Genomic DNA, 57306 nt, shown 5'->3' with positions numbered 1-57306 from the left:
TGAACGTCGGGTAGCTCGGCATCCACCCCAGGCGGGACGCGAGCGCGATGTTGTCGGCCGCGGTGCGACCGGCGAAGCGCCCGCTGCCCAGCGGCGAGGACATCACGTCCGAGGTGAACGGGTCGTAGCGCCACTGGTCGGTGGCCAGGTACCAGAAGATCGTGCCCTGCATGTGCCGGGGCGGGCGCTGCCAGTCCAGCCCGAACGCCAGCGTCGACCACCCGGTGATCGGGCGGCACTTCTCCTGGCCGACGTAGTGCGCCCACCCGCCGCCGTTGACGCCCTGGCAGCCGGTGAGCATGGTCAGCGTCAGGAACGAGCGGTAGATCTGGTCGGAGTGGAACCAGTGGTTGGTGCCCGCGCCCATGAGGATCATGGACCGGCCCTTCGAGCGCTCGGCGTTGTCGGCGAACTCCCGGCCGATCCGCTCGGCCGCGGCGGCCGGCACCCCGGTGATCCCCTCCTGCCAGGCGGGCGTGTAGGGCTGGGTGGCGTCGTCGTAGCCGCTGGGCCACTCGCCGGGCAGGTCGCCGCGGCGCACGCCGTACTGGGCGAGCAGCAGGTCGAACACCGTGGTCACCCGCCGACCCGCGATGATCCGCGTCGGCACGCCCCGGTGCAGCACGCCCGGCTCGCTGGTGTCGAACCGCGGCAGCGCGACGGTGACCGGGTCGTCGTCGCCCAGCGACAGCAGCGGGTCGACGTCGCCGAGGTCGAGGTTCCACTTGCCCTGGCCGGAGTCGGTGAACCGGTGGCCGAGCGACCCGGGCGGCACCACCGGCTTGCCGTGGGCGTCGAGGAGGACGGTCTTGGACTCCGCGCCCTCGCCGGTCTCGCCGAGGTCCGCGGCGGTGAGGAACTTCCCCGGCACGTGACCGTCCTCGGTCTCGGTCAGGGTGACCAGGAACGGCAGGTCGGTGTAGCGCTTGACGTAGTCGGTGAAGTACGGGGTGGTCTTCTCGACGAAGAACTCCCGCAGGATCACGTGGCCCATCGCCATGGCGAGCGCGGCGTCGGTGCCGGGGCGCGCGGGCAGCCACTCGTCGGCGAACTTGGTGTTGTCGGCGTAGTCCGGGGACACCACGACGACCTTCTGGCCCCGGTAGCGCGCCTCCGTCATGTAGTGCGCGTCGGGCGTGCGGGTGACCGGGACGTTCGAACCCCACATGATCAGGTAACCGGCGTCGAACCAGTCCGCCGACTCCGGCACGTCGGTCTGGTCGCCGAACACCTGCGGGCTCGCCACCGGCAGGTCGGCGTACCAGTCGTAGAAGCTCAGCATCGAGCCGCCGACCAGCGAGACGAACCGGGCGCCCGCCGCGTGGCTGACCATGGACATCGCCGGGATCGGCGAGAAGCCCGCGACCCGGTCCGGGCCGTAGCGCTTGATCGTGTGCACGTGCGCGGCGGCCACCATCTCGGCGGCCTCCCACCACTCGGCGCGCACGAAGCCGCCCATGCCGCGGGCGGCCTTGTACTTGCGGGACTTCTCCGGGTCCTCGACGATGTCGGCCCAGGCGAGCACCGGGTCCCTCAGCCGTTCCTTCGCCTCGCGGTAGTACTCCAGCAGCACGCCGCGCACGTACGGGTAGCGCACCCGGGCGGGGGAGTAGGTGTACCAGGAGAAGGACGCGCCGCGGGGGCAGCCGCGCGGCTCGTACTCCGGCTTGTCGGGCCCGATCGACGGGTAGTCGGTCTGCTGCGACTCCCAGGTGATCACGCCGTCCTTGACGTAGACCTTCCACGAGCAGGAGCCGGTGCAGTTCACCCCGTGGGTGGACCGCACCACCTTGTCGTAGGCCCACCGGTCCCGGTAGAACACGTCGGCGCCGCGTCCGCCGATCTGGTGCAGCGTGCGGCCGTCCGCGGAGGTCTCGCCGCGCTGGAAGTGCCTGGCCAGGCGCAGCAGCGAGTCGCCGATCTCGGAATCGGGCTTCGCACCGTCCGGACGAACGCTTCCGGCGGATGAATTCGACACGGCGATCACCTCCGAGGTAATAGTGAATCGCTAAATCGGCAGCCATCGTCAATGACCCTGCTGGGTCACCCTAGGGCGACGAAGGGGCGCCTACAAGAAAGGATTGAAATTCGCACGCTATCGTGTCGAGGGCGGTGAGCGGGACGTAACGTCGTGTTTACGGCAGCCCTGTTGCCCGTTTTCACGTGCTGGTCGGCCTACCTCGGTTCACCTGCGACGTTGTGCTCCCGTGCGCCCTGGGTGCGCCGTGCGTGGCGGGAGCCGTCCGGCGCGTTCGCACCCATCTTTAACATCCAAGTCACATCACGCTGGGTCGGGCGTGCGAAGTTACCGACCGGTCGGGACGGGTATGGGGTATTCCGGGCGGTCGAATTCGTCCGCCGCCAGCGCCCAGTCGTAATCCCGGGGAGACGTCCACATCGCGGGAGTGCCGATGGCGCCGTCACGATTGTTGCGAACCGCGAGCACCGGATGGGCGTCGGCGAGGTTCAGCGGAACCAGGAGCATCCCGTCCTCGTCGAGCTGGTCGAGCCAGGCGGGTGGCACCCGGTCGCCGGGGAAGGTGACGATCACCCGGTCGAACGGCGCCTGGCTCGGCACGCCGCGCTCGACGTCGCCGCACGCCACCGTGACGTCGGCCCGGCCCAGCCTGCGCATCGCCTGCTGGACGTCGTGCACCACGTCCAGCCGAGGGTCCAGGGAGAACACGCGGGTGCCGGTGATGGTCGCGATGAGCGCGGCGGTGTAGCCGTTGCCCGAGCCGATCTCCAGCACCCGGTGCCCCGGTCGCAGGTCGAGCGCCTCCAGCATCCGGGCGACCAGGCTCGGCCGTGCGGACGAGCACCGGGCCGTCGGTCCCGCCCCGGGTCGCCGAACGGGCAGCGGGACGTCCCGGTAGATCATGTCCAGCACCGCTTCGGACGGCGGCGCGTCCTGCACCACGTCGACGCGCGCCCCGGGCGAGGGGTAGAAGTGCGTCACGCACCGATCCCGTCTGACCGAGCGGAAGGCGCGTTCGACGGCGTCGGTCCGGATCGCCCCTTGCTCGCGCAACGCCTTCGCGTAGCCGGCCAAGCGGTCCGCCATCTCCATGGAAGTCTCCTTTGGCTCCACGGCACGGTTGTGGCCCGGCGTGCGCACGCGGTCTGGCCACGGCGGCGTCGGGCTGCGGATGAACTTCCTCCACCACAAGGGATGGCGCGTCGTCCGTTCGTGTGATCAAGAGTCGGCAGCGGTGCCGCCCGACGTCGATCATCCGGCCATCCGGGCCGATGGGGTGAAATCTTCCCGTCGGCCGGCCTGCGCGGTGCCGCCCACGGACAATCCCGGCATGCGACGGCGCCTGATGGGGAGTTGCGGCTGCTCGAGCCTGAAGTGCGTGCTTCGCCGGTCCCCGTTTCGGACTCCTGGATCCCGAGTTCACCGAGATGAAAGGAGGCGGCGGCACCAGGTGGTCCGGTCAGGAGTCCTTGGCGAGGACTTCGATCAGGGAAGCTGCCTGATCAAGCCGGTTGATCTCGGCCTCGCTCAGGTTCGGGTCGCCGCGCCGCGTCGACGTGGCCTCGGCCAACATCGCCAGCGGACCGGAGTGGGTGAGGAAGGCCGTGAGGAACGCGCGGGCCAGTCCGGCCAGGTCGCCCGCGTCGCCGACCGCCGTCTGCGCCAGGATGACCGCCGAGAGCGCGACGTCCAGTTCCGGTGGGCCCTCGGTGGTGTTGCGCCAGTCGATGACGACCGGGCCGCGTGCTGTGAGCACGACGTTGTCCGGGTGAAGGTCGCCGTGCAGCACGCGGGAGCGGGGGTCCGTTGACGTCCGCGGTGGCAGTGCGTGCAGGCGTGTCTGCAGACCGGCGAGTTGGCGAGCGCCGGCATGCGGGTCGAGCTGTCCGGTGGTCAGGGCTTGGAGCATGGTCGGTCCGTGGAGCCGTTCCAGCACCATGTCGGCGTGGTCGACCGAGTGGACGTGCGGAACGGGGTATCCGAGCGCCCCCAGATATCCCATGACCGCGGCCTCGGCTGTCGCGTCAACGCCGTCGCGATAGCGGCGCAGGACGCGGTGGACGTCGAGTGCGTAGACGTCCGCGTCACGGCCTGAGGCCATGGGGACCGGGCTGGTCATGTGGGGAACCACCCTCCGAGCTTGATCCAGTCGGCTCCACCGGCCGGTCGGGACAAGTCTGGCCTCGCGGCGGCGGGCTCAGTCCACCGGCTCCCAGACGACACCCAGTCTGGTCGCGGCCAGCACGGCGTTCACGGCCTCGTCGAACGAGAGTCCGGCGGGAGCTTGGAGGTGTTCGGCCAACCGGTCCGGCTCCGTGATCCGAACATCGCTGGCCGAGGTGGTCTCGTCCCACACGCGACTCGCGGCCAACCGGGCGCCCGCGATGGCGGTTGCCATTGCGAGGACGTACGACACACCGTTGCGCACCGGTGTGGCCGTGAGTCGGATTCCGCCGTCCTCCTCGTCCGGAAAGCCCGAGTCGATCACGTCGACGTCGGCCACCGCAGGGCCGGGCTCCCACATCACGAAGGTGGCGAACACCGACGTGGCATCGCCCGTACCGAGCTTCCGTCGCTGCTGCGCGTCGGGCAGTTCCGGAACCCGGGCCGGATACCCCTTCCGCAACTCGGCCTGCCCGACCACTGACAGCGCGATCCGGTGATCCTCCACCCGCAGCACGTCCGACATGACCCGCTCCGCCTCCGCCCGGAGGTCCCGAAGCGAAACAGGGCGTTCGAGCCGCACTTCCCACCCAGTGGTCACTTTGGCGCTTCTCCCTCGATCGGAACACCCAGGTGCCTTGCCCGGGAGTACCACCCAGCCGTCAGGGCCGGCAGGTGATATGACCTGGGTCACACTGGTGCGTTGGTTACCTTGAGGTGGCTGGTTACCAACGGTGAATGATGAGGTCCATCAGCCAGTCGTCTCGAGGAGATGTGCACAATGGACTCCAGCACCACGCTCGCCGTTGCCGGCAAGTACGCCGACGCGGTGGCCGCGAAGGACTTCGGCGCGGTTGCCGCGCTGTTCACCGAGGACGTCGTGTGGCACCAGCCGGGTGATCACCGACTGGCCGGCGCGCACGTCGGCGGTGACGCGGTCGCCCGGATGCTCGGCGCCCAGCTGGCCGCCACCAACGGCACGCTGGAGATCACGCCGACTGGTCCCACGATGGTCAACGGCGCGCTGTTCACCATCCCGGTCCACTTCAGCGCCCGGCGTGACGGCGCCGAGATGGCGATGGCCGGCGTCGACGTCTTCCGGGTCGAGAACGACCGGATCGCGGAGGTGTGGCTGTTCTCCGCCGACCAGGAGGCCGAGAACGCCTTCTGGGACGCAAACTGACACACGCCCGACCACAGCGACGGGCGACGACCAACTACCTCGACGTAGGCGAGGAACGGAGAGAGTCCATGGCCCAGCTCCCGGCGTTCGACGTGCTCACCGCGACCTGCCCGTCCCGCACGTCACTGGCCCGCATCGCCAACAAGTGGACGGCCATGGTGGTGATCGCCCTCAGCGGCGGCCGGTTGCGCTTCGGCGACCTGCGCACGGCGGTCGACGGGATCAGCGGCAAAGTGCTCACCGACACCCTGCGGGACCTGGAGCGCGACGGACTCGTCACCCGACACGTCCACGCCGAGATGCCACCCAGGGTCGAGTACGAACTCACCACCCTCGGACGCACCCTGCACGCACCCCTCCAGGCGCTGGGCCGCTGGGCCGAGGAGCACATCGAAGAAGTGCTCGCCGCCCGCGAGACCTACGACACCCGCCGCTGATCTCGGAAGTCCGGTGTCGGGAGGCGACGAACTCCGGCGAGCGGGAATTCGGGGTGTCGGCGCTGGGGTTCAGGCGGTTCGCGGGGGAAGGGCGGCGAGCACGGTGCGCTGGATGGCCACGGCGGCGGCGCCGCGGGCCCAGAGCGTCGGGTCGTCGTTGATGAAGCGCAGGTCGATCGGGGACGCCTCGGCGTGGCGGGCTTGGGTGATGCCCGCCCGCACGCGTGCCTCGGCGACCTGGGCGAGCCGGATGCCCTCACCGGTGAGGATGATCCGCTCGGGCTGGGCGATGTTGGCGACGGCCGCGATCAGCGTGCCGAACGCGTGGGCGGCCCGGCCGACGATCTGGTCGGCGACCTGGTCACCGGCCTCGGCCAGGTCGAGCACCTCGTCGTAAGTCACGGGCCGGCCCAGGGTCAGGGCGGCCTGCGACTGGATGGCGTCGGTGGTGAGGAGCGCTTTCACGCAGCCGCGGTGCCCCTCGGGGCAGGACGGGCCGAGCGGGTCGATGGGGAAGTGGCCGAGCAGGCCGAGGCCGGAGTCCGGACCGCTGACGAGGTGGTCGTGGACGACCAGGCCGCCGCCGACGCCCGCGCCGATGGTGAGCACGGCGAAGCTCTGTACGTCGCGCCCGTCGCCGAACCAGTGCTCGGCCTCCATCAGGGCGTCGAGGTCGTTGGACACCACCGCCGGCCTGCCGGTGGCCCTCGCGACCGCCGCGCCCAGGTCGACCTCGCCCCAGTGCAGGAACACCGCCCGCTGCACGCGCGAGAAGTCCCGGACCACGGCGCCGATGCCGATGCCGATCGCGGCGACCGGACGTGCCCGGTCGTCCAGCTCGTCGACCAGTTCGGCGATCCTGGCCACGACCGCTTCCGGGCTCTGGTCGGTGATCTCGGCGGTGGCGCTGCCGAGGATGTCGGCGCGCAGGTTCGTCAGCACGCCGTAGGCGCGGAACCCGGCGAGCTTGATGCCGATGAACCGCTGCACGTCCGGGTCGACGTCCAACGGCTGCAGCGGCCGACCGCCACCGCGCAGGCTCGGTGTCTCCACCTCGCGCAGCAGGCCCGCGTCCATCAACGGCTTGGTCAGCCGGGTGAGGCTCGCCGTCGACAGGCCCAGGCGGTCCGCCAGCTCCGAGCGGGCCAGCGGGCCGTGGAGCAGCACCTCCAGCGTCACGCGGCGGGCGGAGGGCAGCAGGGGTGCCCAGGGTGAGGCGGCGTCGAGCACCGTGCGCTCCTCGTCGAGGTCGGGGGTAACCGGAACGCAATAGTACCGCGACGAAACTACCTGACAAGACCCCTTGCGTGACGAAAACGTGACTAGCTGCGGGTTGACGCGTTACAGTGCCGTCACCCTTAATGTTGCGACAAAGAAAACCTCGGTAGGCGACGCCGCCGTCGCGACTCTGGAGGATCGACATGCGCAAGCACCCCCTACGGCTGGCCACCGCGGTGGCCGCCGCCTTGGCGCTGGTGATGACCGGGTGTTCGAGCGGAGGTGACTCCGGTGACCCGAACACGCTCAAGGTGTGGTGGTGGGAGACCGATGACAGCGCGCTGTCGGCCGCCTGGAAGCAGGCCGTCTCGATCTTCGAGGCCGAGCACCCCGGCGTCACGGTCAAGCAGGAGCTCAAGACCTACGAGCAGATGCAGCAGTCCGGCCAGCTGATCCTGGACTCCGACGACACCCCGGACGTGCTGGAGTACCTCAAGGGCAACGCCACCGCCGGCGTCGTGGCGAAGGCCGGCCTGCTCACCGACCTGACCGACGTCGCCAAGACCCGCGGCTGGAAGCTCGACAACACCGCCCAGGACGTCGGCCTGTACGACGACAACGGGCTCATGGGGTCGGGCAAGCGGTACGGCATCACGAACTACGGCGAGTACGTCGGCGTCTGGTACAACCAGGACCTGTTCGCCCGGCACGACGTGCGGGTGCCGACCACGTTGGCCGAGTTCGAGAACGCGCTGAAGGCGTTCGCGGACAAGGGCGTCACGCCGCTCGCGCTCGGCTCCGCCGACTACCCCGGCCCGCACCTGCTGTACTCGCTGGCGCTGGCCCACATGACCGAGCGGTCCGTGGCCGCCTACCAGCGGTTCGAGGGCGAGGCGGACTGGTCGGCGTGGGAGAAGGCCGCCACCACCATGCGCCAGTGGGTGGAGCAGAAGTACATCAGCACCGACTCCACCGGCATCCCGGCGCAGGACGCGGGCAACGCGTTCATCGCGGGCCAGTACCCGATGTTCGTCTCCGGCACGTGGTGGTCCGGGCAGATCGCCGAGCAGCCCACGTTCAAGACGGGCCAGTTCCTCTTCCCCGGCAACGAGCTGCACCCCGGCTCCGGCGGCAACCTGTGGGTCGTGCCGGCGAAGGCCAAGAACAAGGACCTCGCCTATGACTTCCTGGAGATCACCCAGCGGCCCGAGGTGCAGAACTTCCTGGCGGACAAGGGCGGCGTGCCGGTCGCGGCCGAGCCCGGTTCGGCGAGTTCCGCGATGGGCCTGCTGGTCGGCGACCGGTTCACCGAGCTGCTGTCCGGCGAGAACGGCGGCCTGGCCTGGTACCCCGACTGGCCGGTGGCCGGGCTGAACGACGTGCTGCTGGCCAACACCACGAACCTCGTCGGCGGTGACGCGAGCCCGCGGCAGGTGGTCGAGGCGATCAAGGCCGCCTACGACGCCGGCAAGCCGTCCGCGTAACCGCCCGGGAAAGGATCGCCATGTCCTCGCTCACCGCCGTGCGGCGCAGGAGCACGTCCGAACGCCGCAGCGGCTACTGGTGGTACATCCTGCCCGGCGCGGTCGGGTTCCTCGCCGTCGTCGCCGTGCCGTTCGGGATGAACCTCTGGTACAGCCTCACGTCGTTCAGGGGTGTCGGCGACCCGGTGTTCATCGGGTTCGAGAACTACCAGCGGCTGCTGGGCGACCCGCTGTTCTGGGCCTCGTTCCGGCACAGCGTGGCGTTCATCGTGGCCATGGCGATCCTCCCGACCGCCATCGGGGTGGTGGTCGCGGCCGTGCTGTTCAACTTCATCTCGCCGAAGTTCGGGTCGAAGGTCGCGAGCTTCCTGCGCGCCACCTACTACCTGCCGCAGATCCTGCCGATCGCGGTCGCGGGCGTGCTGTGGAAGTGGATGTACCAACCGCAGTACGGGATCATCAACACCACCCTGCGCGACCTCGGGCTCGACGGCCTGGCGCAGAACTGGCTCGGCGACTCCGACCTCGCCATCTACGCGGTGATGAACGTCCTGGTCTGGCTCCAGATCGGCTACACCGTCGTGGTGTTCATGGCCGGGCTGTCCCGGGTGGACCCGGCGCTGTACGAGGCCGCCGAGCTGGACGGCGCGACCTGGCTGCAGCAGTTCCGCACCATCACGCTCAACCAGCTGCGGCCGGAGATCGCGGTCGTGCTGATCACCACGTCGGTGGCCGCGCTGAAGGTGTTCGCGCCGATCTTCGTGCTCACCCGCGGCGGCCCCGGCACCAGCACGATCGTGCCCGCCTACTTCTCGTTCTCCAACTTCTTCACCACCACGAAAGTGGGCTACGGCGCCGCGGTGGCGTCCGTGCTGGCCCTGATGATCTCGGTCGTCGCGGTGGTGCTGCTGCGCTACCAGACCCGCAACTCCGAAGGGTTCGAAGATGGCCGTGGATAGCCTGGAGCAGACGGCCGTGAGCCCGGCAACGCCTCCCGCGCCCGTCGTGCGCAAGGTCAAGCGCCGCAAGCGCGGCGTCAGCGGCTGGGTGGTGCTCGCCCTGGTCGCCGCTGTCGGCCTGCTGATGCTGTTCCCGTTCTGGATCGCGATCATCAACGCGTTCAAGCCCGCGCCCGACTACATCGCCAACGGCCCCGTCTCGCTGCCCACCGAGCTCGACTTCTCCGCCCTGGTCGACTTCTGGGGCGGCGTGGACTTCAACCGCAAGCTGCTCAACAGCGTCGTGATCAGCGGCAGCGTGGCCCTGATCGCGGTGGCGCTGAGCCTGCTGTCGGCGTTCGCGATCGGCATCGGCCGGATCCGCGGCCGGGTGTGGATCCTCGCGCTGTTCATGCTGGCGTTCACCATCCCGCAGGAAGCGCTGGTGTACCCGCTGTTCGTGCTCACCCGCGACCTCGGGCTCTACGACACGATGACCGGCGTCGTCATCATCCTGGCCGTGCTCCAGAGCGCGTTCGGCACCTACATGCTGTCCTCGGTGCTGGGCACCTTCCCGCCCGAGGTGCTGGAAGCCGCACGGCTCGACGGCGCCTCCCGCTTCCAGGTGCTCCGGCTCGTCGTCCTGCCGCTGACCCGGCCGACGATGGCGGTGCTGATGACGTTCTTCTTCATCTGGACCTGGAACGACTTCTTCCTGCCCCTGGTGCTGCTGCCCTCGGCGGACAACCAGACCGTGTCGGTCGCGCTGGGCGCGTTGAGCGGCCAGTACACCAGCGACCCCACCGCCCTGGCCGCCGCGTCGCTGGCAGGCATCCTGCCCGCACTCGTGTTCTTCCTGCTCTTCCAGCGCACGCTCATGCGCGGTGTGAACCTCGGCGCGGTCAAATAACTCCCCACGAAGGACATCCATGACTCTCGAGCAGACGGTGACCACCTCCGTGGGCACCGCCCCGTGGTGGACCACGGCCGTGGTCTACCAGGTCTACCCGCGCAGCTTCGCCGACTCCAACGGCGACGGCGTCGGCGACCTCCCCGGCCTGATCACCCGGCTGGACCACCTGGAACGGCTCGGCATCGACGTGATCTGGCTGTCACCCGTCTACGCCTCACCGCACGCCGACAACGGCTACGACATCTCCGACTACCAGGCGATCGACCCCGCGTTCGGCACCCTGGACGACTTCGACCGGCTGCTCGCCGAGGTGCACGCCCGCGGCATGAAGCTGGTGATGGACCTGGTGGTCAACCACACCTCCGACGAGCACCCGTGGTTCGTGGAGTCCCGGTCGTCGCGCGACAACCCGAAGCGGGACTGGTACTGGTGGCGCCCGCCGCGCGAGGGGTTCGAGGCCGGGCAGCCGGGCGCGGAGCCGACCAACTGGGAGTCGTTCTTCTCCGGCCCCACGTGGACGTTGGACGAGACGACCGGCGAGTACTACCTGCACCTGTTCGCACCCAAGCAGCCGGACCTGAACTGGGAGAACCCCGAGGTGCGGCACGCCGTCTACGAGATGATGCGGTGGTGGCTGGACCGGGGCGTGGACGGCTTCCGGATGGATGTCATCAACCTGATCTCGAAGGACCCGGACCTGCCCGACGGCGCGACCACCGGCACGAGCGGCCTCGGTGACGGGTTCCCACACTACGGCACCGGGCCGCGCATCCACGAGTTCCTCCAGGAGATGCACCGCGAGGTGTTCGACGGCCGGTCGGGCGACCTGCTGACCGTGGGCGAGATGCCGGGCGTCACCTGGGAGGACGCCCGGCTGTTCACCGACCCGGCACGACGCGAGCTGGACATGGTGTTCCAGTTCGAACACGTCTCTCTCGACCACGGCCCCGGCGGCAAGTTCGACCCACGCCCGCTGGACCTGCGCGACCTCAAAGCCTCGCTGAGCCGGTGGCAGACCGCGTTGGGCGAGGTCGGCTGGAACAGCCTGTACTGGAACAACCACGACCAGCCCCGCGTGGTATCCCGGTTCGGCGACGACGGGAAGTACTGGCGCGAGTCGGCCACGGCGTTGGCCACCGTGCTCCACCTGCACCGCGGCACCCCGTACGTCTACCAGGGTGAAGAGCTGGGCATGACCAACGCGCCGTTCGCCGGCGTGCACGAGCTGCGCGACGTCGAATCCCTCAACCACTACGCCGAGTCCGTCGCCGCCGGCGGTGAGCCGGAGTCGGTGTTGCGCGGCCTGCGCGCGATGGGCCGCGACAACGCCCGCACGCCCGTCCAGTGGGACGCGAGCCCCAACGCCGGATTCACCACCGGCCGACCGTGGATCGCGGTGAACCCCAACCACACCTGGCTCAGCGCCGAGGCGCAGTACGACGACCCGGACTCCGTCTTCAACCACTACCGGCGGCTCATCGAGCTGCGCCACTCGCTCCCGGTGATCGCCCGCGGCGACTTCCGGATGCTCTTGGCCGACGAACCCTACCTCTACGCCTACGAACGCACCCTGGACGACGACCGACTGCTCGTCGTGGCCAACCTCAGCGGCACACCGCAAACCGCCACCGTGGACGGCGGTTGGTCGACTGCCGACCTGCTGCTGTCCAACGTCGACGAGCCATCGGTCGTGAGCGGCCGGATCCCCATGGAGCCGTGGTCCGCCCACGTCTTCATGAAGTAGGGCCGCGGTAGCACGACGCAGAACCCTTCCCAATGACGAGAAGAGGATTTCGCCATGCGCACAGCAAGAATGAGCCGACCGGTGGCACTCGCCGCCGGTCTGGCCCTGGCCCTGGTCGGCGCCGTCGCGCCGGCCTGGGTGGGCGCGGGGACGCCGCCGGCCCAGGCCGCGACCTCCGACAGCGAGCAGCTCAAGACGTGGTGGCACGACAACCACGAGTTCAACACCAGCAGCCCGGTGGCGAGCGACAAGGTCAGGCGCTCGTCGTTCTACGACGTCCAGGTCGCCACCGCCGCGGCGCCGACGACCCGGTACGACTCGTTCCCGTACATGAGCATCGCCCGCAGCGGGAAGGGCAAGATCGGCTACACCAAGGAGGACGGCGCCGAGTTCTCGTCGTCGGCGAACCTGACGATGAGCTGGTCGACCTTCCAGTACGCCACCGACGTGTGGGTCGACGTCTCCCTGCGCACCGGCCAGAGCGTCTCCTCGGCCGACCAGGTCAAGCTCAAGCCCAGCAGCCTGAACTTCACCAAGCAGCTCGTCGACGGCGACACCGTCCGCATCAAGGTGCCCTACAACGCCGCGGGCTACCGCTTCTCCGTCGAGTTCGACCCGCAGCTGTACACCGCGTACAACGACATGTCGGGCCCGGCCAACGACGCGGGCAAGCTCACCACCTCGTCGGGCAACGGCAACCGCGCCATCCACACCGAGCCCCGCAACTCCATGATGATCTTCGCCGAACCGGCGCCCACCGGTGCGGAGCGCGACCGGCTGGTCCCCACCTCGGCCTCGGGGAGCACCTACTACCCGCCGCAGGGACAGGTCACCAACCTGAACACGATCAGCGAGGAGATCGTGCACTTCCGGCCCGGCACCTACTACATGACCTCGAAGTACCACGCGTTGCTGCCCAAGCAGGTCAAGTGGGTCTACCTGGCGCCCGGCGCCTACGTGAAGGGCGCCATCCGCTTCCCCGACGACAGCCAGGGCCTCTACAAGGTCACCGGCTACGGCGTGCTCTCCGGTGAGCAGTACGTCTACGAAGCGGACACCGCCAACAACTACGACCACCTCTCCGGCTCGTCCAACTGCCACTCCACCTGCGTGAAGATGCTGCAGTTCGCCTCGGCCCAGGGCCGGCAGCAGCACCTGGACCTGCAGGGCGTGACCATCAACGAACCGCCGTACCACTCGTTCGTCGTCTACGGCGACGAGCAGACCTTCAGCATGCGGGTCGAGAACTACAAGCAGGTCGGCTCCTGGTACTGGCAGACCGACGGCATCGAGCTCTACCGCGGCAGCACCATGAAGAACACGTTCTTCAACGCCAACGACGACGTGCTGAAGATGTACCACAGCGACGTCAGCATCGACAACACGGTGATCTGGAAGAACGAGAACGGCCCCGTCATCCAGTGGGGCTGGACTCCCCGCAACATCGACAACGTCCGGGTCGCCAACACCCACGTGATCCACAACCGGATGTACTGGAAGGACGTCAAGTACAACACCTGCGTCCTCAACTCCTCCTCGCACTGGGAGGACATGGGCTCGACCACCAAGGCCGACCCCAACGCGTGGGTGAAGAACATGACCTTCGAGAACATCACCGTCGAGGGCATGACCAACTGCGCGATCCGCGTCTTCGCCCTGTCCAGCACCGAGAACATCCACGTCAAGAACCTCAGGATCGACGCCTGGAGCCAGCTGGACGCTTCCTCGCAGGTCAGCCTCCTCAAGCGGCACAGCAACAGCGGCGGCCAGAAGGTGACCCTGGGCAACGAGACCCGGGACAGCCGCGGCCTGAAGCTGGAGAACTACACCGTCGGCGGCACCGCCATCGCCAAGTCCGGCTCCAACTGGGCCGCCGACAAGCTCGGCCGGATCGGCTTCGACGCCGAGACCTGGGACAACTGGAACGCCTGGGGCCCCGGCGGCACCAACCCGGACCCCGACCCGGTCACCGGCGGCCGGATCGTCAACGGGGCGACCGCCAAGTGCGTCGACCGGGCAGCCGGTGGCACGGCGAACGGCACCGCGATCCAGCAGTGGGGTTGCGCCGACGTGATGTCCATGGCCTGGGCGCTCGACGGGCAGCAGCTGAAGTCCGGCGGCAAGTGCCTGGACGTCGAAGGAGGCGCCACCGCCAACGGCACCAAGGCGCACCTGTGGGACTGCGGCACGTGGGACAGCCAGAAGTGGGCCTTCCAGGCCAACGGCACCCTGAAGAACCTCAAGTCCAACCGCTGCCTGGACATCGAAGGCCAGAGCACCGCCGACGGCGCCCGCCTGCACCTGTGGGACTGCGGCACCTGGAACAGTCAGAAGTGGACGCTCACCGGGTGACCGGATCACCTTGGCATGATCCAAGTCGCACGTTCGCAGCCGTGCAGTCCACAATGGACAGTCCTGTTGAGCTGAACGGGTAAACCGAGAACTTCCTTTGTTGACAACAAAAATCACGAACCCCTAAGCTGAGAACGCCGCCGCCACGGTGTACCAAGCCCCGGTGGGACACCCTTCCTCCCGGGCGCTTCCTTCCGGTCTTGACGGAGGCACACCCATGAAGAAATCGACCAAGGCGGCCTGGTCCGCCGGCGGAGTCGCCGGTCTCGCGCTGTCCGCGGCGTTCGTCGTGTCCTCGCTGCCCGCGAGCGCGAACGTCGTCGCGGTCACGTCCCCCGTGAGCGCGGGGCCGGCGGCACACGGCCAGCAGTACCCGGACGGCCCCTCCTCGGTGGACGGCTCGCCCCTGGAGCGGTGCCGGCGTGGCACGGACTACGCCGTGCCGAGCCGCAACCCGGTCCTGGACGAGCCGCTGACCACCGGCTTCAAGAGCAACGTCGGCCTGTCGGTCAAGGTGCAGCTGGAGGGCGGCACGTACTACGGCAGCCGCAAGCTCATCTTCACCAACACCAGCAACGCGCCCGTGCACACCGACTGCCTGGTGCTGAAGTTCCGCGCACCCTCGGGCTCGGTCGACCACCACTACCGGGCGTCGATCCAGTACGGGCACCCGCAGCAGGACTACGTCGAGGTGCCCCGTGGCAACGGCGAGTCGCACTACATCATCCGGTTCGGGTTCCACGACGTGCCGTTGGCCGACCGCACCATCCCGGTCGGGCAGACGTGGACCTACGAGCTGGCGGGCTCCAACCAGGGCTCGATGAGCCTGGAGGCCACGCGTGACTCCGTCGAGGTCCTGGCGGACCTGAACGTCGGCGGCAACAACTGGATCTCCCAGTACGGCACCAAGCGCCTGGGCAACTGACGCCCAGGTGGGTGGCGGTCCCGCAACGACGCGGGGCCGCTGCCCGGCCATCCCGGGAGGATCCACGTGAGAACAGTCGTCTGCCTCGCCCTGACCGTCGCGGTCGCCGCGGGATGCGCGTCCGGCGAACCCGACCACTCGCACCACCAGCACCACTCGATGACGGCGGAGGACGCCGCGCGGCTGCGCGGGGTCGCCACCACCTACCTCGGCCTGCTCTCGGGCGGCGACCCGACCACGGCGTGGGACATGTGGACCACCGACGCACAGCGGCGCGACCCGCGGGAGGCGTTCGTCGGCCGGCTCGCGCACTGCGAACCCGGTGTCCCGTACGAGGTGCTCGGCGTCGTCGCCGACGGGCCGGACCTCGCCCGGGTCGCCTGGCGGCACGGCGGGCGCACCGGCGAGCACCTGCTCCGACTGCACGACGGGCAGTGGCGCGTCGACCCCGCCGACACCACCACGTGCGGTGCACCGTGACGGCCCGCGCGGTCACGCTGCTGCGCGGCTCGCTCGGCCTGGTGTTCGTCTGGTTCGGCGCCCTCAAGGTCGCCGACCTGACACCGGTCGCCGACCTGGTCGCCCGCACCGTGCCCTGGCTGGACCGCCACCTGCTGCTGGCCTCGCTCGGGACGGCGGAGGTCGTGCTCGGCGCGGCGCTGTGGCTCGGCCGCGGGCTGCGGTGGGTCGCGGCGGTGGCCTTGGGACACCTGCTGGGGACGTTCCTCGTGCTGGTGGTCCAGCCGCAGGCGGCGTTCCAGGCGGGCAACCCGCTGCTGCTCACCACCGAGGGCGAGTTCGTCGTCAAGAACCTCGTCCTGATCACCGCGTGCCTGGTGCTCATGGCCGCCGACCAGCCGCGACGGGCTCGGCACCGACCGACTGACGCTCTCGACCCGACCAGCGAACCGGCGCTCGACCAACGCCGACAACCGGGGCGCGTGACGGGCTGACGCCGGCCACCTCACCCGACGACCGGGTGAGCGTCGGCCCGTGCACCGCTCGCCGTGGTCACCCCGAAGACGCCTCCGCGTGGCCCGACCGCGTGGGGGTGAGCGGGACCGCTCGGTGGCGGCCGGCTGGTCCCGCTCGTGCGGAAGCGGTGGCGTCGTCGACCTCCGACGACGCCACCGCCCCGGCCACGACCGCCGTCCCCGGGGACATCCCGGACGAACGCTCGCCGACCGGCACCCTGCCGCCGGCACCACTTCAGACACGGAGGACACCGCATGCACACCGCAGCACCCCCAGCCCGCCGCCGGACCGCCCTGCACCTCGCACTGCTGCTGTCGCTCGTCGCCTCGGCGCTGGCCTTCCAGCCGACCCGCGCCTCCGCCCACGGCACCGTCGTCGACCCGCCGACCCGGAACTACGGCTGCGCCACCCGGTGGAACGGCCCCGACGCGCCGGGCATGCAGGAGCAGGACTTCATGTGCTACCTGGCCTGGCACCAGAGCGCCGACGCCATGTGGAACTGGAACGCCCTGTACGCCAACAACCTGGGCGAGGACATCGAAAGCGCCGTCCCGGACGGCCAGATCTGCAGCGCGGGGCGCGCCGAGGGCGGGCGTTACGCGCCGATGGACAACCCCGGTCCTTGGCAGACCACCAGGGTGGGCAGCAGCTTCCCCGTCACGGTGCAGGACGTGGCCCGGCACGGGGCCGACTACCTGAAGGTCTACATCACCAAGCAGGGCTTCGACCCCACGAGCTCCCTGATCGGCTGGGGCGACCTGGACTTCGTCAAGCAGACCGGCCGGTACGGCTCCCAGTTCGAGTACAAGACCGACGTGTCCACCTCCGGCTACAGCGGGCGGCACGTCCTCGTCACGATCTGGAAGGCGTCGCACATGGACCAGAAGTACTTCCTGTGCAGCGACATCGACTTCGGCTGACCTGCGCGACGGCACCGTCCCGCGGTGAGCGGGACGGTGCCGTCGCGGCCTCAGCCGGCGCGGATGTCGTCCAGGACGAGGGAGCCCTTCGTCGTGGCCGCGCCATCGGCCTGGTTGACGAAGACGTTGAACTGGGACAGGTTGCGCAGGTCGTCGGCGGTGATGCGGCGGTCGGCGTTGGCGCTGTCCCACGGTGCGGGGCGCCAGTCGGCGAACGGGATGGTGACGACACCCGCCGTGGTGCCGGCGAGCGAGGGGTACGCCTCGTAGGCGACGCCGCCGGCGTTCAGCTGGAGCACGAGCTTGTGGTTCGAGCCGTCGGGGCGCAGCCAGAGCGACAACCCGCTGAAGGCCGACCAGTCGCCGTCCAGGCGTTTGCCGATGCCGGTGTAGGTCTGGAAGGTGAAGTCGTAGTCCAGCTTGAGCGCCTTGCCGCCGTTGTCGGTGGCCAGGGAGATGGTGTTGGCGCCGTACGTGCTGTAGTCCGCCCGCAGCGCGGTGTCGTCGGGGTGGCCTTCGAAGTCGTCCACCACGCCCGGCGGCAGCGGCGGCTTCGCGCCCAGGATCACGGCGTTGGTCAGTTCCAGTGGTCGTGCGTGACCGACGACCAGTGCGCGGACGTTCAACTGCGTGACCGTGTTGGTCAGCTTGTCCTGCCCGATCCGCCAGGTGCCGGTGTGGTAGCCGGTGGCCCGGTCGTAGGTGAGCAGGTGTCGGGTCTTCGACGTGCCGACCGTGTAGTACACCAGCAGGGCCTTGGCGTTGTTCACCTTGACCCGGACCGTCGTGGTCGGCGTGACGATGCGCTCGCGGTCGGTCGGGGAGACGATGTGCGCGGACGGTGCCTGGCGGACGGCCTTGGTCCGGCGGTCGTAGACGTGGTCGAGTTCGGCGGCGAACACCGAGTACGGGTCGGCGTGGAAGGCGCGGAAGTCCGGCAGCAGCTCGTGCTCGGGCAGGTCGCCGGTGGCGGGGTGCGGGACGAAGAACTGCTCGGGGCCGAAGTTGGTCCACGTCATCGCGTAGGCGGTGCGGCGGGCGTCCGGGTCGGCCTTGATGGCGTCGAGGACCTGCGTGTACCAGTGCAGGTTGCCGTTCTGCCCGTTCGGCTTCAACGCGCCGGTGATGCCGTACTCGGTGGCGGCCGAGACCTTGCCCTTCCCGTCGGCGATCCGCGCGATCATGGCCAGGTCGGCGACCAGGCCGTCCAGCCACTGCTTCGAGCCGTTGCTGCCGTCGTAGTTGTCGTAGCCGAACACGTCCACGTAGTCGTCACCGGGGTAGGTGCGCATGTAGACGTCGTCCACGCCGCCGTACGAGCCGCCGGGGGAGTAGGCGTAGAGGAAGTTGTGGACGTCCTTGGTGTCGCGCAGGTACTCCACGGTGTAGCGCCACAGCTCGACGTACTGCGACGCGGAGGCGTGCGCGGCACCCCACCAGAACCACGAGCCGCTGTTCTCGTGGAAGGGGCGGAAGATGACGGGGATGGGCCGGCCGCGGTCGTCGGTGATCGCGTGCGCGAGGCGGGCCACCCGGTCGAGGTAGGCGCGGAACTGCTCGTTGTGGTCGCCGCCGGGCAGGATGCGGGCGACCACGTTGCCGTCGGTGTCGCCGTAGTTGCCGCCGGTGACGAAGTTGTTCATGTGGGCGCTGATCGTGTTGACGCCGCCGATGCGGTGCGCGGCCTTGACCAGCCGGACGTACTGGGCGAACTTCTCCTCCGGTGTGCCGGGCGAGGAGCCGTAGCCCTGGTCGCTCATGTCCCAGCCGAACACGGCGGGGTGGTCGCCGACCCCCGCCTCGACGTCGGAGCTGACGCCGTCGGCGGTGGGGTACGTGAGGCCGAACTCGGTGGTCTGCTGGTGCCCGAACAGCACTCCCTGACCACGCTGGGCGCGCAGGTAGGCGAACAGCGAACGGGTTTCCGGGGTCGCTTCCTCATCGGCCACCCGCACGTCGACGGGCTTGTCGCCGTGCGCGGAGGCCGTTGCCGGGATGGCCACGGCCAGCGCGGCGGTGACGACGAACGTGATGAGACGTCTCATCGGCGGGTCCACTTCTGGTTGGTCTGGCCGTTGCAGTTCCAGGAGTTGACCTGCGTGCCGTTGGTGGTGGCTTGTCCGTTGGCGTCGAGGCAGAGTCCGGTCTGGTTGTGCCGGATCGAGCCGTCCGAACCGTAGGTCCACTTCTGGTTGGGCTGGCCGTTGCAGTCCCAGATCTGAGCCTGTGTCCCGGCGGCGGAGTTCGGGGGCAGGTCGAGGCACTTGCCGCCGTACACCCGCAACTCGGATGCGCCGGTCGACGTCCACTTCTGGTTGGCCTGGCCGTTGCAGTCCCAGAGCTGGATCTTCGCGCCGTTGGTCTGGCTCGCGCCGGTCACGTCCAGGCAGCGGCCGGACTGCTGCCCCACGTAAGCGCTACCGGTCGTGGTGCCGGGGGTGAGCGCGGCAGCCAGCGCCGGGTACCAGCGTGCCTCGATCTTGCGGATGCCGCTGTCGTTGGGGTGCACGCCGTCGGAGGTGTCGGAGGAGGTGTTGAAGCCGCTCCACTGGTCCACGACCTTGATTGGCGACTGGGACGTGGAGTTCGCTGCGGCCCAGCCGGGGATGGCGTTGTTCAGGGTGACCACGCGCTGGTAGCAGGCCGAGCAGTTGGCGGGGTTCATCGGCAGGATCTGCGCCACGATGACCTTCATCGACGGGTTGCTCGCCCGCATCTGCCCCAGCAGCTTGGTGTAGGCGCTCAGGATCGTGCTCGCCGGGATGTTGCTCCACACGTCGTTGGTGCCGAGGTGCATCAGCACGATGTCGGGCCGGGTGGCCGACAGCCAGCCGGGGAGCTGGTTCTGATCCGCGATCCGGGTGGCGAGGAACCCGCCGTGGCCCTCGTTCTCGCCGTCGTAGGCGAACCCGCAGCCCGGCGCGGGCAGCGTGCCGACGAAGTCGATGTCGGTGTAGCCGGTGGTGCGCAGGTGCTGCCACAGCAGGGCTCTCCAGCAGCCGGGCGAGCCGGTGATGGAGTCGCCCAACGCCATGATCCTCGCCGGCGTGGCGGCCGAGGCCTGGGGCACGATCAGGAACAACGCGGCCAGCACCGCGACCAGCGCACTGCTCAACGTCGAGCGCGTCTTCATGTGGCACCTTCCGGGCGTGACGGTGGGACGCCGGGACCGCGTGGGGTCCCGGCGTCCCGCTGGAGGGTTACTTGAGGTTGGGCAGCTCGTCGCGGGTGACGACGTAGCTGTGGTTGTAGACCTTCTGCAGGTGGCTGATGCTGTTGCTGACGGTCAGGTGCTCGCCGTGCCAGGTGCCGAACAGCACCCACCGTGTGCCGGTGGACTGCAGCCGGTCGGGGTCCGGGATGGGCCCGTTCTCGTGCAGCGCGATCGGGACCGTCGAGCCGACGATGTTGCGCACGGCGTTGTACATCGCGTTCTGCGGGTCGTAGTTGCCGTTGCCGGCGTAGGTGTCGGCGCCGCCGACGTCGACGACCGACTTGCCGGGGTAGAACGAGGACTGCGGTTGGCCGTTGTAGCCGTGCAGCCAGACCAGGTTGTCCAGGCCCTTGGTGCGGGTGAAGTAGTTGAACATGAAGTTCCACAGCCGGTTGTACTGGCCGCCGCCTTCCTTGCTCCACCAGAACCACGTGCCGCCGGCCTCGTGGAACGGCCGCCAGATCACCGCCGCGCCCGCGTTCTCCAACTGCTGGAGCATGGCCGCCGACTGGTCCAGGCGGTCGATGAACGAGCGGTACTCGGCCGTGCCCGGCGTCAGCACCGCGTTGATCGACACCGACATCTGGGTGCCCTCGTAGGTGTCCGGCTTGGTCGGCGCGCCCATGTGGTAGCCGATCATCGGGATGCCGCCCGCGTTCCACCAGGCGATGGCGCGTGAGGCGAGGTCCTTGGAGTCACCGAAGTCCAGCGCCCGGATGGCGGGGTACTTGCCGGTGTTGTTCCGGATGTGGTTGATCTCGTAGTCCGGGCCGCCGATCCAGGTCGACTCCTGCTGACCGGACAGGATGTGGTTGCCGTACTGGGAGTACAGGTAGCAGAGCAGCTTGCGGGCCTGAGTCGAGGCGTTCGGGTTGACCGGGTTCACCGTGCAGGTCGGGCCGGGGTTGCCCGTGCCGGTGCGCCACTGCTGGTTGGTCTGGCCGTTGCAGTTCCAGGTGTTGATCGCGGTGCCGTTGGCGGTGGCCTGGTTGTTCACGTCCAGGCACAGGCCGGACTGGGTGGCGGTGATGCTGCCGTCGGAGTTGAGCCGGAACTTCTGGTTGGCGCCGCCGTTGCAGTCCCAGATCGCCAGGCGGGTGCCGGCGGCGGTGCTGCCGTTCGGCACGTCCAGGCACTTGGCACCGTTGAACACCCGCAGCTCGCCCGCCGCGGAGAACTCCCAACCCTGGTTGACGCCTCCGGTGCAGTCCCAGAGCTGCACCAACGCGCCGTTCGCGCTGGAGCCGCCCGTGACGTCCAGGCAGCGGCCGGACCCGACACCCACCAGGGGAGCGGGAGCGGCCTGCGCGGGTGCGGTCGCCAGCGCCAGCGCCGGGACGGTGAGCGCCAAGGCGAGCAGAGCTCTGCCCAGGCGTGGAAGAGCGCGCATCTGATCTCCTTTGATCATCGCGGAAGCGGCGGGACAGGAGCAGCGAGCACATTGTTAAGTTCTCGATGAAACAAAGTCAAGGGTGTGGACCCATCGAGACGCCGGACGTCTTCCGGGCCGGTGCGCCGCGCACAGCGGAAGGCGCGGGGTGCGATCGCACCCCGCGCCTGGCATCACCCGTGATGGGACCCCGTGGACCGGGCTACCGGCGGGTCCACTTCTGGTTCGCCTGGCCGTTGCAGGTCCAGGAGTTGATCCGCGTGCCGTTCGCGGTGGCCTGGTTGCTCGCGTCCAGGCACAGGCCGGTCTGGGTGTGGCGGATCGAGCCGTCGGATCCGTAGGACCACTGCTGGTTCGCCGCGCCGTTGCAGTCCCAGATCTGGGCTTGTGTCCCGGCGGCGGAGTTGGGTGGCAGGTCGAGGCACTTGGTGCCGTAGACCCGGAGTTCGGCCGCGTTCGTGAGGGACCACTGCTGGTTGGTCTGGTTGTGGCAATCCCACAGCTGGAGCTTCGCGCCGTTGGTCTGGCTCGCACCGGACACGTCCAGGCAGCGGCCGGACTGCTGCCCCACGTAGGTGCCGCTCGTCGGCTCGCCCGGCGTGGTGGTGGTCGTGGTCGTGCTGGTCGTGCTGGTGGTGGTCGGCGGTGTGGAGGGCACCAGCGGGCAGGTGCTCTGGTAGGTCCTGATGCCGTTCCAGTCCGACAGCGGGCAGAGGAACTGCGTGTAGCGGGTGTCGCTGTCGGTGAAGACCTTGAACCAGGGGATGATGTTGCGCATCATCGTGGGGTTGTTCGAGGTCGGGAAGCCGTGGCCGGCCCCGGCGAGTTCGAGGTAGGCCTTCTCGACGCCGGCCGGGATCCCGTTGTACAGGCTCAGGACGCTGGCGGGGGTGATGGTGCCGTCGTTCTGACCCGACAGCAGCATGGTCGGGACCTTGGTGGTGGTCAGGTTCTGCGAGAAGCTGGCCGGTGCGAGCCCGATCGCGGTCTTGAGCGAGGGTCGTTGGAGCGACGCGTTCGCCGCTCCGCCGCCGCCCATGGAGTGGCCCATGACCGCCGTCCGGCTCGCGTCGACCCGGTCCCGCACGGAACTGCGCTGGGTCAGGTAGTCCAGCGCCGCCAACAACTGCGTGCCGCGCGCGTTGTCCCAGTCGTTGCGGCTGTTGGTGTCGATGCCGATCACCACGAACCCGAACGACGCCAGCCAGGGCCCCATCCAGGCGCCTTCGGCGGCCCACGTGGCCGTGTAGCCGGGCACGACGGCGATCGCGGCGAACGTGCCCTGGCTCGTGTCGGTCGGGTAGTAGATCACCCCGCCACCGAAACCGTTGCCCGCGGGCACGCTGACCTGCGCGGTGGCGAAGGTGCCCCGGTTGGCCGACACGCTGGCCGGCGTCGGGTCCGGTCCCCGCTGGTACGGGTTGTCCGCCCCCGTCGCCTGCTGGGTCCCGCCCGCGACGGTCAACGCCGCCACCGTGACGGTGGCCGCGGCGAGCGCGATGCCGTACCTCCACAGCCGACCCACCGGTCGTCTTGAGCGGACGGCCTCGGGCGGAGCGTGGAGAGCGCTTTCATTCCCTGACATGATCTGCCTCCTGTCGAATGCGGCGGACAGACGTGTGCGCGGTCGCGCGAGGAAAGGGACGGGCGCCGCGAGTGAATCGAACCGACCGGGGTGCCGCCGATCGGGACGGAACCGGCCGCCCGACATGTTTCACTAAGTCTGACGTGAGTCCCGAGAAGTGTCAATTACGTCTCGATAGGAGGCGTGCACAGACCGTAGCGACCGAAGTGCGGAGTTGTGGCACCGCACAGGCGACGCGGTGGGAGAATCGGCGTGGGGGTGGGCGGGATGTTGCGGATCGGACTTGCGGCGGCGGTGCTGCTGCTGGCGGCGTTGTGGGCGGTGGCTCAAGTGCCCGCGGTGTTGGTCGGCCTGCCACACCCCGCGCCAGGCCAGACACCGCCGGGTGTCGCCGCGGCCCTGGAACGGTGCGTGGCGTTGAACGATCCGGCGCCCGCCGGATCGTTCAACGCCGGCCCGAGCATGGTGCGCGGCCGGGAGACGGTGGTCGTGGCGCGGTCGGAGTCGGTCTTCATGGTGTGCAGCGCCACCGCCACCGGCGCTGACACCGAGACCCGCACCGGCGCGGCGAGGCGGGAGATCGACCACGGGAAGGTCGTGTCCGCGACGGGTTTGACGGACTACCCGTCGAGCGGGAGTTGGTACACCTACGGGGCCGTGCGTGCCGACGTCGCCAAGGTGAACATCCGGACGGCGTCGGGCCGGGTCGTGGCCGCGCAGGTCGGCGGCGGCAGCTTCTTGGCCGATCTGACCGGCGTGCCGAAGGACCCCTCGCCCAACCAGCCCGTCTATCAGGCGCTCGACGCCGGTGGAGCGGTCCTCCACGAGGGTTCCTGACGCAGCCTTGACCGTATGTCGCATGAAGAAGCCACCGCTTTGACAACATCGTGGCTTCTTCGTCGTCGGGGTCGAGGGGGAATGATGCGGTCGCCTGAAGGTTTCGAGGAGTTCGTGAGGAGAGCGTCGCCGTGGTTGTCGCGCACGGCACACCTGTTGACGGGTGATGCCGCGCGTGCCGAAGAACTGCTGCGAACCGCGCTGGCACGGGTACGGCGGGTGTGGTGGCGGGTCCGTCGTGCCCCAGAGCTGTACGCGCACCAGATCCTCGTCAAGACCTACGCCGCGTGGTGGCGGCGAGAGCGGCACTCCGCGCCGGACATGGGGCTGTCTCAGCACGAGACCGTAGACGTGCACGTGACGCGGATGGCGGCGGTCGTGGACAAGGCGCGGGTCGGCCGCCGGCGACGCGCGCTGGCGGTGGCGGTGTGCTTGCTGCTGGCAGCCACGGTGGTGACCATGACGACGTCACACCGCGGGAGCGAACCGGCCGCGGCGGTCCCCACCCCTTCCTCGGCACCCCGCGAAGGGGAGTACCGCGAGGGCGCCCGCATCGTGGCGAAAGGGATGGCGTTGACGCCCGAACCGGTGGCCGTTCGCTACCGGCCGCGCTTCGGATCACCTGGGGTGTTCACCGAGTGCGTGGCCGACGACGGCCGTCGGTCCGGTTTCCGAGTGGCCGTTGCGGTCAACGGTGTTCCCGCGTTCGAGACGCTCTGCGGCGGCCTGGTTCCGGAGACCGCCGACTGGAGCGGTCTGGTCGTCGGCAAGGAGGCCGTGGTCACCGTGACGGCGTTCCCGGAGCCACCGGTCGCGGGCGCCGAACCGCTGCCCGTGCCACCGGGCTCGGAGGTGCGGGTGTCGCTCGGGGAGCCGGTGCTGATCGACGAGTACCCGCTGCCGCCGCGCCCTTCGCGGATCGCCTCGGTGGAGAACCACGTGGCGTCGGAGGACGGCGAGGTCCTGCTGCGGTCGGACCCGGCCGATCCCAGCCGTGTCCAGCAGGTGACCGCGGTGCTGCCGGAGCGCGGCACGTACCGCTTCGTCACCAACGCGCCAGGCCGGGTGTTGGTCGACTTCGGCGGCGTGGCCCGCACCTTGGGATCGTGGGACTACGCGGATTACGTGTCGGTCCACGAGCTCCCCGTGACCGGGGGAGAGGTCACGATCACGGCGCGGCCGGAGAACCACCAAGGCGACTGGGCGCTGCTGCTGATGAACTGACGGGATCAATTCGGCCCGGAGTGGCGGAGTTCGCCCCTCTTTCGACCGCACCGTAAGCTGTGCGAAGCGCCCTTCGCCGACAGCCGGCCCATCATGGCCGTGAATCACCGAGGTTGACATGACTGACGGAGAAGCTCTCTTCAGCGGCATCGGCGAGATCGTCGGGCGTCGACACCGGATTTCCGGTCTGGATCCCGAGGCGGGCACGTTCGCACTGCACGGCGAGGATCGGACGGTCCGGGTCGAACTGGGGGCGGACCTGCTCGCGGAGTACGTCGCTCAGTTGGGCGAGGACGACATCCCCGGCCTTTCCCAGTCACCCCAGGGCGAGTGGGACGGGATCCGGATCAAGCGCATCGCGCTGTGGATCGAGGAGATGTTCGAAGCGGACATCTACTCGTCGCTCCTCGAGATCCGGCTCGCCCGGTCGGCCGACGGTCGGATTTCGCTCGTCGACCGGCGCGGCCCCGCGCGGAAATCGATCCCCCTGGCCGGCACGGAGAGCGGCTACTGGTCGCCCGACCGGCCCGGCACCTGATCGGGTGCCGGGCCGGGGTGTCGGCGCGAGTTACCGCACGCAGATGGAACTGCTGGGATAAGTGGTGATGATACGGCCGTCGAGGGCGTTGTAGATCACCTTGAAGCGCTGCTGCCACACCTCGCGACCGTTGCGGTCGTGCAGGTACAGCAGCCGGTCCCGGCAGCCGTCGGTCCCGTCGACGACGACGTGGTCGGGGTCGTCGACGTTGTAGTGGATGGCCCAGTGCACCAGGTCGCTCCAGTTGAGCCCGCCCGCGCTCGCCAGGTTCTGGAACTCGGTGTAGTGCCTGTCCTTGATGTGGCGGTAACCCCAACTGGCGGTGCCGCACCTCAGCTCGGAAGTGCCGAACTGGTAGACCAGCTTCTGGCTGTCGGTGGAAACGCCGCACGCACCCCAGTTGGGCCTGGTGCCCAGCTTGGCCGCGTGCGCGGGTGTCGTCACCGCCAGTGCGAAGCCGAGGAAGAGGAGGCACACGAGCAGCCCGCCGCGCAATTTCTTCATTTCGACGTCCTCCGGGGATGAGACCGATCAAGCCCCTACGGCAGGATCGGTCGAGGTTGGACATGCCCTTGGCGCGACTTCGCCAGGACGACGCACCTCCCGTCGTCGGATTCGATGAGCACGACCATCGTCGACACGGCACTTTCTTCGGACTTTCACGGCCGTGAAAGCACGCACCGACTTCGGCGCGGTGTCGGGCGATCGCCTGACAGGCGGGTTGCGCCAGGCAACTTGCGCTGGAAGGCCGGCGGAGGCGCTGCCGGAGCTGTCGCCGCCTGTCCGCCGTCGTCCTCGATGACGATCCGCTCGGCCGACTCCGTGGTGTGCAGGAAGTCCAGCGCCCCGCGCAGCAACGCCCGGGCGGCCCGGTGGAGCAGGTTCTCCGACCCAGCGGGCGTGGAAGCGTTGGTGCGCGGCGCTATCAGGGCCGTGCCGTCGCACGACGTCGTGATCACCGGACCGGACGACGTTTATGCTGCGGTTGGAGGGGATCGACGTGCCGCGCGACGACGGGTTGGTCGCACCCGCCGCGGTGCTGACCGCCACGTCCGGCTCTGGAGGTGTGACCGGTGGTGCCGTCCTGGGTGCCCGGTGAGCCGTGCTGACCATTGAGTGCGCGCCCGCGGACCTCGACCGGTGCCGGTTCGGGCCGTCGCCGATCTTCGAGCTCACCAGGCTGGTGGACCGGCTCGACCGGGCCGAGAGCCCGGTGGACTGGCCGCCGGGCTGGACGACGCCTACGCCGAACTGTGCGCGACCGTCGACCTGGCGCTCGTGCGCGGCCTCCAAGGGCGTCGCCACGGCGCCGACTTCCTGGCCCGCCCACCGGACGGTCCGCGGCAGACCTGGGAGGACGACCTCGCCGCGCTGCGGGCCACACCGCTGTCGCAGGTCCGCCGCGAGGTCACCCGCTGCCTGCGGCTGAACCCGGCGTGCAGCAAGCGGGTGGTCACGGCGTTGACGTCGCCGAACGTGATCGACCTGGTCGCCGAGGTGCTGGACGCCTGCTGGCGGCGGCTGCTGGCGCCGCACTGGCCGTCGCTGAGCGAGGTGTACGACGGGGATCTCGAGTTCCGGCGCGACGAGCTGCGGCGGGTCGGCTGGCCGGGGGTCGTCGCCGGGCTGCACCCCGAGGTGCGGCCGACCGACCGCGGCATCCGGATCGCCTCGATCCCGGGCAAGGCCCGGCTCCCGCTGCACGCCGCCGGGCTCGTCCTGGTGCCCTCGGTGTTCGTGCGCCCGGGGTTGACCGTGCTGGCGGCCGACGACGGACCGGTCGGGCTGCTCTACCCGGCACGCCCGCACGCGACGCGGCGCACGGGAGACCCGCTGGCCGAGCTGATCGGCCGTTCCCGGGCGCGGCTGCTGACGGCGTTGGCGACACCCGGCACCACGACCGCGTTGGCGCGGGAACTGGACGCGGGCATCGGCGTGGTGGGCGACCACCTGGGCGTGCTGCGGCGGTCCGGGTTGGTGGAGCGCACGCGGCAGGGCCGTGAGGTCGTCTACCGGCGTACCGCGCTGGGGGACGCCTTGGCCGGCGGCGCGTAGGCGGTGGACAGGTCCCGTGACCGGGCGATCGGGCTGAAGACCTGCACCGCCACTGCGGCCAGTGCCGAGAGCGCCAGGACCCACAGCGCGGCCCGCACGCCGAAGACGGTGCCGAGGCCGCCCGCGACCAACGCGCCCACCGCGGCCGTGGCGTAGGCGATGACGCGCGAGGTCACCATGACCCGGCCGAGCAGGTCACGAGGGGCAGTACCGCTGGGTGAAGCTCGCCATGACGACGTTCACCGCCACCACGGCCGCCGTCTGCCCCACCGTGCCCACCGCGAAGAAGGCCAGCCCCCAACCCGGACCGGTCACCGGCAGGAGCAGGCCGAAGAGCGCGGCGGCGGTCGTCACGCCGACGATCGCCCGCGCGGTGCCGAGCGCCAGTGCGATCCACCCGGACATCGCCGCCCCGACCAGACCGCCCACCCCCGCGGTGGCGATCAACACGCCCGCGAACGCGATCGGGGTGTCGTTCTGCCGCACCAGGAACAAAATCTGCAACGCGCCCGCGCCGGCCAACGCGAAGTTCAGCACCCCGCCCGTGACCGCGAACGTGCGCAGGAACCCGTCCTGGACGGTGAACCGCACGCCGTCGACGAGCTGCCGCCCGAACCGGGAATCCGTGCGCGGGCCCAGGGGAGGTTCGGCGGTCCTGATGCCCAGCAGGCACAGCGCCGACCCCACGAACGTCAGCGCGTCCACCAGCACGGCGAGACCGCGCGCACCCCGCCGACCGCCGCCGTCAGCACCAGCTGGGTCGTCGTCAGCACGTCGAAGGCGATGGCCGCCGCCACCAGCCCCAGGGCGACCACGCCGACGACGTCGCACCACAGCATCACGGCGCGGTTGCGCAGCCGGTCGACCAGCACACCGGCGGGCAGGCCGATCAGCAGCCACGGCAACCAGATCGCCGCTTCGATGAGCGTGACGGCGAACGTCCCGGCGCCCAACTCCGCCACCGCGATCATCGGGAAGACCGCGGTGGACACGGCGTTGCCGAACGTGCTCGTGGTCTGACCTGACCACAGCAGCCGGAAGTCGCGCTTGCGCAGGAGCATGGCCGGAATGGTGCCGCTTCCCCGTCCCCGGCCCCAGGTTTCGTCCTGAGGCGAAAGTGGCGCCGAATCGCGCACGCGTGCTAATGCGGCTCGGACGTGGAGGGCGGTTGATCTACCGAGTCGAGGCGGTGCTCAGCGGCAAGTCCCCGGTTCTGCGTTCCCGGGAATCGGAGCCCCTCGGGCACTGCTCATCCGCGCGGTGTCCCAGTACTCGTCGCCACGTCCCGGTGTGTCGGCGACGGGGCCCGAGGCTTGACCGGAGGGCGTGTCGCATGAGCCCGGGCCGGGGACCTCGGGGGAGCCGGGCAGCAGGACGGCCAGCCCGACCAGGACCGCGGCGGTCGCTGCCATCGCCGCCGCGAGGAGGATGACTGTTCGTCGTCGCAAACCACGACCTCCAAGTCCGCTGCGCGAAGGCGACGACCGGCCCGCCCGTCGTGGCGGCCCGGTCGTCCCGGATGGTCGTCCGCCGCTACATGTCCTTCACCGTGTCGAACAAGCTCCCGGCGGTATCGTAGCTGAAATAAGGGCTTTGCCACTTGTAGACGTGCGTCGGGTCCGGGTCCCAGAACATCCAACTGTTCACGCCGTCGAGATAGGCCCAGAACGTCGCACCGTATTCGGCCAGCCACGGGCCACCGCTCGCGCCACCGGTCATGTTGCAGCCCAAGGTCGGGAATCCGCCCTCGTTCCACGTGGTGCCCGCGCAGTAGTAGAGGCCACTTCCGTTGAACGGCGGGTCGGCCGGGTAGCCGAACATGTAGTCGTAGTGGCCGTAACCGTATCCCCACCGGATTCCCTGGCCGCCGACGGCGTCCACGATGCGCACGCCGTTCTTGGGCTGCATGACCACCGCCGCCACGTCGAACGCGCGGTTGGCGTTGTTGATCCAGCCGGTCTTGGTCCACAACTGGTAGGCGTTCCACGTGCCGAACGGCGAGCCGCCGTGGTATTCGGGCACGAACACCCAGCGGTTCACGTCGAACCAGCCGCGGCCGCCTCCGCCACCGTGCACGCAGTGGCCCGCGGTGAACACCAGGCGCTTGCCGCCGCTGTTGACCGTGCTGCCCGAGCACGAATGGTCCTCACCGCGGTCGTCGACGAAGAACACCCGACCGGACATGGTGTGGATGTCCGCCTTCGGGCTCACCACCGTCGGTAACGCGCCGTCGACCTTCCCTTGCGGCCCGGGTCTCGGACCCTTCCACTCCGCCGTGCTGTCGACGGTGACCGGGGACGGTCCGGCGGCAATGGCCTCGGCCATGCGCGTCGGCGTCCAGTATTCCTCCGCGCTCAGTCCCTTGGCCGAGGTCACCCCGGAACCGGTGTTACCCGCGGCCAGTTCGGCGGCGCCCGCCGACACGTCTCCGGGTTGGGCGACAACGGGACCGGTCAACAGACCGATCCCCGTTACGCACCCGGTGAGAACAATCGCAATCCTGTGCAGCAGCCGCACAATTCCTCCCCGTGGTGAAACGTCGGGAGGGCAGCGTTCCGCCGGTCGCCATAGCTGGAATTTGGCGGAGTTCACGATGGCGCACACCTGGCGGATCCCCCTCGCGGCAGCGAGCATGTCGCACCCCGCCGGTGATCACAAGGCCGGCTCGCACAATGTGCCCGTTCAGGCTAGCTGGACGCAATTCCAGGCCATGTCGGCAAAATTCGACGTCAACCCGCGTGACGGCAAGAGGGGACCGGCTGGTCAGTCACCGCGCAGCAGGGCGTTGCACTCGCGTTGGAGCGCCACGTCCTGCCACATCGGGTGGTGCGGGGCGGCGTTGGAGCACACCACGGAGCCCCACGCGCCGACTCGTGCGGCCTCGGTGGCGGCGGTGCGGCAGAAGGCGGCGCCGACGGGACCTTCCTCGAACGTCCCGTGCAGCGGGGTGTACCCGATCCAGCCCTCCCCGAAGACCAGCGGCACGCCGGTCTCGGCGGCCCAGTCGGCGGCGGCGTCGATCCAGGTGGTCAACAGTTGCCGCATGGCGGTGCGGTGGGTGGCGTAGCGGTCGTAGAGCCAGGCGTCCCACTTGTCGGGGTCGCACCAGTCGTGCACGTACACCTCGCGCCGTCCGACGATCGTCGCGTCGAGCCGCCACCGCTGGTCCGCAGGTGGCTGCCAGTCGGCGAAGTCGGGCGCGTCGGGGCGCAGCAGCTCGCGGCGGGCGCGTTCCTGCGGGAACGGGCGGGCGGGATCGCGCAGCGCGAACTCCTCGAGCAGTTCGTCCAGCACGCCGTACACGTACGGGTGGAACACCGCGACGTCGACGCTGCGGGGGATGCCGCGCAGCGAACCTACGGGGACCTGCGCGTAGTTCGCCGTGAGGGGCCGGTCGGGGTGGCGTTGCCGGAACCGCGCGATGCCGCGTTCCAGCCGGGGCCGCAGCGCGACCACGGGGTCGCCGTCGAGCCCGTCGGTCAGGTGACCGACCTGCACCTCGTTGTGCAGCTCCGTGAACACCACGCGGTCGTCGAGGCCGTGCGACGCCAGGAAGTCCACCAGGTCCGCGAGGGCCTCGGCCAGCGCGACGGCGCGCTCCTCGGGGTCGATCGCCATGACCGCGTCGAACCAGGCGCGGTCCAGGGCGAACGACGGGCTTTGCTGGTACTCCCAGCTGGACAGGATCACGTGGCAGTCGTGGCGGCGTGCGGCGCGGAACAGCGCCAGCAGGTGGGCGCGGGCGTCGATGACGGTCTCCGCGCCCACGTCGTACCAGCGCACCCAGGAGCCGTAGCCGCCGCCCAGCGGGCCGAGCCGCAGCCGCGAGGTGTCGACGCCGGACCCGAACAGCAGCAACGGCATCGCGCAGATCCGTACCGTGTTGTAGCCGCGTGCCACGGCCTCGGCGAACGCCCGGTCGAGGTCTTCGAACGGCTCACCCGGCCCGGTGCGGGTGTACCAGCTGAAGTCCCACAGCGTGATGGTCAGCTTCTCCGGGGTCACGCGGCACCGCCGTGCCGAGCGAGCAGGGCCGTCACCCGGTTGCGTCGCACCAGTCGGACGGTGTCGACCGAAGCGGTGTCCAGCGCGGCCTCGTACCGGTCGCGCACCGACTGGTCGACGTACACCGCGCTGCCCCGCGGCCGCGGCAGGACCCGGATCTCGATGCCGTGCGCCCGCACCTGGTCGGCGAAGCGGCGCAACCCGATCTCCCAGTCCGGTCCGTGCCAGAAGTGGTCGGCCACCAGCGTTCCCCCGAGGTAGGCGCGGGCGACGTCGCCGGTGTAGCCGAGCACCAGCAGGACCTCGTCGTCACCGCTGAGCGCTTCGGCCGGCACGTCGACCCGGAACACGGCGGCGTGCTCGAAGTCCTCGTCCAGCGGCGCCGACGCACGGCCCCTGGTGCCACCGGTCCGGGCCGGTGGGGCCTGCGCCTCGGCACGCACCACTTCCAGCACCGGGTCCGGCGCGGTGTCGCCCGCCGTGAGCCGGACGCGGGTGAACGCGCCGTGCGGTTCGCCGGTGATGTGCCCGGGCACGGGCAGGAACGACACGTCGAGGTGGTCGGCCGTCGTCTCCGCCCACACCGAGTCGTCGTCGACCACCACGGGCTCGTCGCAGAGCACCAGCGTGTCGACGCCGGCCACGGTCAGGCGCTGCAACCTCAGGCCGTTCTCCTCGTCCAGCACCACCAGTCGCACCACGTCGCCGTCGGCGGTGGTGGCGGTGACGACGGCGTCCGGTCCGGGGTGCGGCACCGTGCACACGCCCGACGCGTCGACCGGCGCGCCGGACACCGCCGTCCCGGCGGGGAACGCGAACTGCGGGGTGATGCCCGCGGTGGCGACGAACACGGCCGTGGGCACGCCGTCCCACGTCGGCCGGGCGACCGGCATCGCGCCGGCCCAGGCGAGCTCGACCGCGCCCACCCGGTAGCCGATCGGCCAGGCGAAGTGCGCCCCGGACGGCACCGTCACGCCCTCGGCGGGCAGCCGCACCACCCGGTCTCCCAGCACCACCTCGAAGCGCACGTCGTGGTGGTCGGGCAGCGGTTCGTGCGGTTGGTGGTTGGTGACGAACAGGAACGCCGGACCGCCGCTCCAGCGCACCGACCAGCGCAGCGTGCCCCGGTCGTCCAGGTTCGGCGGCCGGTCGTCGGGCAGGTGCGACTCGGCCGGCGCGAGGTCCGCGCCGTTGTCGCGCAGGAACAGGTGCTGGAGGCGCAGCGCCGCGAACGACGGCCGCACCTGCCCGTAGGTGCCCAGCGGCGCCTGGAAGTCGTAGTCGACCACGGGCAGGTCGTTGGGGTAGCCGGTGGCGTGCGACTCCTGGTTGCGGGTCGCGAGGTCCAGCCGCTGCGAGCACCCGTGGTAGACGTAGTAGCCCTGCCACGCCGACCCGCTCGCGAGCTTGGCGAGCGCCAGCGAGGACACGTCGGCCGCCGGGACCAACGGCCTCCGGTGGTAGGCGACGGGCATGCCCCCGCCCAGTTCGCACGTCGCGTAGGGGTAGCGCGTGTCGTCCGGGCCGCTGCCCTCCGTGGCGGTGGTGCGCAGGTCCGCGCCGATCGCGTGGTCGTCGCGGATCGGGGTGGGGAAGTAGTGGCGGCGCGCCTCGCGCGCCCACCCGTCGGAGGCGTCCTCCCAGAACGCCTCGGGGTAGCCGCCGTAGAGGGGGAGCACCACGTCGGGCGGGAGCCGCGCCGCGCCCCAACCGGTCGCCGTCCACAGTGGAACGTTCATGCCGACCTCCTCGGCGAGCGCGCGCAGCGTGGCCAGGTGGTCGGGCTGGTCGTACAGCTCGTTCTCCACCTGCACGGCGACGATCGGGCCGCCGTCGGCCCACCACAGCCCGGCCAGCTCGTCGGCGATCGCCGCGTAGTACGGCCGCACGAGGGCCACGTAGGCGGGGTCGTCGGTGCGGGGTGCGCAGTCCACGTCGGCCAGCCAGTCGGGGAAGCCGCCGTTGCGGCACTCGCCGTGCGACCACGGGCCGATCCGCACCGCCACGGCGAGGTCGAGCCCGGCGCACAGCTCGACGAACCGGCGCACGTCGCGGTTGCCGTCGAAGCGATATCGCCCGCGGACCTCCTCGTGGTGGTTCCAGAACAGGTAGGTGGCGACGACGTCGATGCCGCCCGCCCTCATCAGCAGCAACTCGTGCCGCCACCGCGACTCCGGGAACCGGCTGAAGTGGAACTCGCCCATCACGGGCAACCACGGCCGCCCGTCCCGGCGCACCGCGCGGCTGTCCACCCGGACCGGCCTGGGGTCGTCGGGCGCGGTGCCCATCGGCAGGTGCCCCACCAGCGGTGGGACGGGGTCGTGAGCGTGCAGCGAGAGCATGTCGTGCCCCACTCCCTGTGGTCCGCGGCGGGTTCATCGTCGGCACCGGGCACACCGCTGTCAAGAACTATTCATAATTAATGAGGAGTTGCTACGCTGCGGTCCCACCACCGCCGGGAGGAGCAACATGGCCCGCTACACCGGCCGTGGCGTGCACTACCAGGTCGTGCAGGCCATCGGCGCGCGCATCGTGAGCGGGCGGCACGCGCCCGGGGACGTCCTGGACCTGCGCGCGCTGGGGGAGGAGCTGGACGTCAGCCTCACCGTCCTGCGCGAGGCGCTGAAGGTGCTGACCGGCAAGGGACTCGTGGACGCGCGGCAGAAGCGCGGCACGTTCGTCCGGCCCCGCTCGGCGTGGGACCTGCTCGACGCCGACGTGATCGACTGGCGCATCGACGGCGGCGACGCCGACCGCGTCCTGCGCGACCTGACGGACCTGCGCTCCGTCATCGAGCCCGCCGTCGCGCACCGCGCCGCACTACGGCGCACCGATGCCGACCTAGCCGCCCTCGACACCGCGCTGGACGCCATGACCACCGCCGGTGACGACGCCACGGCCGCCGCCGAAGCCGACGCCGCCTTCCACCGCGCCCTGCTCACCGCCACGGGCAACGAGCTGTTCGCGCGGATGGACCTGCTCCTGGCACCCGGCCTGCGCGCCCGCGACCGCCTGGTGCACTCGCACGTGGGCGCCGCCGACCCCGTGCCCAGCCACCGCGCCGTGCTGGACGCCGTGCGCGACGGCGACGGTCCGCGCGCTGAACTGGCCATGCTCGACCTGCTGGCGAAGGCGCTGGAGGACAGCGACGCCATCGCCCGCGTGGAGCACCGGTGACGGCCGGCCGGGTCGCCGTGGTCACCGGCGCGGCGCAGGGCATCGGGGCAGCCACCGCGCACCGCCTGGCCCGCGACGGCGTGGCCCTCGCCCTGCTGGACGTGGTCCCGAAGGTCGAAGCCGTGGCAGCGGCCATCGCCGCCGCCGGCGGCCGGGCGATCGCCCTGCACTGCGACGTCAGCTCGGAGACCGATTGGGCCGACGCCGTGCGCACCTGCCGGGACCGACTGGGCCCGGTCGACGTGCTGGTCAGCAACGCCTACACCGTCGACGTGCGGCCCGCGCACGAGACCAGCACGCCGTCCTGGGAGCGGCAGATCGCGGTCAACCTCACCGGCGCGTTCCTCGGCGTCCGGGAGTGCCTGCCCGACCTGCGCCGCCACCGGCGTGGCGCGGTCGTGCTCGTCTCGTCCGTGCACGCCGTGATCGGGCTACCGGGTCGGGCCGCCTACGCCTCCGCCAAGGCCGGGCTCACCGGCCTCACCCGTCAACTGGCCGCCGAGTACGGCACGGAGGTCCGGGTCAACGCCGTGCTGCCGGGACCGGTGCTGACCGCCGCCTGGGACGGCATCGGCGAGGACGACCGCCGCGCCAGCGCCGAGCAGACCGTCGTGGGGCGCCTCGGCCGGCCGGAGGAGGTGGCCGCCGTCATCGCCTTCCTGGCCGGTGACGACGCCTCCTTCGTCACCGGCGCCAGCGTGCCGGTCGACGGCGGGTGGAGCGTCTACAAGACCTCGTCCTGACCCGCCACCGACCCGAGAGGAGCGCCCCGCGTGAAGATCACCGCCGTCGAGACCTTCCTGGTCCCGCCCCGCTGGCTGTTCTGCCGCGTCAGCACCGACGAGGGCATCACCGGCTGGGGCGAACCCGTCGTGGAAGGGCGCGCCGACACCGTGCGCACGGCCGTCGAGGAGCTGTCCGAGGTGCTCGTCGGCGCCGACCCCCGCCGCATCGAGGACCTGTGGCAGCTCACCACCAAGTCCGCCTTCTACCGCGGCGGACCCGTGCTCTCCAGCGCCGCCGCCGGTGTCGACCAGGCACTCTGGGACATCCTCGGCAAGTCCCTCGGCGTGCCCGTGCACCAACTGCTCGGCGGCGCGGTCCGCGACCGGGTTCGCGTCTACGGCTGGATCGGCGGCGACGAACCCGCCGAGGTCGCCGACGCCGCCGCCGCGCAGGTCGCCGCCGGGCTCACCGCCGTGAAGATCAACGCGGCCGGGCGGATGAGCCCGATCCCGACCCGTGCCGAGACCGCCGCCGTCGTGGCCCGCCTCGCCGCGGTGCGCGAGGCCATCGGCGACGACCGCGACGTCGCCGTGGACTTCCACGGCCGGTTCACCACCGCCGCGGCCCTGCGCGTGCTGCCCGAACTCGCGCCGCTGCACCCGCTGTTCGCGGAGGAACCCGTCCTGCCGGAGCACCGCGACCGGCTCGCCGACGTGGTGAGGGCGAGCCCGGTGCCGATCGCCTGCGGTGAACGCCTGTACTCGCGGGCGGACTTCCTGCCCGCGCTGCGCGCCGGGATCGCCGTCGCGCAGCCCGACCCGTCCCACGCGGGCGGCATCTCCGAGGTGCGGCGCATCGCGTCCCTGGCCGAGGTCCACGACGCGGTGCTGGCACCGCACTGCCCGCTCGGCCCGATCGCGCTGGCCGCCAGCCTCCAGGTCGCCTTCGCCACGCCCAACTTCCTGATCCAGGAGCAGAGCACCGGCATCCACTACCACCGGGACGCCGAACTGCTCGACTACGTGCTCGACCGCGCCCCGTTCGCCTTCCCCGACGGCACGATCCACCGCTGGGACGCGCCCGGCCTGGGCATCGAGGTCGACGAGGACGCGGTGCGCCGCGCGGACGCCGTCGGCCACCGCTGGCGGCCACCGGTGTGGCGGCACGACGACGGTTCGTTCGCCGAGTGGTGAGGAAACGGCACATGACCCTGCTCGAAGCCCTGGCCGCGCACCGCCTGCTGGCCATCATCCGCGGCACCGACCCGGCGGCCTGCGCGCGCACCGCCGCCGTGCTGCTGGACAACGGCATCTCGCTGCTGGAGGTGTCCCTGACTTCCACCGACGCGCTCGACGTCCTCGAACGCGTCGCCGCGAGCGCGCCCGCGGACACCCACATCGGCGCGGGCACGGTCCTGTCCGCCGCGGACGCCCGAAGGGCTCGTGACGCGGGCGCGAACTTCACCGTCACCCCCGCCCTGGGCGAAGGCGTGCAGGCATCCGTCGACCTCGGACTCCCGGTGCTGGCCGGTGCGCTGACGCCGTCCGAGGTGCTGGCGGCGCACCGCGCGGGCGCCACGGCGGTCAAGGTCTTCCCCGCCTCCTCGCTCGGGCCGGGGCACGTCGCCGCGCTGCGCGCACCGTTCCCGGACATCCCGCTCGTGCCGGTGGGCGGTATCGGCCTGGACGACGTGCAGCGGTACTTGGACGCGGGCGCGCTCGCCGTCGGCGTCGGCTCACCCCTCACCGGCGACGCACCCGACGGCGGGGACTCGGCCGAACTGGAGCGGCGCGCCCGCGCGTTCGTCGCGAAGGCGGTCCGGTCGTGATGGACGCGGTCGTGCTCGGCGAGACGATGATGTCGCTGCGGTCCACCGGCGCCTGGCGCCTGGGCTCGACCGCCACCACGTCGATCGCCGGAGCGGAGAGCACGGTGGCCATCGGCCTGTCCCGGCTGGGCCACGCGACCCGCTGGGTGGGCCGCGTCGGCGTGGACGAGCCGGGGGAGTTGGTGGTGCGCACCCTGAGGGCCGAAGGCGTGGACACCTCCGCCGTGGTGCGTGACGAGGACGCCCCGACCGGGTTGATCCTGTTCGAACAGCGCACCCCCGACGTGACCCGCGTCCTGTACCACCGCAACGGATCCGCCGGCTCGCGGCTGACCGCGGCCGACGCGCTCGCCGGCCTGACCGGCGGCACCCGGCTGCTCCACGTCACCGGCATCACCCCCGCGCTCGGCGCCGCACCGCTGGCCGCCGTGCACGCCGCCGTCGACCACGTGCGCGAGCGGGGTGGCCTGGTGTCGTTCGACGTCAACCACCGCAGCCGCCTCTGGTCGGCGGACGAGGCGTCGGAGGTGCTGACACCGTTGGCGCACAAAGCATCGGTGCTCATCGGCTCCCCGGAGGAGTTGGCGCTCGTCGGCGGCGGGGCGGATCACGTCGTCACCAAACTGGGAGCCGACGGCGCGCAGGTGAGCACCGCCGAAGGCACGTGGACCGCACCGGCGCACCGCGTGCGTGCCGTGGACCCGGTGGGCGCGGGCGACGCCTTCACCGCCGGCTACCTGTCCGGCCTCCTCGACGGCCTGCTCCCGGCCGAGTGCCTGGCCAGGGGCAACACGACCGGCGCCTTCGCGGTCATGGCGACCGGCGACTGGGAAGGCCTGCCGACGAGGGCGGAACTGCCGCTGCTCGACCTGGCCAACGGCTCGACGCTGCGGTGATCAGGATCGCCGCGGTGGCTTGAGGCTTCGGCTGAAGCTTGGAGGAATCCTTACTGAGCGTTGTTCTTCTCCTGTCCTGCTGCTGGTGGGTGTCACACGAAAGTGGGTGACAACACCCCGACAGCCGCAGGAGGCACCACCAGATGCGCAAGACCATGTCTGTCCGGATCGGAATCGTCGCCGCCGCGATGACCGCGGCCGTGGCGCTCGTCGGCTGCGGCTCGCCCGCGTCGGCGGGAGCGCCGGCCCCGCAGTCCGGCAACGCTGCGTCCGCGATGCCGACCACGCAGGAAGTGCAGGCGTTCTTCGCCGAGTGGAACGACGCGCTGGGAACCGGAGACCCGCAGAAGGTCGCCGACCGCTACGCGAGCGACGCCGTGCTGCTGCCGACCCTGTCGGACAACGTGCGGAGCGACCGCGCGGAGATCGTCGACTACTTCGTGAAGTTCCTGAAGGACAAGCCGCAGGGGCAGATCCTCGAGTCGCACGTGAAGATCCTCGGTCCGGACTCGGCCGTCGACGCGGGCACCTACCGCTTCACGTTCGCCGCGACCGGGGCCACCGCCGAAGCCCGCTACAGCTACGTCTACGAGCGCGTGAACGGCGAGTGGAAGATCGTCAACCACCACTCGTCCGCGATGCCCGGCCGGCCCTGACCACGACCGGCCTGTCGGGACACCTGCCACAGCCGGGTGTCCCGACGGCCGGGGTCCGGACCGTTCAGGCGTACCCCGGGACTTCGGTGATCACGTGGCGAGGTGGTCGTGCAGTGTCGTCAGTTCATCCAAGGTGAGGTACATGACGCCCTTGTAGGACAGTCCCAGCTCGACGAGTGCGCTGCGCACCGCGTCGGGCGCGAACCGCGTTTCCAGTTGCTTCACCATCTTCAGCTTGGTCGCATCCAGATTGTTGTCGCGGGCGACCACCAACATGTACTTGTCGTCGCGGTACACGGCCTGACCGGTCTCCCGCTTCGAGATCTCCCGCAGGTGCGCGACCGGGTAGTCGACCGATCCGTCCCGGTAACCGTGCGGGTTCAAGCCTTCGAAGACGGTGACGACGCGCGGCGGGTAGAGGATCTCGGCGCCGTCGAGCCAGCCCTGGATCCCGAACGGGTTGATGTAGACACCCGAGTACCCGGTGATCCCGATCAGGCCGCCGACCTCGCCGGCGCGCGTCCAGTGCACGTTGTCGGTGATGGCCGTGGACAGGAAGTGGAGCTGGCCCATGTCCATGACCGCGGTGCCGTGCTCGATCATCGATTCCGGCTTGATCGCGGCGATCTTCTGGATCTCCAGCAGCTCGCCCATGACCTTCGGCTGGCGGGGCGCGCGGTAGGTCGTGAGGACCAACCCGAGGTCGCCCAGGCTCGGCAGCTTGGCGAGGGCCGAACTCAGCGCGTCCCAGCCGTCCGCGTAGTAGCCCCAGTTCTGGACCGAAGTGCCCATGAAGTGCGGGTTGGGCACACCTTCGAAGTCCTTCACCTTCTTGTTCGCGTCACTGTAGGCCTCGACCGCCAGGACTTCGAAGCGGTCCAACCCGTAGGCGGCGATCAACCGCTTCTTGACCAGCTCCCCGTAGGGTGCGGTGGCCACGTCGACCAGGGCTTTCTCCTCCGGGGTCCGCTCGACGCCTTCGACGGTCGCCCCGAGCCGCTGCAGCTCGGCCGTGGCCAGGAGGCTCTTGATGAGCATCAGGTCGGCCAGGCCGGCTAAGTGCGTGGCGACGTAATCGGAGCAGACCTGTCTGGCGGCGTCGGTCTTTTCCAGCACGAGATCGGCGATGGTGGCACCGGGAGTGCGTGCCCGGAGCTCGTCGAGCAAGGTGGACGTGACGACCTGCTCGTCCCGGGAGAGAGGGTGCTCGCGCGTGGGCTGTGTTGGTTGCATCCCGCGAACGTAGGCGCACGCGGAGATCCATCCAACGGTCTCGACGCCGTTAACCAGTTTGCCGACGGGCTACACCCGGTTGGCCCACGCCGCATGCAGTGCGGCTTCCGCGTGGTTGCTCAGCTGCCGGTGTGCCTCGGCCAGACCGCGGTGGGCTCGGGCGAGTTCGTGCCGGTGACCGATCCGCTTGGCGAGGGTGAGCGCTTGTTCGTGGTGGTCGAGCGCTTCAGCCGCCGGGACGACGGCGCCGAGATCGTTGAGCGCGCTGACTTCGAGGGTGGTGTTCCCGCCGAAGCGGGCGAAGCGCAGGGCGCGTTGGAGCTGGCGGGCGGCCTCGTCGGTCCGGCCGAGTCCGGCGTTGGTCCGTCCCAGCGCCGCGAAGATCCGTCCGGCGAGGCCGCCGTCTCCGATCTCCCTGGCGATCCGGCCGCTTTCCCCCAGGTGCTGAAGAGCTTCCTCGTGATCACCGCACGAGCCGGCGTGCTCGCCGAGGTCGCACAAGGCGATTCCTTCCAGGTGCACGTGGCCGGCGCGGCGGGCGGCGGCGAGCGCGAGTTCGTGCTGCTCTCGCGCGCTGGACCGTTCGCCGGACCTGTCGTGGACGACAGCGAGTCCGCCGCGCACCGCACTTTCGAGGAGGTCGGACCGGTGGTCCTGTGCGCTGGACAGGGCTTGTCGGAGGTGGTCGGCAGCTTCGTCCGCACGGCCCAGCCGGATCAACGTCCAGCCCACGGCGTGGTGCGCGATCCCGCGGGCCAAGCTGCCGGGATCGGTGAACGCGAGCGCGTTGCCGTGCAGTGCCAGCGCGTCTTCGTAGTGCGCTGTGACGTCGAGATAGCGGAAGAGGACCGCGGCGAGCCAGACGGCGTGCCGCTCGTGACCGAACGCCGCGGCGTGGGCGCCCATGGCCAGCAGGGCCGGACGTTCGGCGTCCAGCCAAGCGCGAGCCTGCACGTAACCCGCGAAGCTCGGCGTCGGCTGCCCCGCTGTCGGCACGGGTGGGCGACGGTAGGGCTCGTGCACGGCGAACAAGTCCATCGCCGCGGAAGCCGTGTGCAGGTAGTGGTCGAAGAGCCGATCGAGGGCTGCCTTCCGATCACCCGGGTCGTCGACCGTGTCGGCGAGTTCGCGGGCGTAGAGCCGGACGAGGTCGTGCAGCCGTAAACGCCCCGGTGGCGATTCCCGCAGCAGATTCGCCGCGGTCAGGCCCCGTAACGGCCGCGCGGCGCCGATCAGAGCGGCTGCGGCGCCGCTGCCGATGTCGGCGCCGGGCACCAGCCCGAGCAGCCGGAAAGCCCACGCTGCCTCCGGATCGAGAGCCCGGTACGACGCCGAGAACACCGCACGGAGGTTCGCGGGCACTTCGCCGGCGTCCAGCGTGTCCAACCGGGCGTCCCGCAGGTCGGAGACCAGGGCGGCAAGCCCGAGGTCCGGCTCGCTGAGGGCACGGGCGGCGACGATGGCCAACGCCAGCGGCAATCCCGCGCAGTGGCGCACGATCTCGTCGGCGGCTTCGGGATCGTCACGCAGCTTCGCGGCACCCAGACGTCGTTCGAGCAAGGCACGCGCCTCACCGTCGTGCAGATGCCGCACTGGCAGCGCGCGGGCGCCGTGCGTGGTGAGCAACCCGCCCAGCTGATGACGGCTGGTCACCAGCACGGAGCAGCGGGAACCACCGGGCAGCAGCGGGGTGATCTGCGCGGTGTCGCGGGCGTTGTCGAGCACGATCAGCATCGACCGCCCGGCGCTCAGGTTCCGGTACATCGCCGCGCGCGCCTCGACCCCGGGCGGGATGAACTCCGGCGCGATCCCCAGCGCCGCGAGGAAATCGCGCAGGACGCCGGCCGCCGCGACCGGGCGGAGCGCCGGGTCGAACCCCCGCAGGTTCACGTAGAGCTGCCCGTCGGTGAACCGGCCCACGTGGTCAGCCGCCCACCGCAGCGTGAGCCAGGTCTTGCCGATCCCACCGCTTCCGGTGACCACCACGAGCGAGCCCGGCTCGGCGAGCAGGTCGTCCAGAGCCGCCAGTTCCGCTGTGCGACCGGTGAACGTCGACGGCGGCGCCGGCAGTTGACGGGGCATCCCTGGTCCAGCCGCTTCGCCGGTGAGGATGCGCTGGTGCACCTCGCGCAACCGCGGACCTGGATCAGCGCCCAGCTCGTCGGCCAGCCGTCGCCGGATCCGTTCGTACTCGCGCAGCGCGTCGGCCGGGCGCCCGTCGAGCTGGAGCGCTTCGACCAGTTGCGCGGCGGCGCGTTCATCGAGCAGCGGTTCGTCGGCCAGCTCGGCGAGCACGTCGGCGTGACGTCCGGTCCGGAGGCGGAGGTCGTTGCGCTCCAGCGCGGCCGCGTAGCGCTGCCGGTCCAGATCGGCGCGGACGGAGTCGCTCCAAGGGGAATCGAGCCCGTCGAGCGCCCTTCCGCGCCACAGCGCCAACGCTTCGTCGAACAGGGCGAGCGCGACGTCGTCGTCCGGTGCGGCCCTGGCCTTTCCGGTCAGCCAGGCGAACCGGTGGACATCCACCGCCCGCGGCTCGACCACCAACGAGTAGCCACCGCGCTGCCGCTTGATGGTGACGTCGTCAATGCCGCGAAACGCCGTGCGCAACCGTGACAGGTAGCTGTAGAGCGCGTCGTTCGGTTTGCGCGGGAGCTTCGCGCCCCACGCCCGGTCCGCCAGCCGGTCGATCGGCACCACCTGGCCTGCCTCGATCAGCAGCACCGCCAGCAGGTCGCGCTGACGGGCGTGCCCGACATCGAGGGGCACACCACCGGCCACCACTTCGACAGCGCCCAGCAACCGGAACTCGACCACGCCGCCCCCACCCCCACCACCTCTCTACCGGACCTGGCAGCCGGCTACAAGGTTCACCGAAGGTTCCCCCGCGGTGTCCGCCCGACCGTGATCAGGCACGTCAATTCCCGAGGCTGGTTCCCGGCCTCCCGTCGAGCGGAATGAGTGATGCCGATGTACCGGCGATGTGCCACGGTCCTGGTCGCGCTGACCTGCCTGCTGTCCGGAGTGCTCGCCAGAGGTGGACCTATGTGGACTACTTCGACAGCTCGGGGCGGTACCTGAACACCAGGTTCCTGAACCTGCACACCGGCAGGTGCCTGGCGGTGCAGGGCGGGAACAACGTCAACGGTGCCCCCCGCGTTCCAGTACGACTGCATCGCCACGGCCACTGATCAGCGGTGGTGGGCGGTCGTCTGAGGCATCGGAGCCGCGTTCGGCTGGTTGTCCGCCGAAGGTCGGTCAGGCCGAACGCGACTTCGACTGGTCCGATCGGTCGATGGGCGGACGAGGTGGACGGCGGCTGGATCTTGGCGGGAAGTCGCGCTAGGTTGGGAGCGCTCCCAGAAATGTGTCTTCCACCTTGCTCGAGGAGCCGAACCATGTTGCGACGGCGTAGTCGCCCGGCCACTCTGCTGGCCAGCTTGCTCGTTCTCGCCTTGCCCGCGTTACTGCTGCCCTCGGTGTTGGCGAGCGGCAGCGCCGCGGCCGGCACGTCACACACCCGCGCGGCGCTCGCCGAGCTGACCGTGGTGTCCGAACAGGTGGCGTCCGGTCTGCGGCGTCCGGTCGCGATCACCGGGCTGCCGGACGGCCGGATGCTGATCGCGGAGAAGAAGGGCACCGTCCGCGCCTACCACCCCGACACCGGCCTGGCGGCCGAACCGGTGCTCGACCTGACCGCCCTGGTCGACGAGTCGGACAACGAGCGCGGCCTCCTCGGCGTCACTCCCGCGCCGAACTTCGCCCGCACCGGGATCCTCTACGTGGCCTACACGAGCCTGCCCGCGGGCGCGCTGACCCTGGCGCGAGTGCCCATCAGCGCTCCCGAGCGGCTGCAAGTGCTGCTCACCCAGGATCACGCCGAGTACGGCAACCACAACGGCGGTCAAGTGGCGTTCGGCCGCGACGGCTACCTCTACTGGTCCCTCGGCGACGGCGGCCACGCGTACGACCCGTTCAAGGCCGGTCAGGACCTCGGCACCCTGCTCGGGAAGATCGTGCGGATCGACGTCAACCGCGCCTGCGGGGCGAAGCCCTACTGCGTGCCCTCCGGCAACCCGTTCGTCCGCACGTCGGGCGCGCGCCCGGAGATCTGGCTCTACGGGCTGCGCAACCCGTGGCGGTTCTCCGTCGACCCGGTCGACGGCTCGCTGTGGATCGGCGACGTCGGCCAGGGCCTGGTCGAGGAGATCAACCACGTCCGCCCGTGGCAGGGCGGTGCGAACCTCGGCTGGTCCTGCCGGGAGGGCACCCCGGTGTTCGACCCGCAGCAGTGCAAGCCGGGCGGCCGGTACACCGACCCGGTCTTCGAGTACGACCACTACAACGACAACTGCTCGGTGACCGGCGGCGTGGTGTACCGGGGTTCCCGGACCCCGGCGGCGTGGGGTACCTACATCGCGGCCGACTACTGCTCGACCCGTGTGTTCGCCGTGCGTCCCAAGTTCGACGGCAGCTACGAGTCCGCGACGATCGGCAACTTCCCCACCCAGCCGTCCGCGATCGGCACCGACGTGCACGGCGAGCTGTACGTGCTCAGCGACCTCCCGGGTGCTCTGAACCGCGTGCGGATCGAGCGGGTCCCGCCGGCCGCCGGCGGGGTGGCGAACCGCTGACACCTCCCGCGACACCTCCGGGGACGGCCGCGACCAGGCGGCCGTCCCCGGCTCGTCCCGGCACCCTGTCGTGGTCGAAGACCGCGTCGTCGATCAGCGGAGTTCCTCGACCAGCCCGACGATGACGCCGGCGGGGCCGCGGACGTAGCAGTACCGGCAGTGGTCCTCGTACTGCGCCAACTCGCCCACGAGCTCGGCGCCGTGGCCGCGCAGCCGGTCGAGGACGTCCTCGACCGCGTCGACGACGAACGTGAGCCGGGGGATGCCCGGGGTGTTCACCGGCTCCCACGGCGCGCTGCCGGTGGCCGCCGGCCGGTGGAACGTCGACAGCTCGACCCGGCCATGACCGTCCGGCGTCCGCACGAAGGCGATGTCCGATCGCACGCCCTCCAGCCCGATGAGCTGGTCCACCCAGGCGCCCTCGACCGTGGTCCCGCCCTCCGGCTCCATGCCCAGTTCGACGAAGAACGCGACCGCCGCCGCGAGATCCTCCACCACGAAGCCGACGTGGTCCATCCGACGAATCGTCATGATCGCTCCCGTGTCGCACGGCCCCTCGTGGCCGCTCGTGCCCCTGGGACGGAGCCGGCGTCACGGTCTCGACATCCTCGGCGATCTTTTTCGGCACCGACCCGGCCGATGGCAGGGTTTGCCCGTAGTCCGGCATCGGGGTTGCCCGCAGTGCCGCTTCCGGGATCTGCCGGATGTCCGGGTGCCGATCCCTCCGTAGCGTTCGGTCGATCGCGACACGACCGGGGGGCTGTGCAATGCGGGCAGGGAAATCTTGGCGGCTGGTCGCCGGCTCGGTGGCGTTCGCACTGGGTGTCGGCGGCCTGACCGCCGCACCGGTCGCCGCGCGGCCGGCCGGGGACCACGCCGCGGTCCAGGCGATCGTGGACGGCTTCACCGCACGTGGGGTGCCCGGTGCGATGGTCTTCGCCCAGGACCGGCACCGGCGGTGGACGGTCACCAGCGGCACGGGGGAGTTGGGCGCCGACCGGCCGATCCGTCCGTGGCACCGGGTGCGGGTGGCCAGCAACACGAAGATGTTCGTCGCCTCGGTGGTGCTGCAGCTGGTCGGTGAGGGCGAGGTGGAGCTGGACGCGCCGGTCGAGCGGTACCTGCCGGGGCTGGTCCGGGGCAACGGGTACGACGGCGCCAGGATCACCGTGCGGCAGCTGCTGCAGCACACCAGCGGGATGGCCGACTACCTCGCCGACGTGCTGGCCGACCCGGACGCGAACAACCACCCGTGGCGACCCGCGGACCTGGTGGAGCTCGGGCTGAGCCACCCGCCGCTGTTCGCCCCCGGCGCCGGGTGGGAGTACTCGAACACCGGGTACATCGTGCTCGGCATGCTGGTCGAAGCCGTGACCGGCAACGACATCGGCGCGGAGATCACCGACCGCCTCATCCGGCCGCTCGGGCTGGCGCAGACGACGTACCCCCGGGCCGGTGACAAGCGGATCCGGGGACCGCACGCGCACGGCTACTACGCGTTCGAAGGCCAGCCGGTCGTGGACGTGACGGAGCTGGAGCCGAGCCTGCCGGGAGCCGCCGCGGCGCTGATCTCCACCGGCCCGGACCTGACGCGCTTCGTGCGCGCGCTGCTGGCCGGCAAGGTGCTGCGCCCCGACCTGCTCGCGCAGATGCGCACGACGGTGCCCGCGGCAGGACCCGACTACGGCCTCGGGATCCGCGAGTACCCCCTTCCGTGCGGCGGCGTGGCGTGGGGACACGCCAGCAACATGCCCGGCTTCGACTCCTTCAGCGCCGCCACCGAGGACGGCCGCTCGGCCTTCGCCGTGGCGAACGGACGCCTGACCGGTGGCGGCACGGCCAACCTGCGGTCCGCGGTCGAATCTGCGCTGTGCTGAGCGAAAACCCCTGATGGCATCGGCTCGGCGAACGAGGGCGGTGGGGGAGCGGCTCGACCCTTCCGGGCCGAGCCGCCGTTGAAGATCGACCGGCACGTCGTGGTGCCAGGGACGGCGTCGTCTCCGCCATCGCCGACCTGCGGCCACTGCCCGACGAGTTCACCCGGCCGGCTTCGACCTGGCCGAGTTCTGGCAGGGCCGGCCGAACGCTGTTAGCGCTCACAGCAGCGCGGCGTCGCAGTGGCCCCGCCCGTAAACGGACTGTTGACAAGGCGCTGACACAACGATTATCTATACGTCATACGTCACACCGAGATCAGCAGGGCTCGGCTCAGGGCTCGATTGTTAGCGATAACATCTGTCCAATTCGGCGGTTCGGACCGCGTGCGACCCCAACGGAGAGGTTGTCGACCATGCGATACCCCGACCGCGCCGCGCGCCGAACCCGTGACCTCGCCACTGCTCTCGTGAGACCAGGGCCGGCCGCCGCGCACTGCCCGCGTCCGCAGGGCTGACCAAAAACCGGTCTGCTTCGCCGATCGACACGAACGTCCGTCGTCCATCGGCCGTACCGCGCTGCGCATTTCCACACTTCTCGTGCCGGCATCAGCGTGCCCTGAGCACAAACCCGCCCATCGCAGATTGGAAGTGATCGCCATCAGGACTTCACACGTTGGCCGGCCGGATCTCGCGGCGCGACGAGCACACGAGGTGGGGAAACGTCGGGGGAGGAGTGCCCTTCACGGCGTCCTGGCCGCCGGTGTGCTCGTGGGTTCCATGGTGATCGCCGTGCCGTCGGCGAGCGCCGCGAACCCGATCGTCCCCGACCGCTTCATCGCCGACCCGTCCGCGCACGTGTTCAACGGGCGGGTGCACCTCTACGTCACCGACGACCAGACGAACAGCGGCACCTACTGGGACTCGAAGTCCTGGCGGTCGTACTCGTCGGCGAACCTGGTCGACTGGACCGACCACGGCGACATCTTCTCGATCGCGGGCTTCTCGTGGGCGAGCCAGTACGCGTGGGCTCCCAGCGCGGCGGAGCGCAACGGCCGCTACTACCTCTACCTCCCCGTGGACCGGACCAAGATCGGCGTGGCGGTCTCGTCGTCGCCGACGGGCCCGTTCACCGACGCGCGGGGCAGCGCGCTGGTGGACCGCGCCCGCGACACCAACGTGGGTGACGAGCCCATCGACCCGATGATCTTCACCGACGGCGACGGCTCGTCCTACATGTACTTCGGCACGCGGACGCCGAAGGTGGTCCGGTTGGGCGCGGACATGGTGTCCACGACCGGGCCGATCACGGACGTCGGCCTGACCGGCGCGACCAAGTACGGCGAGGCGCCGCACCTGCACAAGGTCGGCGACACCTACTACTTCACGTACTCGACCGGGTGGCCCGGCCAGATCCACTACGCGACCGGCTCGTCACCGCTGGGCCCGTTCGCCTACCGCGGCGTGCTCCTGGACTACGTCAACGTCAGCACCAACCACCAGTCGATCTTCCAGTACCAGGGGCAGTGGTACGTCGCGTACCACAAGAACGCCCGCGACGGCGGCGGTGGCTACAAGAGGTCGGTCGTGATGGATCGCTTGCAGCACAACGCGGACGGCACGATCCGCACGGTGACGCAGACCGCGGGCGGCGTGGGGCCGTTCGCCACCTTCACCGCGCAGCACAGCGGCCTGCGGCTGGACACCTCGGGCTCCGCGGTCCAGCAGGCCACCGCGTCGACCGCGCAGTCCCAGCACTGGCAGCTCCGCGCCAAGCCCGGCGGCTACGTCGAGGTGATCAACCGGGCCACCGGCTCGTGCCTGGACGTGTCCAGCAGCTCGACCGCGGACGGCGCGAGCGTCCTGCAGTGGCGCTGCCACGGCGGCAACAACCAGCAGTGGACCGTGCGCACCATCGACACGACCACCGTGTCACTGGTCAACCGCGCCAGCGGCAAGTGCCTCGACGTCCCGTCGGCCGGCACGACCAGCGGGACCAGCCTCGTCCAGTGGACCTGCACCGGCAGCGCGAACCAGCGCTGGCGTCAGGCGACTGCCTAACGGTGTCGCCGAGATGAGGTAGCCGCGGGCGTGTCGTCACCCTCGGCCGGACCGCGTCCCTCACCCCCGAAGCGCCGCCGTGCTCGCGCGGACCACCAGGTCGGTGGCGAGCATCAGGCGGTGCTGGGTGAAGGGCTCGCCCTGGTTGAGGGTGACGATCATGTCGGTGGCGGCGGCGGCCATGTCGCTGAGCGGCTGGCGGATGGTCGTCAGCGGCGGGATGGCCCACTGGGCGGGCGGCAGGTCGTCGAAGCCGATCACGCTCAGGTCGTGCGGGATGCGCAGGCCCGCCTCGTGCGCGGCGTGGTAGACGCCGAGTGCCTGGGCGTCGTTGAAGGCGAAGACGGCGGTCGGCGGGACGTCGAGCCGGAGCAGGTCGCGGCCGTGGGCGAGGCCGTCCACGAGGTTGAAGTCGCCTTCGCGGATCAACCGCGGGTCGACGGGGACGTCCGCGGCGTCGAGCGCGGCGCGGTAGCCGTCGAGGCGGGCGCGGCTGGACAGCGCGTGCGGCGGGCCGGTGATGGCGGCGATGCGCCGGTGGCCGAGTTCGAGCAGGTGACGGGTGGCGGACAGGCCGCCGCTCCAGTTGCTGGTGCCCACCGACGGGAAGTCGGGTTCCGGGACGCTGGTCGGGTCCACCAGGACGAACGGGATGCCGCGGGAAGCCAGCTGCTCCTGCTGGGCCGGTGTGGGGCCGGAGAACACCGTGATCACGCCGGCGGGCTTGCGGGTCAGGACGCCTTCGATCCACGTCCGGCCAGGGGTGTGCTTGCCGCGCAGTTCGGTGAGCACGACGGCGAGTTCGTGCTCGCCCGCCACCCGCTCGACGCCCTTGATCACCTCCATGGCGTAGGCGCCTTCGAGCTCGTGCAGCACGAGTTCGACCAGGGTCGCCCGGTTCGGCTTCTTCTGCCTGCGGTAACCGTGCTCGCGGATCACTCCCTCGACCATGGCCCGGGTCTCCGCCGCCACCTCGGCGCGCCCGTTGACGACCTTGGACACCGTGGCCGTGGACACCCCGGCCAACTCGGCGATGCGGGCGATGGTCGCGCCCCCGCGCTCGACGGTGTCGGTCGACGGGCGTTCGGCCGGGGTCATGGTGGGAATCCTAGTGGGTTCGGCGGTGCGGCCGAATGTTTCGGATCCGGTCTGCGGCAGGAAGTCTTGACGGTCGCCACGGCCCGGCTTACCGTCTGTCCAGTTAACATTCGGGCCTTGCAACGAAACTTTCGACCGTCCCTGGGGGTGACGGCGCCGCCTGTTCCGTCCCGAACCGCCACCTCACCGGTCCGCAACGGCAGACCTGATCGGCGCGCACCCTCCCCGCCGGTCAAGGTCCCGGTCGGCGCACGTCCCGACCGGAGGCACACCCCGGGCGCATGGGACTTCCCCGCGTGCCCACCAGGCCGCACGGGCACGCCACCCGCCCACCGGGCGCACCCGTGCGGCGGTCCCGACACCGATGTCAGGAGAAGACACATGTCAGCACCAGCAGGACGCGCGCGCCGCGTCCTCGCCGCGACGGCCGTCGCCGTCGCCGGGACGCTCGCCGTCGGCATGGCGGTCGCCGCGCCGTCCACCGCGGCCGCGGACCCCACGCTCGGGCAGCTCGCCGCCGCCAAGGGGCGCTACTTCGGCTCGGCGACGGACAACCCGACGTTGAACAACGCCCCCTACACGGCCGTGCTGGGCAGCGAGTTCAACCAGATCACCGTCGGCAACACGCAGAAGTGGCAGTACACCGAGCCCAGCCGCGGGCGGTTCGACTACAGCCAGGCCGACCAGATCGTCGCGTTCGCGCAGGCGCACAACCAGATCGTGCGCGGCCACACCCTCGTGTGGCACAACCAGCTCCCCGACTGGGTCAACAGCGTGCCCTCCGGCGAACTGCTCGGCGTGATGCGCAACCACATCACCAACGTCGCCGGCCACTACAAGGGCAAGGTCGTGCACTGGGACGTCGTCAACGAGGCGTTCGAGGAGGACGGCACCCGGCGGCAGTCGGTGTTCCAGCAGAAGCTCGGCGACAGCTACATCGCCGAGGCGTTCAAGGCCGCCCGCGCCGCCGACCCGAACGCCAAGCTCTACTACAACGACTACAACATCGAGGGCATCGGCGCGAAGAGCGACGCCGTGTACAACCTGGTGAGGTCGTTCAAGCAGCAGGGCATCCCGATCGACGGCGTCGGCCTGCAGGCACACCTGATCCTCGGCCAGGTGCCGAGCACGCTGCAGCAGAACATCCAGCGCTTCGCCGACCTCGGCGTGGACGTCGCCATCACCGAACTCGACATCCGGATGCGCACGCCGCGGGACGCCACCAAGGACGCCCAGCAGGCCGCCGACTACCGCACCGTCACCAACGCCTGCCTGGCCGTGACCCGCTGCGTCGGCATCACCGTGTGGGACTTCTCCGACGGCTACTCCTGGATCCCCTCGGTGTTCCCGGGCGAGGGCGCGGCCCTGATCTACGACGAGAACTTCGCCAAGAAGCCGTCCTACTGGGCCACGTACGAAGCCCTCGGCGGCACCACGATCACCACCACGACCACCACCGGCGACAACGGCAGCGGCTGCACCGCGACCTACCGGGTGACCGGCCAGTGGAACGGCGGCTTCCAGGGCGAGGTCACCGTCCGCAACAACTCCTCGACCGCCATTTCCGGGTGGACGGTCAAGTGGACCCTCGGCGCCGGGCAGAAGCTGAACAACGTCTGGAACGGCACGCTCACCACGAGCGGCCAGGACGTCTCCGTGCGCAACGCGAACTACAACGGCTCCGTCGGCGCCGGCGGCAGCACCTCGTTCGGCTTCCTCGGCTCGTGGACCGGCTCCAACCCGGTGCCGGCCACCGTCACCTGCACGACGGCCTGACCCCTCGGCGTCGACGTCTCGCGGAGCGGTGGTGACCGCTCCGCGAGACCCCGAGGGTCCGCTGTCGAACGGTCGGTCGAATGGTGTGGTCGAATTGATCGAACACCGGCGAATTCGGTGGGAGCCCGTCTCATTCGGTCGGATGCGCTGACGATCCGTTGACGTTGGGCCTACCGGCTGAGATAGTTCCGTACGTCAAATCCTGATCAAGGGGTATTCGTACCTCATTATCGAAGCGCTTCGACGTTTACCGCAAACGGGGCATCCGGTCGGAGGATTTGGCGGCTGCCGAACGCTCGAATTGATACGGCAGCGGTAGGAGTCTTGTCGTCAATCAACGCAGATGCGGCGGTATTCATGCTCTCGATCGGCAAGGTACGGCCCGCGGTCGTCGTCGCGGTCACCGCGCTGGTGGCCGCCGCGGCCATCACGACCACGGTCCCCGCCCAGGCGGCGGCCGGGTGTCGGGTCACGTACAAGGTGACCAACCAGTGGTGGGGCGGGTTCGGCGCGGACGTGAGCGTCACCAACCTCGGTGACCCGATCACGAGTTGGCGGTTGACCTGGTCGTTCGCCGCGGGCCAGACGATCGGCCAGCACTGGAACGCCAAGGTGGGCCAGTCCGGCGCGCAGGTCACGGCCGACAACGTGAGCTGGAACGGCGCCCTGGGCACCGGCGCGAGCGCGGGCTTCGGCTTCAACAGCACGTGGAACAACGCGTCGAACCCCGTGCCGACCAACTTCGCGGTCAACGGCACGGTGTGCACCGGTTCGGTCGGCCCGACGACCACCACGACCACCACGTCCACCCCGTCGCCGGACGTGCTCGCCGGAGCGCACACGGCGGGCCGGGTCAAGGCCACCGCGAGCGCCGCCCAGTACACGTGGCCCGGCGTCTACTTCGAAGGGCGCTTCCGCGGCACCGGGGTCGGGGTCGTGCTCAACGACGCCAACAACGACTACGAAGTCCAGGTCGACGGGACGACCGTCGCCACCCTGTTGGCCCCGGGCCGGACCACCCACTGGGTCAACAACCTGACCAACGCCGAGCACAGCGTGCGGCTGGTCAAGCGCACCGAGAGCACTTGGGCCGCGGGCGAGTTCGGCGGGTTCGTCGCCGCGACGGGCGGCGAGATCCTCGCCAAGCCCGCCGCGCGCACCCGGCAGATCGAGTTCATCGGCGACTCCAACACCGTCGGCTACGGCAACACGGCCGGCACGCGTGACTGCTCGACCAACGGCGGGGTCAGCCGGAACACCAACGCCAACCTGAACTTCGGCGCCCTCACCGCGCGTTCGCTCAACGCCGACTACCAGATCAACGCCCAGTCCGGGCTCGGCATGGTCCGCAACTACAACGGTGGCAGCCCGGAACTGGACTACCGCACGTTCTACGAGCGCGGCTTGCAGCACGTGGCCGGCGACGTCTGGCAGAACCCCGGCACGTGGAAGCCGCAGCTGGTCGTGGTCGCCTTGGGCACCAACGACTTCTCGACCGCCATCAACCCGGGGGAGCGGTGGACCACCCCGGAGAGCCTGGTCGCCGCTTACAAGACCGCGTACCAGGGCTTCCTCGACAAGCTCCGCGCCCGTTACGGCGCCAACACGGTCATCGTGGTCGGCGCACTCAACTGGTCGAGCACCCCGGCGTTCGCGCAGGCCGCCGAACAGGTCGTGAAGGACCGCAACAGCCAGGGCGACAGCCGGGTCCGCTACTGGTACTACGAAGACCCGAGCTTCGACCGGCTCGGCTGCGACTGGCACTTCTCCCTCCGCGACCACCGGACCATCTCCGGGTTGCTGAACAACTACATCGCCGCCCTTCCGCTCGCCTGGTGATCCCACGTGGTGTGACGAACCGGGCCGGTCTGGTCCGGTTCGTCACACCACGTTTCAGGAGACTCGCGGAAGCGACCTTGTCGTCGGCAACCTGGCGATGTTAGCGTTCACATCCGAGATGAAGCGAAAAGCCGTTCTTGCCGTCGTCGGAGTCGTCCTCGCCGTCTCGGGCGTCGGAGCCGTCGTCCTCACGTCGGGCGGGAACTCCTCCGAGCCGCCTGCCGCCGCCGGCGTCGTCGACGTCACCACTCCTGGCTCCACTGTCGCTTCCTCGGGCGCACCGACCACGACGACCACCCCGTCGCAGGTCTCCACGACTCCGAGCGTGGGGCGCGGATCCGTTCGAGGCGGTGGTCTCCCGTACTCGGACGGATCGCTGCCCGAGGACCCGACCGCCGATCCAGGACCGGATCCGGTGTTCGCGAACGACCCCGAGCTGCGCCGCGACGACGGCTACAGCTACCGGGTCGGCAAGCCCGGTGATCACCAACTGGCCGCGGGCACCCTCGCACTCCAGTACGACGTCACCACCAACGCCCTCAAGGCCCGCCTGGCCGAGCGCGGACCGGAACTCGCCAAGGCGACCGGGATCGCGCTGTACCTCACCGGCGGCACGGCGCTCTCCGACGGCGACCTCGCCGCGCTGCAAGGCGTGCACCGCGACCTCGGTCCGGGCAACCTCACCCGGCTCTACGTCTACAACCTGCGCAGCATCCAGGGTGGACGGGAGTGCACGCCCACGTCCGGGCTGCCGTGCGCGGGGCAGCAGGCCCGTGGCGGGAAGTTCCCCTACCTCTGGCACAACGGCTGGTGGGACACCTGGGTCAAGCAGCTTGTCCTCGACGACCTGGCCGCGGTGCCCGACGGCGCGTTCAGCAACCACAACTTCAGCGAAGTGAGCCTGCGCGGCGCCCGGTCGATCGGCGTCATGGCGTTCGGCCACGCCCCCTACGCCAAGCTCGACGTCCTGTACCTGCCCAGCGTCGACACCATCGCCCACGACGCCTTCCGCCGCAACCAGTACCTCGTCAAGGTGAACTTGCCGAACGCGACCGCGGTCGACGACTTCGCGTTCGACGACGCCTCACGGCTCCAGTACTTCACCGCGCCTCAGCTGCGCCGGCTCGGGCGCAACGCGTTGAACGACAGCCACGAACTGGTCTCGGTCAACCTGCCCGAGCTGGAGTACCTGGGCATCAACTGCTTCGACCTGAACCACAAGCTCATCGGCCTGAGGCTGCCCGCCCTCACCGAGATGGACAAGAACGCGGTCACCAACTTCGCGAACCTGCGATGGGTCCACGCCCCACGCCTGACCACGGTCTGGCACAACGCCATCACCAACAACGCGCAGCTGACCACAGTGGTCATACCGGCCGTGACCCGGCTCGGACCGGGCGCGATCCGGGGCAACCCGGCCCTGACCGCGGTCCACCTGGGACCGACACCGCCGGGGCAGGAGGCCGACGTCTTCACCGGAAGTCCGATGGCGACGGTCTACCACAGCGGCGATCCCGGGGCGTGGGCGACTTTCAAGGCGTCCGGCAACCCCGGGCTCGCGATCCGTCCCCGGCCCTGATCACCGAGCCGGGAGCAGCCGCTCACGTTCGCTGAGCGGTGCCGCACTTCCGGGCACCCCTGGGTGGAGGTGCCCGTCTGCGCGACGGTCAGGCGGCCGCGGGGCCGCGGTAGGTGGCGTCACCGAAGGCGAGGATCGGGTAGCCGACGAACCCGAACAGCCAGAGGCCTGCGACGCCGAACCCGCTGCCCTTGCCGAACGACTTCGCCATGTCGATCGCGACGATCAGCGTGATGACGATGTTGACGAACGGGATGAGGAACAGGATCAGCCACCAGCCGGGCCGGCCCACGATCTTGAGCTGCACGTAGATGTTGTAGATCGGGATGATCGCGGCCCAGCCGGGCTGGCCCGCCTTCGCGTAGACCTTCCACATGGCCGCGATCAGGAGGATCCCGATCACGAGACCGATGATCCCGGGGATGATGAGGGCGGACGAGTCGGTCGTCTGGTTCACTGCGTGTCCTTCCGGCAACCGGCGGTGGTGCGGGCGCTGATCGCTCGCATCGGGATTCCCCCAGCCGGTCGTGGCGGAGGGACGGTCGCAGCCGCCGGGCGGTACCGCTGCCCTCTTGACCGATTCGTGAGCCGTTCGAGATCAATCCAATGTCTGACCAGGACCGTGACCTCAGTTGACGCAGAGGCAGAAGGGGTGACCCGCCGGGTCGAGGAAGACCCGGAAGGACGTGCCGGGCTGGTGCGGGTGCTTGGTCGCGCCGAGTTCGAGCACCGCCGCCTCGGCGGCGTCGAGGTCGTCCACGGTCACGTCGAGGTGCATCTGCTGGGGCGACTCCTGGCCCGGCCACGCCGGCGCCGCGTACCCCTCCACCTGTTGGAAGCAGATGCACTGACCGTGTTCCGCGCGGGCCTCGGCCCAGCCGGGGGAGACGTCGACCCGCCAATCCAACATCGCGCCGTAGAACCGCGCGAGCGCACCGGGATCGGGGCAGTCGATGACGACGCTGGGGAAGCGGGCGATGGCCATGCCCGGCATGCTAAGGGCAGTTGAGGACGGTCGCCGTCCGGATTGCGCCGGCGCCGTGCGGCAGTCGTCCGCGGCGGAAGCGTGTCCGTCGCTAAAGTGTGGTGAATGGGGTGGGAGGCACTTGAGCAGTGGGGTGACGACGTCGCTCGCGTCGAGCCGCTCGCCGGCGGGGTCGCCAACGACGTGTGGAGCGTGCGCGTCAACGGGCAGCTCGCGGTCGGTCGTCTCGGCCGCAGGAGCGATGCCGATCTCGCGTGGGAGACCCGGCTGCTCCGACACCTCGACGGTGAAGGCCTGACCGTGCCGGTGCCGATCCCGACGGTGGACGGCCGGTTGTTCGCCGACGGCCTGGTGGTGATGACCTACGTGGACGGTGGACCGCCCGAGACGCAGGCCGACTGGCGTCGCGTGGCAGGCACGCTCCGCGAACTGCACCGGTTGACGCGGGGCTGGCCGCAGCGCCCGGGGTGGCGGTCGTCGACCGACCTCCTGCACGCCGAGACCGGGACGAAGATCGACCTCGGGGCGATGCCCGCCGAAGGCGTTGCCCGCTGCCGGGCGGCGTGGGCGCGGCTCGCCGGACGCGAGACCCGCGTCGTGCACGGCGACCCGAACCCCGGCAACATCCGCATGACCGCGAACCACGTCGGGCTGATCGACTGGGACGAGGCGCACGTCGACGTGCCCGACCTCGACCTCGCGCTGCCCGACAACGCCGCCGGCCTGGACGACGGCGCGTACGACGTCGCCGCACAAGCGTCGGCCGCCTGGGAGGCCGCGGTCTGCTGGGAGGACGAGTACGCGATCAAGCGGCTCGCCGAGGTTCGACCAGTCTGACAACGCGTTCGAACAGGGGACAGCACCACCGG

Annotated in this window: 51 protein-coding genes (1 of these 51 only partly in view); 29 read left to right on the top strand and 22 right to left on the bottom strand. The window is 70.2% G+C overall.

What is annotated here, in order from left to right:
- From ADK67_RS32040 to ADK67_RS32025, 4 genes are all read right to left on the bottom strand, one after another.
- On the bottom strand, positions 1 to 1921 hold the 5' portion of the coding sequence (locus ADK67_RS32040) for a nitrate reductase subunit alpha (RefSeq protein ID WP_053720343.1). The gene continues 1721 nt to the left of window position 1, outside the view; only the first 1921 of its 3642 coding nucleotides appear in the window; the start codon lies at positions 1919 to 1921; the stop codon falls past the left edge of the window.
- A 384-nt stretch (positions 1922 to 2305) separates the two neighbouring features.
- On the bottom strand, positions 2306 to 3070 hold the full coding sequence (locus ADK67_RS32035; RefSeq protein ID WP_053720291.1) for a protein-L-isoaspartate O-methyltransferase family protein: 765 nt from the start codon (positions 3068 to 3070) through the stop codon (positions 2306 to 2308).
- Positions 3071 to 3437: 367 nt separating this feature from the next.
- Entirely contained in the window at positions 3438 to 4097 is a 660-nt protein-coding gene (locus tag ADK67_RS32030) for a phosphotransferase (protein ID WP_053720290.1), read from the bottom strand.
- A gap of 78 nt (positions 4098 to 4175) precedes the next feature.
- Positions 4176 to 4667, bottom strand: a complete 492-nt coding sequence (locus ADK67_RS32025; RefSeq protein ID WP_053720289.1) for a hypothetical protein — start codon at positions 4665 to 4667, stop codon at positions 4176 to 4178.
- A 255-nt stretch (positions 4668 to 4922) separates the two neighbouring features.
- Between ADK67_RS32025 and ADK67_RS32020 the strand changes: the two genes are divergently transcribed.
- Together ADK67_RS32020 and ADK67_RS32015 are read left to right on the top strand one after the other, a co-directional pair.
- Positions 4923 to 5324: a nuclear transport factor 2 family protein gene (locus tag ADK67_RS32020; protein WP_053720288.1), complete on the top strand. Its 402-nt coding sequence runs from the start codon at positions 4923 to 4925 to the stop codon at positions 5322 to 5324.
- 68 nt (positions 5325 to 5392) lie between these two features.
- Positions 5393 to 5761 (top strand): winged helix-turn-helix transcriptional regulator, encoded by a 369-nt coding sequence (locus ADK67_RS32015; RefSeq protein ID WP_053720287.1) that lies wholly within the window; start codon positions 5393 to 5395, stop codon positions 5759 to 5761.
- A gap of 69 nt (positions 5762 to 5830) precedes the next feature.
- Here ADK67_RS32015 and ADK67_RS32010 read toward each other — a convergent pair whose 3' ends face one another.
- A complete protein-coding gene (locus ADK67_RS32010; protein ID WP_053720286.1) occupies positions 5831 to 6991 on the bottom strand; it encodes an ROK family transcriptional regulator in 1161 nt (386 codons plus the stop codon).
- A 191-nt stretch (positions 6992 to 7182) separates the two neighbouring features.
- Between ADK67_RS32010 and ADK67_RS32005 the strand changes: the two genes are divergently transcribed.
- The 9 genes from ADK67_RS32005 (at position 7183) to ADK67_RS31965 (ending at position 17230) form a co-directional block, all read left to right on the top strand.
- Complete coding sequence (locus ADK67_RS32005; RefSeq protein WP_053720285.1) at positions 7183 to 8463, top strand: ABC transporter substrate-binding protein; 1281 nt, start codon at positions 7183 to 7185, stop codon at positions 8461 to 8463.
- A gap of 20 nt (positions 8464 to 8483) precedes the next feature.
- On the top strand, positions 8484 to 9422 hold the full coding sequence (locus tag ADK67_RS32000) for a carbohydrate ABC transporter permease (protein ID WP_053720284.1): 939 nt from the start codon (positions 8484 to 8486) through the stop codon (positions 9420 to 9422).
- Complete coding sequence (locus ADK67_RS31995; protein WP_082404125.1) at positions 9409 to 10311, top strand: carbohydrate ABC transporter permease; 903 nt, start codon at positions 9409 to 9411, stop codon at positions 10309 to 10311. The genes ADK67_RS32000 and ADK67_RS31995 overlap by 14 nt, the downstream gene beginning before the upstream one ends.
- A gap of 19 nt (positions 10312 to 10330) precedes the next feature.
- Complete coding sequence (locus ADK67_RS31990) at positions 10331 to 12058, top strand: glycoside hydrolase family 13 protein (RefSeq protein ID WP_053720283.1); 1728 nt, start codon at positions 10331 to 10333, stop codon at positions 12056 to 12058.
- A 54-nt stretch (positions 12059 to 12112) separates the two neighbouring features.
- Positions 12113 to 14410, top strand: coding sequence for a family 49 glycosyl hydrolase (locus ADK67_RS31985; RefSeq protein ID WP_157620973.1), 2298 nt, complete (start codon positions 12113 to 12115; stop codon positions 14408 to 14410).
- Positions 14411 to 14627: 217 nt separating this feature from the next.
- Positions 14628 to 15335 (top strand): hypothetical protein, encoded by a 708-nt coding sequence (locus ADK67_RS31980; protein WP_053720282.1) that lies wholly within the window; start codon positions 14628 to 14630, stop codon positions 15333 to 15335.
- Between the two features lie 66 nt (positions 15336 to 15401).
- Positions 15402 to 15815: a hypothetical protein gene (locus tag ADK67_RS31975; protein WP_053720281.1), complete on the top strand. Its 414-nt coding sequence runs from the start codon at positions 15402 to 15404 to the stop codon at positions 15813 to 15815.
- Complete coding sequence (locus tag ADK67_RS31970; RefSeq protein ID WP_157620972.1) at positions 15812 to 16288, top strand: DoxX family membrane protein; 477 nt, start codon at positions 15812 to 15814, stop codon at positions 16286 to 16288. The genes ADK67_RS31975 and ADK67_RS31970 overlap by 4 nt, the downstream gene beginning before the upstream one ends.
- Before the next feature lie 276 nt (positions 16289 to 16564).
- The gene (locus ADK67_RS31965; RefSeq protein WP_053720279.1) at positions 16565 to 17230 is read left to right on the top strand and encodes a lytic polysaccharide monooxygenase; all 666 of its coding nucleotides are present in this window, start codon (positions 16565 to 16567) and stop codon (positions 17228 to 17230) included.
- Between the two features lie 50 nt (positions 17231 to 17280).
- Here the strand turns inward: ADK67_RS31965 and ADK67_RS31960 are convergent, their stop codons facing one another.
- The 4 genes from ADK67_RS31960 to ADK67_RS31945 all read right to left on the bottom strand — a co-directional run bounded on the left by ADK67_RS31960 (position 17281) and on the right by ADK67_RS31945 (position 23359).
- Positions 17281 to 19275 carry a glycosyl hydrolase gene (locus ADK67_RS31960; protein WP_063797798.1) on the bottom strand — a complete coding sequence of 665 codons (1995 nt, stop codon included), beginning with the start codon at positions 19273 to 19275 and terminating at the stop codon, positions 17281 to 17283.
- Entirely contained in the window at positions 19272 to 20363 is a 1092-nt protein-coding gene (locus ADK67_RS31955) for a ricin-type beta-trefoil lectin domain protein (protein WP_053720277.1), read from the bottom strand. Before ADK67_RS31955 ends, ADK67_RS31960 begins: the two co-directional genes overlap by 4 nt.
- Positions 20364 to 20430: 67 nt before the next feature.
- A complete protein-coding gene (locus ADK67_RS31950; RefSeq protein WP_082404121.1) occupies positions 20431 to 21834 on the bottom strand; it encodes a glycosyl hydrolase in 1404 nt (467 codons plus the stop codon).
- Positions 21835 to 22036: 202 nt separating this feature from the next.
- Positions 22037 to 23359, bottom strand: coding sequence for a poly(ethylene terephthalate) hydrolase family protein (locus tag ADK67_RS31945; RefSeq protein WP_053720276.1), 1323 nt, complete (start codon positions 23357 to 23359; stop codon positions 22037 to 22039).
- Positions 23360 to 23686: 327 nt separating this feature from the next.
- Here ADK67_RS31945 and ADK67_RS31940 point away from each other — a divergent pair, with 327 nt between their 5' ends.
- The 3 genes from ADK67_RS31940 (at position 23687) to ADK67_RS31930 (ending at position 26018) form a co-directional block, all read left to right on the top strand.
- Positions 23687 to 24256, top strand: a complete 570-nt coding sequence (locus tag ADK67_RS31940; RefSeq protein ID WP_053720275.1) for a hypothetical protein — start codon at positions 23687 to 23689, stop codon at positions 24254 to 24256.
- Positions 24257 to 24370: 114 nt separating this feature from the next.
- Positions 24371 to 25480: a hypothetical protein gene (locus ADK67_RS31935; RefSeq protein WP_157620971.1), complete on the top strand. Its 1110-nt coding sequence runs from the start codon at positions 24371 to 24373 to the stop codon at positions 25478 to 25480.
- Between the two features lie 118 nt (positions 25481 to 25598).
- Entirely contained in the window at positions 25599 to 26018 is a 420-nt protein-coding gene (locus ADK67_RS31930) for a hypothetical protein (protein WP_053720273.1), read from the top strand.
- Positions 26019 to 26048: 30 nt separating this feature from the next.
- On the opposite strand, the gene ADK67_RS31925 is transcribed toward ADK67_RS31930, so the two are convergent.
- Positions 26049 to 26522: a hypothetical protein gene (locus ADK67_RS31925; protein ID WP_053720272.1), complete on the bottom strand. Its 474-nt coding sequence runs from the start codon at positions 26520 to 26522 to the stop codon at positions 26049 to 26051.
- Between the two features lie 472 nt (positions 26523 to 26994).
- Between ADK67_RS31925 and ADK67_RS54835 the strand changes: the two genes are divergently transcribed.
- On the top strand, positions 26995 to 27117 hold the full coding sequence (locus ADK67_RS54835; protein WP_269436072.1) for a hypothetical protein: 123 nt from the start codon (positions 26995 to 26997) through the stop codon (positions 27115 to 27117).
- Positions 27118 to 27158: 41 nt separating this feature from the next.
- Complete coding sequence (locus tag ADK67_RS31920) at positions 27159 to 28073, top strand: ArsR/SmtB family transcription factor (RefSeq protein ID WP_197289717.1); 915 nt, start codon at positions 27159 to 27161, stop codon at positions 28071 to 28073.
- Here the strand turns inward: ADK67_RS31920 and ADK67_RS51415 are convergent.
- From ADK67_RS51415 to ADK67_RS31890, 6 genes are all read right to left on the bottom strand, one after another.
- A complete protein-coding gene (locus ADK67_RS51415) occupies positions 28028 to 28252 on the bottom strand; it encodes a hypothetical protein (protein WP_053720270.1) in 225 nt (74 codons plus the stop codon). The two genes, ADK67_RS31920 and ADK67_RS51415, sit on opposite strands and share 46 nt — an antisense overlap.
- A gap of 16 nt (positions 28253 to 28268) precedes the next feature.
- Entirely contained in the window at positions 28269 to 28784 is a 516-nt protein-coding gene (locus ADK67_RS31910) for a hypothetical protein (RefSeq protein ID WP_053720269.1), read from the bottom strand.
- Positions 28766 to 29134 (bottom strand): MFS transporter, encoded by a 369-nt coding sequence (locus tag ADK67_RS31905; protein WP_053720268.1) that lies wholly within the window; start codon positions 29132 to 29134, stop codon positions 28766 to 28768. Before ADK67_RS31905 ends, ADK67_RS31910 begins: the two co-directional genes overlap by 19 nt.
- A gap of 472 nt (positions 29135 to 29606) precedes the next feature.
- Positions 29607 to 30590 carry a trypsin-like serine peptidase gene (locus ADK67_RS31900; protein ID WP_157620969.1) on the bottom strand — a complete coding sequence of 328 codons (984 nt, stop codon included), beginning with the start codon at positions 30588 to 30590 and terminating at the stop codon, positions 29607 to 29609.
- Between the two features lie 246 nt (positions 30591 to 30836).
- Entirely contained in the window at positions 30837 to 32078 is a 1242-nt protein-coding gene (locus ADK67_RS31895; RefSeq protein WP_053720266.1) for a cellulase-like family protein, read from the bottom strand.
- Positions 32075 to 34420 (bottom strand): beta-galactosidase, encoded by a 2346-nt coding sequence (locus tag ADK67_RS31890; RefSeq protein WP_053720340.1) that lies wholly within the window; start codon positions 34418 to 34420, stop codon positions 32075 to 32077. Before ADK67_RS31890 ends, ADK67_RS31895 begins: the two co-directional genes overlap by 4 nt.
- A 127-nt stretch (positions 34421 to 34547) precedes the next feature.
- On the opposite strand from ADK67_RS31890, the gene ADK67_RS31885 reads away from it, so the two are divergent.
- The 6 genes from ADK67_RS31885 to ADK67_RS31860 all read left to right on the top strand — a co-directional run bounded on the left by ADK67_RS31885 (position 34548) and on the right by ADK67_RS31860 (position 39361).
- Positions 34548 to 35255, top strand: a complete 708-nt coding sequence (locus ADK67_RS31885; protein WP_053720265.1) for a FadR/GntR family transcriptional regulator — start codon at positions 34548 to 34550, stop codon at positions 35253 to 35255.
- Positions 35252 to 35998, top strand: coding sequence for an SDR family NAD(P)-dependent oxidoreductase (locus ADK67_RS31880; RefSeq protein ID WP_053720264.1), 747 nt, complete (start codon positions 35252 to 35254; stop codon positions 35996 to 35998). The genes ADK67_RS31885 and ADK67_RS31880 overlap by 4 nt, the downstream gene beginning before the upstream one ends.
- Positions 35999 to 36028: 30 nt before the next feature.
- Complete coding sequence (dgoD, locus tag ADK67_RS31875; protein ID WP_053720263.1) at positions 36029 to 37174, top strand: galactonate dehydratase; 1146 nt, start codon at positions 36029 to 36031, stop codon at positions 37172 to 37174.
- 11 nt (positions 37175 to 37185) lie between these two features.
- Positions 37186 to 37809 carry a bifunctional 4-hydroxy-2-oxoglutarate aldolase/2-dehydro-3-deoxy-phosphogluconate aldolase gene (locus ADK67_RS31870; protein WP_053720262.1) on the top strand — a complete coding sequence of 208 codons (624 nt, stop codon included), beginning with the start codon at positions 37186 to 37188 and terminating at the stop codon, positions 37807 to 37809.
- On the top strand, positions 37809 to 38705 hold the full coding sequence (locus ADK67_RS31865; RefSeq protein ID WP_053720261.1) for a sugar kinase: 897 nt from the start codon (positions 37809 to 37811) through the stop codon (positions 38703 to 38705). The genes ADK67_RS31870 and ADK67_RS31865 overlap by 1 nt, the downstream gene beginning before the upstream one ends.
- Before the next feature lie 143 nt (positions 38706 to 38848).
- A complete protein-coding gene (locus ADK67_RS31860; protein ID WP_053720260.1) occupies positions 38849 to 39361 on the top strand; it encodes an SgcJ/EcaC family oxidoreductase in 513 nt (170 codons plus the stop codon).
- Between the two features lie 90 nt (positions 39362 to 39451).
- Here the strand turns inward: ADK67_RS31860 and ADK67_RS31855 are convergent, their stop codons facing one another.
- Both ADK67_RS31855 and ADK67_RS31850 read right to left on the bottom strand, forming a co-directional pair.
- Positions 39452 to 40594 (bottom strand): hypothetical protein, encoded by a 1143-nt coding sequence (locus tag ADK67_RS31855; RefSeq protein WP_157620968.1) that lies wholly within the window; start codon positions 40592 to 40594, stop codon positions 39452 to 39454.
- Positions 40595 to 40663: 69 nt separating this feature from the next.
- On the bottom strand, positions 40664 to 43408 hold the full coding sequence (locus tag ADK67_RS31850) for a BTAD domain-containing putative transcriptional regulator (RefSeq protein WP_053720258.1): 2745 nt from the start codon (positions 43406 to 43408) through the stop codon (positions 40664 to 40666).
- A gap of 581 nt (positions 43409 to 43989) precedes the next feature.
- On the opposite strand from ADK67_RS31850, the gene ADK67_RS31845 reads away from it, so the two are divergent.
- Positions 43990 to 45225, top strand: a complete 1236-nt coding sequence (locus ADK67_RS31845; protein ID WP_053720257.1) for a PQQ-dependent sugar dehydrogenase — start codon at positions 43990 to 43992, stop codon at positions 45223 to 45225.
- Between the two features lie 93 nt (positions 45226 to 45318).
- Here the strand turns inward: ADK67_RS31845 and ADK67_RS31840 are convergent, their stop codons facing one another.
- Positions 45319 to 45756, bottom strand: coding sequence for a VOC family protein (locus tag ADK67_RS31840; RefSeq protein ID WP_053720256.1), 438 nt, complete (start codon positions 45754 to 45756; stop codon positions 45319 to 45321).
- A 236-nt stretch (positions 45757 to 45992) separates the two neighbouring features.
- On the opposite strand from ADK67_RS31840, the gene ADK67_RS31835 reads away from it, so the two are divergent.
- Both ADK67_RS31835 and ADK67_RS31830 read left to right on the top strand, forming a co-directional pair.
- Positions 45993 to 47102 carry a serine hydrolase domain-containing protein gene (locus ADK67_RS31835; protein ID WP_063797795.1) on the top strand — a complete coding sequence of 370 codons (1110 nt, stop codon included), beginning with the start codon at positions 45993 to 45995 and terminating at the stop codon, positions 47100 to 47102.
- Between the two features lie 777 nt (positions 47103 to 47879).
- Positions 47880 to 49160: a family 43 glycosylhydrolase gene (locus ADK67_RS31830; RefSeq protein ID WP_231648442.1), complete on the top strand. Its 1281-nt coding sequence runs from the start codon at positions 47880 to 47882 to the stop codon at positions 49158 to 49160.
- Positions 49161 to 49220: 60 nt separating this feature from the next.
- Here the strand turns inward: ADK67_RS31830 and ADK67_RS31825 are convergent, their stop codons facing one another.
- A complete protein-coding gene (locus ADK67_RS31825) occupies positions 49221 to 50258 on the bottom strand; it encodes a LacI family DNA-binding transcriptional regulator (protein ID WP_053720254.1) in 1038 nt (345 codons plus the stop codon).
- Positions 50259 to 50639: 381 nt separating this feature from the next.
- Between ADK67_RS31825 and ADK67_RS31820 the strand changes: the two genes are divergently transcribed.
- The 3 genes from ADK67_RS31820 to ADK67_RS31810 all read left to right on the top strand — a co-directional run bounded on the left by ADK67_RS31820 (position 50640) and on the right by ADK67_RS31810 (position 55452).
- Positions 50640 to 52034, top strand: coding sequence for an endo-1,4-beta-xylanase (locus tag ADK67_RS31820; protein ID WP_053720253.1), 1395 nt, complete (start codon positions 50640 to 50642; stop codon positions 52032 to 52034).
- Positions 52035 to 52391: 357 nt separating this feature from the next.
- Positions 52392 to 53873 carry a cellulose binding domain-containing protein gene (locus ADK67_RS31815; protein WP_053720252.1) on the top strand — a complete coding sequence of 494 codons (1482 nt, stop codon included), beginning with the start codon at positions 52392 to 52394 and terminating at the stop codon, positions 53871 to 53873.
- 118 nt (positions 53874 to 53991) lie between these two features.
- Entirely contained in the window at positions 53992 to 55452 is a 1461-nt protein-coding gene (locus ADK67_RS31810; protein ID WP_197289716.1) for a leucine-rich repeat protein, read from the top strand.
- Positions 55453 to 55540: 88 nt separating this feature from the next.
- On the opposite strand, the gene ADK67_RS31805 is transcribed toward ADK67_RS31810, so the two are convergent.
- Both ADK67_RS31805 and ADK67_RS31800 read right to left on the bottom strand, forming a co-directional pair.
- Complete coding sequence (locus ADK67_RS31805) at positions 55541 to 55909, bottom strand: DUF5684 domain-containing protein (RefSeq protein ID WP_053720250.1); 369 nt, start codon at positions 55907 to 55909, stop codon at positions 55541 to 55543.
- Positions 55910 to 56080: 171 nt separating this feature from the next.
- Positions 56081 to 56437, bottom strand: a complete 357-nt coding sequence (locus tag ADK67_RS31800) for a VOC family protein (RefSeq protein WP_053720249.1) — start codon at positions 56435 to 56437, stop codon at positions 56081 to 56083.
- Positions 56438 to 56542: 105 nt separating this feature from the next.
- Here ADK67_RS31800 and ADK67_RS31795 point away from each other — a divergent pair, with 105 nt between their 5' ends.
- Complete coding sequence (locus ADK67_RS31795) at positions 56543 to 57274, top strand: phosphotransferase enzyme family protein (RefSeq protein WP_053720248.1); 732 nt, start codon at positions 56543 to 56545, stop codon at positions 57272 to 57274.
- The last annotated feature ends 32 nt before the right edge of the window (positions 57275 to 57306 follow it).

The organism is Saccharothrix sp. NRRL B-16348, assembly GCF_001280085.1.
GTDB lineage: Bacteria > Actinomycetota > Actinomycetes > Mycobacteriales > Pseudonocardiaceae > Actinosynnema.
Note: the sequence above shows the minus strand (reverse complement) of the source record. Positions and strands in the feature narration are given on the sequence as shown.

Coding starts and splice junctions, on each gene's coding strand:
- ADK67_RS31950 (WP_082404121.1), bottom strand. CDS start 21,834: ATGCGCGCTCTTCCACGCCTGGGCAGAGCTCTGCTCGCCTTGGCGCTC.
- ADK67_RS31965 (WP_053720279.1), top strand. CDS start 16,565: ATGCACACCGCAGCACCCCCAGCCCGCCGCCGGACCGCCCTGCACCTC.
- ADK67_RS31835 (WP_063797795.1), top strand. CDS start 45,993: ATGCGGGCAGGGAAATCTTGGCGGCTGGTCGCCGGCTCGGTGGCGTTC.
- ADK67_RS31810 (WP_197289716.1), top strand. CDS start 53,992: ATGAAGCGAAAAGCCGTTCTTGCCGTCGTCGGAGTCGTCCTCGCCGTC.
- ADK67_RS31885 (WP_053720265.1), top strand. CDS start 34,548: ATGGCCCGCTACACCGGCCGTGGCGTGCACTACCAGGTCGTGCAGGCC.
- ADK67_RS32000 (WP_053720284.1), top strand. CDS start 8,484: ATGTCCTCGCTCACCGCCGTGCGGCGCAGGAGCACGTCCGAACGCCGC.
- ADK67_RS31815 (WP_053720252.1), top strand. CDS start 52,392: ATGCTCTCGATCGGCAAGGTACGGCCCGCGGTCGTCGTCGCGGTCACC.
- ADK67_RS32020 (WP_053720288.1), top strand. CDS start 4,923: ATGGACTCCAGCACCACGCTCGCCGTTGCCGGCAAGTACGCCGACGCG.
- ADK67_RS31960 (WP_063797798.1), bottom strand. CDS start 19,275: ATGAGACGTCTCATCACGTTCGTCGTCACCGCCGCGCTGGCCGTGGCC.
- ADK67_RS32025 (WP_053720289.1), bottom strand. CDS start 4,667: ATGTCGGACGTGCTGCGGGTGGAGGATCACCGGATCGCGCTGTCAGTG.
- ADK67_RS31995 (WP_082404125.1), top strand. CDS start 9,409: ATGGCCGTGGATAGCCTGGAGCAGACGGCCGTGAGCCCGGCAACGCCT.
- ADK67_RS31930 (WP_053720273.1), top strand. CDS start 25,599: ATGACTGACGGAGAAGCTCTCTTCAGCGGCATCGGCGAGATCGTCGGG.
- ADK67_RS31830 (WP_231648442.1), top strand. CDS start 47,880: ATGGTGATCGCCGTGCCGTCGGCGAGCGCCGCGAACCCGATCGTCCCC.
- ADK67_RS54835 (WP_269436072.1), top strand. CDS start 26,995: ATGCTGCGGTTGGAGGGGATCGACGTGCCGCGCGACGACGGGTTGGTC.
- ADK67_RS31870 (WP_053720262.1), top strand. CDS start 37,186: ATGACCCTGCTCGAAGCCCTGGCCGCGCACCGCCTGCTGGCCATCATC.
- ADK67_RS31860 (WP_053720260.1), top strand. CDS start 38,849: ATGCGCAAGACCATGTCTGTCCGGATCGGAATCGTCGCCGCCGCGATG.
- ADK67_RS32005 (WP_053720285.1), top strand. CDS start 7,183: ATGCGCAAGCACCCCCTACGGCTGGCCACCGCGGTGGCCGCCGCCTTG.
- ADK67_RS31825 (WP_053720254.1), bottom strand. CDS start 50,258: ATGACCCCGGCCGAACGCCCGTCGACCGACACCGTCGAGCGCGGGGGC.
- ADK67_RS31820 (WP_053720253.1), top strand. CDS start 50,640: ATGTCAGCACCAGCAGGACGCGCGCGCCGCGTCCTCGCCGCGACGGCC.
- ADK67_RS31940 (WP_053720275.1), top strand. CDS start 23,687: ATGTTGCGGATCGGACTTGCGGCGGCGGTGCTGCTGCTGGCGGCGTTG.
- ADK67_RS31990 (WP_053720283.1), top strand. CDS start 10,331: ATGACTCTCGAGCAGACGGTGACCACCTCCGTGGGCACCGCCCCGTGG.
- ADK67_RS32035 (WP_053720291.1), bottom strand. CDS start 3,070: ATGGAGATGGCGGACCGCTTGGCCGGCTACGCGAAGGCGTTGCGCGAG.
- ADK67_RS31985 (WP_157620973.1), top strand. CDS start 12,113: ATGCGCACAGCAAGAATGAGCCGACCGGTGGCACTCGCCGCCGGTCTG.
- ADK67_RS31980 (WP_053720282.1), top strand. CDS start 14,628: ATGAAGAAATCGACCAAGGCGGCCTGGTCCGCCGGCGGAGTCGCCGGT.
- ADK67_RS31925 (WP_053720272.1), bottom strand. CDS start 26,522: ATGAAGAAATTGCGCGGCGGGCTGCTCGTGTGCCTCCTCTTCCTCGGC.
- ADK67_RS32015 (WP_053720287.1), top strand. CDS start 5,393: ATGGCCCAGCTCCCGGCGTTCGACGTGCTCACCGCGACCTGCCCGTCC.
- ADK67_RS31795 (WP_053720248.1), top strand. CDS start 56,543: ATGGGGTGGGAGGCACTTGAGCAGTGGGGTGACGACGTCGCTCGCGTC.
- ADK67_RS31845 (WP_053720257.1), top strand. CDS start 43,990: ATGTTGCGACGGCGTAGTCGCCCGGCCACTCTGCTGGCCAGCTTGCTC.
- ADK67_RS31855 (WP_157620968.1), bottom strand. CDS start 40,594: ATGCAACCAACACAGCCCACGCGCGAGCACCCTCTCTCCCGGGACGAG.
- ADK67_RS51415 (WP_053720270.1), bottom strand. CDS start 28,252: ATGGTGACCTCGCGCGTCATCGCCTACGCCACGGCCGCGGTGGGCGCG.
- ADK67_RS31800 (WP_053720249.1), bottom strand. CDS start 56,437: ATGGCCATCGCCCGCTTCCCCAGCGTCGTCATCGACTGCCCCGATCCC.
- ADK67_RS31955 (WP_053720277.1), bottom strand. CDS start 20,363: ATGAAGACGCGCTCGACGTTGAGCAGTGCGCTGGTCGCGGTGCTGGCC.
- ADK67_RS31840 (WP_053720256.1), bottom strand. CDS start 45,756: ATGACGATTCGTCGGATGGACCACGTCGGCTTCGTGGTGGAGGATCTC.
- ADK67_RS31890 (WP_053720340.1), bottom strand. CDS start 34,420: ATGCTCTCGCTGCACGCTCACGACCCCGTCCCACCGCTGGTGGGGCAC.
- ADK67_RS32030 (WP_053720290.1), bottom strand. CDS start 4,097: ATGACCAGCCCGGTCCCCATGGCCTCAGGCCGTGACGCGGACGTCTAC.
- ADK67_RS31905 (WP_053720268.1), bottom strand. CDS start 29,134: ATGCTCCTGCGCAAGCGCGACTTCCGGCTGCTGTGGTCAGGTCAGACC.
- ADK67_RS31865 (WP_053720261.1), top strand. CDS start 37,809: ATGGACGCGGTCGTGCTCGGCGAGACGATGATGTCGCTGCGGTCCACC.